The sequence below is a fragment of the Synechococcus sp. MW101C3 genome, assembly GCF_002252635.1.
GTDB lineage: Bacteria > Cyanobacteriota > Cyanobacteriia > PCC-6307 > Cyanobiaceae > MW101C3.
The window spans coordinates 1-52,591 of record NZ_NQKX01000003.1 but is presented as its reverse complement, the minus strand read 5'-3'; the positions used below and the strand labels follow the sequence as shown (position 1 = coordinate 52,591).

General features: G+C 65.7%; 63 protein-coding genes and 3 pseudogenes (1 of these 66 cut by a window edge). 42 read left to right on the top strand and 24 right to left on the bottom strand.

The annotated features are described in order from the left end of the window. From CJZ80_RS04305 to CJZ80_RS04295, 3 genes are all read right to left on the bottom strand, one after another. Positions 1 to 760, bottom strand: the 5' portion of a protein-coding gene (locus CJZ80_RS04305; RefSeq protein WP_094510855.1) for a class II glutamine amidotransferase. 50 nt of this gene lie to the left of the window's left edge; the window shows 760 of its 810 coding nt (coding positions 1-760); its start codon is at positions 758 to 760; the stop codon falls past the left edge of the window. 7 nt (positions 761 to 767) lie between these two features. Continuing rightward, positions 768 to 1,814 (bottom strand): sulfate ABC transporter substrate-binding protein, encoded by a 1,047-nt coding sequence (locus CJZ80_RS04300; RefSeq protein WP_198948232.1) that lies wholly within the window; start codon positions 1,812 to 1,814, stop codon positions 768 to 770. 123 nt (positions 1,815 to 1,937) lie between these two features. Continuing rightward, positions 1,938 to 3,002, bottom strand: a complete 1,065-nt coding sequence (locus CJZ80_RS04295) for a sulfate ABC transporter substrate-binding protein (protein ID WP_233132801.1) — start codon at positions 3,000 to 3,002, stop codon at positions 1,938 to 1,940. A 193-nt stretch (positions 3,003 to 3,195) separates the two neighbouring features. Here CJZ80_RS04295 and CJZ80_RS04290 point away from each other — a divergent pair, with 193 nt between their 5' ends. Next, positions 3,196 to 3,750, top strand: a complete 555-nt coding sequence (locus CJZ80_RS04290; protein ID WP_144036909.1) for a Crp/Fnr family transcriptional regulator — start codon at positions 3,196 to 3,198, stop codon at positions 3,748 to 3,750. A 172-nt stretch (positions 3,751 to 3,922) separates the two neighbouring features. Here the strand turns inward: CJZ80_RS04290 and CJZ80_RS04285 are convergent, their stop codons facing one another. Next, on the bottom strand, positions 3,923 to 4,987 hold the full coding sequence (locus CJZ80_RS04285) for a sulfate/molybdate ABC transporter ATP-binding protein (protein ID WP_094510852.1): 1,065 nt from the start codon (positions 4,985 to 4,987) through the stop codon (positions 3,923 to 3,925). 122 nt (positions 4,988 to 5,109) lie between these two features. Between CJZ80_RS04285 and cysT the strand changes: the two genes are divergently transcribed. Both cysT and CJZ80_RS04275 read left to right on the top strand, forming a co-directional pair. After that, on the top strand, positions 5,110 to 5,979 hold the full coding sequence (gene cysT, locus CJZ80_RS04280; protein ID WP_094510851.1) for a sulfate ABC transporter permease subunit CysT: 870 nt from the start codon (positions 5,110 to 5,112) through the stop codon (positions 5,977 to 5,979). Positions 5,980 to 6,065: 86 nt separating this feature from the next. After that, entirely contained in the window at positions 6,066 to 6,941 is an 876-nt protein-coding gene (locus CJZ80_RS04275; protein ID WP_094510850.1) for a sulfate ABC transporter permease, read from the top strand. Positions 6,942 to 7,214: 273 nt separating this feature from the next. Here the strand turns inward: CJZ80_RS04275 and CJZ80_RS04265 are convergent, their stop codons facing one another. Together CJZ80_RS04265 and CJZ80_RS04260 are read right to left on the bottom strand one after the other, a co-directional pair. Then, positions 7,215 to 7,787 (bottom strand): peroxiredoxin, encoded by a 573-nt coding sequence (locus CJZ80_RS04265; RefSeq protein ID WP_094510848.1) that lies wholly within the window; start codon positions 7,785 to 7,787, stop codon positions 7,215 to 7,217. 158 nt (positions 7,788 to 7,945) lie between these two features. Further along, positions 7,946 to 8,773 (bottom strand): hypothetical protein, encoded by an 828-nt coding sequence (locus CJZ80_RS04260; RefSeq protein WP_094510847.1) that lies wholly within the window; start codon positions 8,771 to 8,773, stop codon positions 7,946 to 7,948. A 76-nt stretch (positions 8,774 to 8,849) separates the two neighbouring features. Here CJZ80_RS04260 and CJZ80_RS04255 point away from each other — a divergent pair, with 76 nt between their 5' ends. The 3 genes from CJZ80_RS04255 (at position 8,850) to rdgB (ending at position 10,637) form a co-directional block, all read left to right on the top strand. Then, on the top strand, positions 8,850 to 9,509 hold the full coding sequence (locus CJZ80_RS04255) for an NAD(P)H-dependent oxidoreductase (protein WP_094510846.1): 660 nt from the start codon (positions 8,850 to 8,852) through the stop codon (positions 9,507 to 9,509). A 154-nt stretch (positions 9,510 to 9,663) separates the two neighbouring features. Beyond that, the gene (locus CJZ80_RS04250) at positions 9,664 to 10,038 is read left to right on the top strand and encodes a hypothetical protein (RefSeq protein WP_144036908.1); all 375 of its coding nucleotides are present in this window, start codon (positions 9,664 to 9,666) and stop codon (positions 10,036 to 10,038) included. Next, the gene (gene rdgB / locus CJZ80_RS04245) at positions 10,035 to 10,637 is read left to right on the top strand and encodes an RdgB/HAM1 family non-canonical purine NTP pyrophosphatase (protein WP_255099495.1); all 603 of its coding nucleotides are present in this window, start codon (positions 10,035 to 10,037) and stop codon (positions 10,635 to 10,637) included. Before CJZ80_RS04250 ends, rdgB begins: the two co-directional genes overlap by 4 nt. 67 nt (positions 10,638 to 10,704) lie before the next feature. On the opposite strand, the gene CJZ80_RS04240 is transcribed toward rdgB, so the two are convergent. After that, positions 10,705 to 11,415 (bottom strand): BMC domain-containing protein, encoded by a 711-nt coding sequence (locus tag CJZ80_RS04240; RefSeq protein WP_094510844.1) that lies wholly within the window; start codon positions 11,413 to 11,415, stop codon positions 10,705 to 10,707. A gap of 226 nt (positions 11,416 to 11,641) precedes the next feature. On the opposite strand from CJZ80_RS04240, the gene CJZ80_RS04235 reads away from it, so the two are divergent. The 4 genes from CJZ80_RS04235 (at position 11,642) to CJZ80_RS04220 (ending at position 13,481) form a co-directional block, all read left to right on the top strand. Then, positions 11,642 to 11,941 carry a hypothetical protein gene (locus CJZ80_RS04235; RefSeq protein ID WP_094510843.1) on the top strand — a complete coding sequence of 100 codons (300 nt, stop codon included), beginning with the start codon at positions 11,642 to 11,644 and terminating at the stop codon, positions 11,939 to 11,941. 37 nt (positions 11,942 to 11,978) lie between these two features. Continuing rightward, positions 11,979 to 12,461 (top strand): hypothetical protein, encoded by a 483-nt coding sequence (locus CJZ80_RS04230; RefSeq protein WP_233132800.1) that lies wholly within the window; start codon positions 11,979 to 11,981, stop codon positions 12,459 to 12,461. 70 nt (positions 12,462 to 12,531) lie between these two features. Next, positions 12,532 to 13,005 (top strand): VOC family protein, encoded by a 474-nt coding sequence (locus CJZ80_RS04225; protein WP_094510842.1) that lies wholly within the window; start codon positions 12,532 to 12,534, stop codon positions 13,003 to 13,005. Further along, on the top strand, positions 13,005 to 13,481 hold the full coding sequence (locus CJZ80_RS04220; RefSeq protein WP_094510841.1) for a cupin domain-containing protein: 477 nt from the start codon (positions 13,005 to 13,007) through the stop codon (positions 13,479 to 13,481). Before CJZ80_RS04225 ends, CJZ80_RS04220 begins: the two co-directional genes overlap by 1 nt. On the opposite strand, the gene CJZ80_RS04215 is transcribed toward CJZ80_RS04220, so the two are convergent. The 3 genes from CJZ80_RS04215 to CJZ80_RS04205 all read right to left on the bottom strand — a co-directional run bounded on the left by CJZ80_RS04215 (position 13,460) and on the right by CJZ80_RS04205 (position 16,150). Then, on the bottom strand, positions 13,460 to 14,032 hold the full coding sequence (locus CJZ80_RS04215; RefSeq protein WP_094510840.1) for a DUF2808 domain-containing protein: 573 nt from the start codon (positions 14,030 to 14,032) through the stop codon (positions 13,460 to 13,462). The two genes, CJZ80_RS04220 and CJZ80_RS04215, sit on opposite strands and share 22 nt — an antisense overlap. A gap of 79 nt (positions 14,033 to 14,111) precedes the next feature. Then, complete coding sequence (locus tag CJZ80_RS04210) at positions 14,112 to 14,840, bottom strand: DedA family protein (RefSeq protein WP_094510839.1); 729 nt, start codon at positions 14,838 to 14,840, stop codon at positions 14,112 to 14,114. Continuing rightward, positions 14,837 to 16,150 carry a glutathione S-transferase family protein gene (locus CJZ80_RS04205; protein WP_094510838.1) on the bottom strand — a complete coding sequence of 438 codons (1,314 nt, stop codon included), beginning with the start codon at positions 16,148 to 16,150 and terminating at the stop codon, positions 14,837 to 14,839. The genes CJZ80_RS04210 and CJZ80_RS04205 overlap by 4 nt, the downstream gene beginning before the upstream one ends. Before the next feature lie 776 nt (positions 16,151 to 16,926). Here CJZ80_RS04205 and CJZ80_RS04200 point away from each other — a divergent pair. The 6 genes from CJZ80_RS04200 (at position 16,927) to CJZ80_RS04175 (ending at position 21,832) form a co-directional block, all read left to right on the top strand. After that, entirely contained in the window at positions 16,927 to 17,649 is a 723-nt protein-coding gene (locus tag CJZ80_RS04200; protein WP_144036907.1) for a hypothetical protein, read from the top strand. 433 nt (positions 17,650 to 18,082) lie between these two features. Beyond that, on the top strand, positions 18,083 to 18,217 hold the full coding sequence (locus tag CJZ80_RS15780; protein WP_255374107.1) for a hypothetical protein: 135 nt from the start codon (positions 18,083 to 18,085) through the stop codon (positions 18,215 to 18,217). Between the two features lie 237 nt (positions 18,218 to 18,454). After that, the gene (locus CJZ80_RS04190; protein ID WP_311134124.1) at positions 18,455 to 18,763 is read left to right on the top strand and encodes a metalloregulator ArsR/SmtB family transcription factor; all 309 of its coding nucleotides are present in this window, start codon (positions 18,455 to 18,457) and stop codon (positions 18,761 to 18,763) included. Beyond that, the gene (locus CJZ80_RS04185) at positions 18,764 to 19,375 is read left to right on the top strand and encodes a pentapeptide repeat-containing protein (protein ID WP_094510835.1); all 612 of its coding nucleotides are present in this window, start codon (positions 18,764 to 18,766) and stop codon (positions 19,373 to 19,375) included. It begins immediately after the preceding gene. A 65-nt stretch (positions 19,376 to 19,440) separates the two neighbouring features. After that, the gene (gene gorA / locus CJZ80_RS04180; RefSeq protein ID WP_233132799.1) at positions 19,441 to 20,847 is read left to right on the top strand and encodes a glutathione-disulfide reductase; all 1,407 of its coding nucleotides are present in this window, start codon (positions 19,441 to 19,443) and stop codon (positions 20,845 to 20,847) included. Between the two features lie 259 nt (positions 20,848 to 21,106). Further along, a complete protein-coding gene (locus CJZ80_RS04175; RefSeq protein WP_094511053.1) occupies positions 21,107 to 21,832 on the top strand; it encodes a response regulator transcription factor in 726 nt (241 codons plus the stop codon). A 41-nt stretch (positions 21,833 to 21,873) separates the two neighbouring features. Here the strand turns inward: CJZ80_RS04175 and CJZ80_RS04170 are convergent, their stop codons facing one another. Beyond that, the gene (locus CJZ80_RS04170) at positions 21,874 to 22,206 is read right to left on the bottom strand and encodes a hypothetical protein (protein WP_233132798.1); all 333 of its coding nucleotides are present in this window, start codon (positions 22,204 to 22,206) and stop codon (positions 21,874 to 21,876) included. Between the two features lie 374 nt (positions 22,207 to 22,580). Continuing rightward, positions 22,581 to 23,096: a DUF3122 domain-containing protein gene (locus CJZ80_RS04165; RefSeq protein ID WP_233132797.1), complete on the bottom strand. Its 516-nt coding sequence runs from the start codon at positions 23,094 to 23,096 to the stop codon at positions 22,581 to 22,583. A 309-nt stretch (positions 23,097 to 23,405) separates the two neighbouring features. Here CJZ80_RS04165 and psbA point away from each other — a divergent pair, with 309 nt between their 5' ends. Continuing rightward, complete coding sequence (psbA, locus tag CJZ80_RS04160; RefSeq protein ID WP_094510831.1) at positions 23,406 to 24,485, top strand: photosystem II q(b) protein; 1,080 nt, start codon at positions 23,406 to 23,408, stop codon at positions 24,483 to 24,485. 156 nt (positions 24,486 to 24,641) lie between these two features. Here psbA and CJZ80_RS04155 read toward each other — a convergent pair whose 3' ends face one another. Further along, a complete protein-coding gene (locus tag CJZ80_RS04155; protein ID WP_094511052.1) occupies positions 24,642 to 24,989 on the bottom strand; it encodes a helix-turn-helix transcriptional regulator in 348 nt (115 codons plus the stop codon). Positions 24,990 to 25,117: 128 nt separating this feature from the next. Between CJZ80_RS04155 and CJZ80_RS04150 the strand changes: the two genes are divergently transcribed. From CJZ80_RS04150 to CJZ80_RS04120, 7 genes are all read left to right on the top strand, one after another. Continuing rightward, entirely contained in the window at positions 25,118 to 26,239 is a 1,122-nt protein-coding gene (locus tag CJZ80_RS04150) for a rhodanese-like domain-containing protein (RefSeq protein WP_094510830.1), read from the top strand. An 88-nt stretch (positions 26,240 to 26,327) separates the two neighbouring features. Continuing rightward, positions 26,328 to 26,882 carry a rhodanese-like domain-containing protein gene (locus tag CJZ80_RS04145; RefSeq protein WP_094510829.1) on the top strand — a complete coding sequence of 185 codons (555 nt, stop codon included), beginning with the start codon at positions 26,328 to 26,330 and terminating at the stop codon, positions 26,880 to 26,882. Next, complete coding sequence (locus CJZ80_RS04140) at positions 26,879 to 27,757, top strand: sulfite exporter TauE/SafE family protein (RefSeq protein WP_094510828.1); 879 nt, start codon at positions 26,879 to 26,881, stop codon at positions 27,755 to 27,757. The genes CJZ80_RS04145 and CJZ80_RS04140 overlap by 4 nt, the downstream gene beginning before the upstream one ends. Beyond that, positions 27,754 to 28,200 carry an OsmC family protein gene (locus tag CJZ80_RS04135; protein WP_094510827.1) on the top strand — a complete coding sequence of 149 codons (447 nt, stop codon included), beginning with the start codon at positions 27,754 to 27,756 and terminating at the stop codon, positions 28,198 to 28,200. Before CJZ80_RS04140 ends, CJZ80_RS04135 begins: the two co-directional genes overlap by 4 nt. Before the next feature lie 244 nt (positions 28,201 to 28,444). Then, positions 28,445 to 28,975 (top strand): DUF3122 domain-containing protein, encoded by a 531-nt coding sequence (locus CJZ80_RS04130; RefSeq protein ID WP_094510826.1) that lies wholly within the window; start codon positions 28,445 to 28,447, stop codon positions 28,973 to 28,975. 286 nt (positions 28,976 to 29,261) lie between these two features. Beyond that, the gene (locus CJZ80_RS04125; RefSeq protein WP_144036906.1) at positions 29,262 to 29,780 is read left to right on the top strand and encodes a hypothetical protein; all 519 of its coding nucleotides are present in this window, start codon (positions 29,262 to 29,264) and stop codon (positions 29,778 to 29,780) included. A gap of 76 nt (positions 29,781 to 29,856) precedes the next feature. Next, positions 29,857 to 30,387 carry a cytochrome b/b6 domain-containing protein gene (locus CJZ80_RS04120; protein WP_094510824.1) on the top strand — a complete coding sequence of 177 codons (531 nt, stop codon included), beginning with the start codon at positions 29,857 to 29,859 and terminating at the stop codon, positions 30,385 to 30,387. A 16-nt stretch (positions 30,388 to 30,403) separates the two neighbouring features. Here CJZ80_RS04120 and CJZ80_RS04115 read toward each other — a convergent pair whose 3' ends face one another. Continuing rightward, positions 30,404 to 30,799, bottom strand: a complete 396-nt coding sequence (locus CJZ80_RS04115) for a hypothetical protein (protein ID WP_094510823.1) — start codon at positions 30,797 to 30,799, stop codon at positions 30,404 to 30,406. Positions 30,800 to 30,956: 157 nt separating this feature from the next. On the opposite strand from CJZ80_RS04115, the gene CJZ80_RS04110 reads away from it, so the two are divergent. From CJZ80_RS04110 to CJZ80_RS15280, 4 genes are all read left to right on the top strand, one after another. Then, entirely contained in the window at positions 30,957 to 32,036 is a 1,080-nt protein-coding gene (locus CJZ80_RS04110) for a DUF389 domain-containing protein (RefSeq protein WP_094510822.1), read from the top strand. 114 nt (positions 32,037 to 32,150) lie between these two features. Beyond that, positions 32,151 to 32,645: a hypothetical protein gene (locus CJZ80_RS04105; RefSeq protein WP_158217422.1), complete on the top strand. Its 495-nt coding sequence runs from the start codon at positions 32,151 to 32,153 to the stop codon at positions 32,643 to 32,645. Between the two features lie 429 nt (positions 32,646 to 33,074). Continuing rightward, entirely contained in the window at positions 33,075 to 33,323 is a 249-nt protein-coding gene (locus CJZ80_RS15285) for an AbrB/MazE/SpoVT family DNA-binding domain-containing protein (RefSeq protein ID WP_158217421.1), read from the top strand. After that, the gene (locus CJZ80_RS15280) at positions 33,320 to 33,745 is read left to right on the top strand and encodes a type II toxin-antitoxin system VapC family toxin (protein ID WP_094510819.1); all 426 of its coding nucleotides are present in this window, start codon (positions 33,320 to 33,322) and stop codon (positions 33,743 to 33,745) included. The genes CJZ80_RS15285 and CJZ80_RS15280 overlap by 4 nt, the downstream gene beginning before the upstream one ends. Before the next feature lie 190 nt (positions 33,746 to 33,935). Here CJZ80_RS15280 and CJZ80_RS04085 read toward each other — a convergent pair. The 3 genes and pseudogenes from CJZ80_RS04085 to CJZ80_RS04075 form a co-directional block, all read right to left on the bottom strand. Beyond that, positions 33,936 to 34,130: pseudogene (locus CJZ80_RS04085) on the bottom strand (nucleotidyltransferase family protein); the annotation flags it as partial. Between the two features lie 22 nt (positions 34,131 to 34,152). Beyond that, on the bottom strand, positions 34,153 to 34,740 hold the full coding sequence (locus CJZ80_RS04080) for a phytochelatin synthase family protein (RefSeq protein WP_233132835.1): 588 nt from the start codon (positions 34,738 to 34,740) through the stop codon (positions 34,153 to 34,155). 390 nt (positions 34,741 to 35,130) lie between these two features. Then, positions 35,131 to 35,496: a PIN domain-containing protein gene (locus CJZ80_RS04075; protein ID WP_094510817.1), complete on the bottom strand. Its 366-nt coding sequence runs from the start codon at positions 35,494 to 35,496 to the stop codon at positions 35,131 to 35,133. Positions 35,497 to 35,577: 81 nt separating this feature from the next. Here CJZ80_RS04075 and CJZ80_RS04070 point away from each other — a divergent pair, with 81 nt between their 5' ends. The 4 genes from CJZ80_RS04070 (at position 35,578) to CJZ80_RS04055 (ending at position 38,166) form a co-directional block, all read left to right on the top strand. Then, positions 35,578 to 36,264: a DUF6629 family protein gene (locus tag CJZ80_RS04070; RefSeq protein ID WP_094510816.1), complete on the top strand. Its 687-nt coding sequence runs from the start codon at positions 35,578 to 35,580 to the stop codon at positions 36,262 to 36,264. Positions 36,265 to 36,354: 90 nt separating this feature from the next. Beyond that, on the top strand, positions 36,355 to 37,050 hold the full coding sequence (gene pdxH, locus CJZ80_RS04065) for a pyridoxamine 5'-phosphate oxidase (RefSeq protein WP_094510815.1): 696 nt from the start codon (positions 36,355 to 36,357) through the stop codon (positions 37,048 to 37,050). 136 nt (positions 37,051 to 37,186) lie between these two features. Next, a complete protein-coding gene (locus tag CJZ80_RS04060; protein ID WP_094510814.1) occupies positions 37,187 to 37,657 on the top strand; it encodes a DUF4079 domain-containing protein in 471 nt (156 codons plus the stop codon). Between the two features lie 35 nt (positions 37,658 to 37,692). After that, positions 37,693 to 38,166, top strand: coding sequence for a rhodanese-like domain-containing protein (locus tag CJZ80_RS04055; protein WP_233132795.1), 474 nt, complete (start codon positions 37,693 to 37,695; stop codon positions 38,164 to 38,166). Positions 38,167 to 38,193: 27 nt separating this feature from the next. Here CJZ80_RS04055 and CJZ80_RS04050 read toward each other — a convergent pair whose 3' ends face one another. Continuing rightward, a complete protein-coding gene (locus CJZ80_RS04050) occupies positions 38,194 to 38,640 on the bottom strand; it encodes a DUF3122 domain-containing protein (RefSeq protein ID WP_158217420.1) in 447 nt (148 codons plus the stop codon). Between the two features lie 266 nt (positions 38,641 to 38,906). Between CJZ80_RS04050 and CJZ80_RS04045 the strand changes: the two genes are divergently transcribed. Next, positions 38,907 to 39,500: an FAD/NAD(P)-binding oxidoreductase gene (locus CJZ80_RS04045; RefSeq protein WP_094510812.1), complete on the top strand. Its 594-nt coding sequence runs from the start codon at positions 38,907 to 38,909 to the stop codon at positions 39,498 to 39,500. A gap of 647 nt (positions 39,501 to 40,147) precedes the next feature. On the opposite strand, the pseudogene CJZ80_RS15900 reads toward CJZ80_RS04045, so the two are convergent. The 3 genes and pseudogenes from CJZ80_RS15900 to modA all read right to left on the bottom strand — a co-directional run. Beyond that, positions 40,148 to 40,589, bottom strand: a pseudogene (locus CJZ80_RS15900) (ABC transporter ATP-binding protein); the annotation flags it as partial. Between the two features lie 165 nt (positions 40,590 to 40,754). Continuing rightward, positions 40,755 to 41,366, bottom strand: a pseudogene (modB, locus tag CJZ80_RS15895) (molybdate ABC transporter permease subunit); the annotation flags it as partial. A gap of 35 nt (positions 41,367 to 41,401) precedes the next feature. Further along, positions 41,402 to 42,220 carry a molybdate ABC transporter substrate-binding protein gene (gene modA / locus CJZ80_RS04035; RefSeq protein WP_158217419.1) on the bottom strand — a complete coding sequence of 273 codons (819 nt, stop codon included), beginning with the start codon at positions 42,218 to 42,220 and terminating at the stop codon, positions 41,402 to 41,404. A gap of 593 nt (positions 42,221 to 42,813) precedes the next feature. Here modA and CJZ80_RS04030 point away from each other — a divergent pair. The 4 genes from CJZ80_RS04030 to CJZ80_RS04015 all read left to right on the top strand — a co-directional run bounded on the left by CJZ80_RS04030 (position 42,814) and on the right by CJZ80_RS04015 (position 46,391). Continuing rightward, positions 42,814 to 44,226: a cytochrome ubiquinol oxidase subunit I gene (locus CJZ80_RS04030; RefSeq protein WP_094510809.1), complete on the top strand. Its 1,413-nt coding sequence runs from the start codon at positions 42,814 to 42,816 to the stop codon at positions 44,224 to 44,226. Between the two features lie 2 nt (positions 44,227 to 44,228). After that, positions 44,229 to 45,230, top strand: coding sequence for a cytochrome d ubiquinol oxidase subunit II (gene cydB / locus CJZ80_RS04025; protein WP_094510808.1), 1,002 nt, complete (start codon positions 44,229 to 44,231; stop codon positions 45,228 to 45,230). Positions 45,231 to 45,286: 56 nt separating this feature from the next. Next, positions 45,287 to 45,790 carry a rhodanese-like domain-containing protein gene (locus CJZ80_RS04020; RefSeq protein ID WP_094510807.1) on the top strand — a complete coding sequence of 168 codons (504 nt, stop codon included), beginning with the start codon at positions 45,287 to 45,289 and terminating at the stop codon, positions 45,788 to 45,790. Between the two features lie 163 nt (positions 45,791 to 45,953). After that, positions 45,954 to 46,391, top strand: a complete 438-nt coding sequence (locus CJZ80_RS04015) for a hypothetical protein (RefSeq protein WP_094510806.1) — start codon at positions 45,954 to 45,956, stop codon at positions 46,389 to 46,391. A gap of 42 nt (positions 46,392 to 46,433) precedes the next feature. Here the strand turns inward: CJZ80_RS04015 and CJZ80_RS04010 are convergent, their stop codons facing one another. The 3 genes from CJZ80_RS04010 to CJZ80_RS04000 all read right to left on the bottom strand — a co-directional run bounded on the left by CJZ80_RS04010 (position 46,434) and on the right by CJZ80_RS04000 (position 47,987). Next, complete coding sequence (locus CJZ80_RS04010) at positions 46,434 to 46,901, bottom strand: hypothetical protein (protein WP_094510805.1); 468 nt, start codon at positions 46,899 to 46,901, stop codon at positions 46,434 to 46,436. 265 nt (positions 46,902 to 47,166) lie between these two features. Then, entirely contained in the window at positions 47,167 to 47,703 is a 537-nt protein-coding gene (locus CJZ80_RS04005; RefSeq protein WP_094510804.1) for an isoprenylcysteine carboxylmethyltransferase family protein, read from the bottom strand. Then, positions 47,697 to 47,987 carry a hypothetical protein gene (locus CJZ80_RS04000; RefSeq protein WP_198948231.1) on the bottom strand — a complete coding sequence of 97 codons (291 nt, stop codon included), beginning with the start codon at positions 47,985 to 47,987 and terminating at the stop codon, positions 47,697 to 47,699. Before CJZ80_RS04000 ends, CJZ80_RS04005 begins: the two co-directional genes overlap by 7 nt. 97 nt (positions 47,988 to 48,084) lie before the next feature. Here CJZ80_RS04000 and CJZ80_RS03995 point away from each other — a divergent pair, with 97 nt between their 5' ends. The 5 genes from CJZ80_RS03995 to CJZ80_RS03975 form a co-directional block, all read left to right on the top strand. Continuing rightward, positions 48,085 to 48,768, top strand: coding sequence for a cupin domain-containing protein (locus CJZ80_RS03995; protein WP_094510803.1), 684 nt, complete (start codon positions 48,085 to 48,087; stop codon positions 48,766 to 48,768). Positions 48,769 to 49,189: 421 nt separating this feature from the next. Then, a complete protein-coding gene (locus CJZ80_RS03990) occupies positions 49,190 to 49,489 on the top strand; it encodes a galactose oxidase (protein WP_233132794.1) in 300 nt (99 codons plus the stop codon). Further along, entirely contained in the window at positions 49,486 to 49,998 is a 513-nt protein-coding gene (locus tag CJZ80_RS03985; protein ID WP_094510802.1) for an LOG family protein, read from the top strand. The genes CJZ80_RS03990 and CJZ80_RS03985 overlap by 4 nt, the downstream gene beginning before the upstream one ends. Before the next feature lie 211 nt (positions 49,999 to 50,209). After that, positions 50,210 to 51,373 carry an exonuclease SbcCD subunit D gene (locus CJZ80_RS03980; RefSeq protein ID WP_094510801.1) on the top strand — a complete coding sequence of 388 codons (1,164 nt, stop codon included), beginning with the start codon at positions 50,210 to 50,212 and terminating at the stop codon, positions 51,371 to 51,373. Beyond that, positions 51,370 to 52,591 (top strand): AAA family ATPase (locus CJZ80_RS03975; protein WP_158217418.1); only part of this gene is annotated, 1,222 nt, incomplete at its 3' end. The genes CJZ80_RS03980 and CJZ80_RS03975, both read left to right, overlap by 4 nt.

Here is a 52,591-nt window from a genome sequence, read left to right as displayed (position 1 = left end):
GGATTTCCCCGTCGATCAGCAGCATCGATTCCCCGCGCGCGAAGGGCTGCCACTGTTCATCGGTGGTGAGCGGCTCGGTGCTGAGGATTGTCACCACATCCTTGGCGGTTGTCACGCAGGAAAAATCCACCTGCAGGGGCAGATCGGCCAGGGTGGCCCTGCCAAACGGCGCCCGGCGGGTGAGCCAGTGCAGCCGGGTGGTGGCGCTGGCGAACAGCCAGCGGCCATTGCTGATCAGCACATTGAAGGTGCCCCTCTGTGCCAGCTCGGCGGCGCCGTGGTGCAACAACTCGAAGAGGGCGGCGGGATTCTCCGGATCGGGCTGGGCCGCATCGAGCTGCTGCAGGATCCAGCAGAAGGCTGCTTCACTGTCGGTGCTGCCGCAGGGGCGGTGCTGATCTCCCAGCGGAATCTCCCCCTGAAGATCCCCGTTGTGGGCGAACACCCAGCGCTGGCCCTGCCAGGACCGCGCAAAGGGATGGCAGTTGTCGAGGGCCACCACACCGCGGGTGGCCTTGCGGATGTGGGCGATGCTCACCAGTGCCTTGGGGGAGCGCTCCGCCAGCTGATCCGCCAGGGCGGAGAAGGCGGCGGGGGCGTCCTCCCGCAGCACGGTGAGGCCATGGCCATCGGGGGTGAAGCTGGCCAGCCCCCAGCCGTCGGCATGCTCGCCGGTGGCCCCCCCGCGGCGGCTCAGCCCCCGGAAGGAGAAGCCCATGTCGGTGGGGGTATTCGCGTTGAGGGCCAGCAGCTCACACATGGTCGGCTCAGCGGGTGTTGGCGAATAGACGGTCCCAGAGCCCGCCGTCGCCGAAGAACTCTTTGTTCACCTTGGGCCAGCCGCCGAAGTCGGCCACCGTGAAGAAGGTCTTCACTGGGGCAAAGCGACCCTTCACGCGCGCCCAGACCGTGGGGTTGGTGGGGCGGAATCCCTCCTCGGCAAAAACGGCCTGGGCCTCTTCGCTGAACAGATAGGCGGCCAGGGCTTCGGCGGCCTTGCGCGTGCCCTTGCGCTCCACCACCTTGTCGACCACGGCCACAGGACCTTCGATGCGGATGTTGAGCTCCGGCACCACGAAGGGATCCTTGAGCACACCGCTGCGGGTGGCCAGGATCGCTTCGTTTTCGTAATTCAACAGCACATCCCCCTGGTCGCGCTTGAGGAACACGTCGGAGGCTTCGCGGGCATCCTTGGGCAGGTTATCGACGTTCTTGTAGACGCCGGAGACAAACGTCTCGGCCTTTTGCTGGCTGCCGCCGGACTGGGTCACCGAGCCCCACAGGCCCAGGAAATTCCAGCGGGCACCCCCGGAGGTTTTCGGGTTGGCCGTTACCACCGTGATGCCGGGCTTGGTCAGATCGGCCCAGCTGGCGATGCGCTTGGGGTTGCCGGGCCGCACCAGGAAGGCCACGGCGGAGTTGGTGATGATGCTCGCGTTGGGGAATTCCTTTTCCCAGCCGGGATCCACAAACCCGGACTCCTCGAGTTTGTGCACGTCCGCGGCCAGGGCCAGGGTGACCACATCGGCATCGAGGCCATCGATCACCGCCCGGGTCTGGGTGCCGGAACCGCCGTAGCTGGTTTTGATCGCGAGCTCCTGGCCTGTTTTCGCTTTCCAGGACGCGATGAACTTCGGCAGCAGGCGGTCGTAGGCGCCTTTGGTGACGGCGTAGCTGACCAGCAACAGCTCCTGCCGTTCGCCGCCGCTGCCGGCCGCGTCGCCCGGGGCTGGCGTCGAGCCGCCGCAGCTGGTCAGCAGCAGCAGGGAACCTGCCGCGGAAAGGGCGAGCAGGCGCAGGGAAGACTTAACCACGTATTCCGGTCGGAAACTCGCCTTAAAGATACCACGGCAATCCGATCGGAAACTGTGTTCAAGCCATCGGCCCCAGGCCGCGTGGGCTGGGGCTGGAGTTGAAACTGGGACTGGCGCCGCTGCTCAGCGGGTGGCGCGGAAGATCTGATCCCAGATGGCGCCATTGGCAAAGAACTTGCTGGTCACCGCAGGCCAGCCGCCGAAGGTGTCGATCGTGAAGGCCTTGAAGGCGGGGAATCGGCCCCGGGCCAGGGCCTTGCCGGCGGCGGTGGCGGGCCGAAAGCCGTTCTCCACGAACACTCTCTGAGCTGGGGCGGTATAGAGAAACCGGGTGAAGGCTTCCGCCACCCTGCGGCTGCCGCGCCGGTCCACCACCCTGTCCACGACGGCCACGGGCTGGGCCGTCAGCACATTGGGCGAGAAGGTTTTCCAGGGTTCCTTCCACTCCCCTTTGCGCCTGGCCAGGATCGCTTCGGTTTCCCAGTTGAGCAGCACATCTCCCTGGTTGCGCTTGAGGAAGAAGTCGGTGGCTTCGCGGGCATCTTTTGGCAGAACTTCGGCGTTCTTATAGACATCCCGGATGAAGCTTCTGGCCTTGGTCTCGCTGCCGCCCGGCGACTGGGTGACGGCTCCCCAGAGGGCCACGAAGTTCCAGCGGGCGCCCCCTGATGTTTTGGGATTGGCAGCCACCAGATTCACATCAGGGCGTGCGAGATCAGCCCAGCTGTTGATCCGTTTGGGGTTCCCCTTGCGCACGAAGGCCACCACCGTGGAGTGGATCGGTGCCGCATTGTTGGGCAGTTGGTTCTGCCAGCCCGGCCTGATCAGGCCGGCCCGTTCGATCGCCAGCGTGTCAGCGGCCAGGGCCAGGCTCACCACATCGGCCTCCAGCCCATCGATCACGGCACGGGCCTGGCTGCCGGAGCCGCCATAGCTGCCGCGGAAGGTCACGATCTGACCGGTCTTCTGTTTCCAGTCGGCGGCGAACAGCCGGAAGATCTGGTCATAGGCGTTCTTGGTCACCGCATACGACACCACCGTGAGCGTGATCGGTTTGGGCGGTTGCTGGGCATGGGCGATGGAGCCATGCAGGTGGACGGCGGCGCCGGCCGTCAGGGGCAGGAGGGCCAGTCCGGTGAGCAGCAACTGGCGGCGCCGCAAAGGGGCCGGCGTCGAAGAGTCAACCACGGTTCGTCGATCGGGAACTTGTGCAAGTTATGGCGAGTGCGCCTGAGGTGGTGTGCCTCAAAATACCGGTACCTCGATCGGGAATAAGTCATAGTCTCCGACAGTTGCTTGCCCCCCATGGCCTGTTCGTCGCGAATGCCCTCTTGCTCGCTTTCGCCGTGCCCGAACCGCCACCCCATCGCCCGCCGACACCGTGACACCTTCCCTGCACCACAGCCCCTTGCAGCTGACGCTCCACCCTCAGGACGTGCTCCCCGAAGCGATGAGCTGGCGCCTGCATGAGGGCTACGTGCGTTCAGTGGCCTGGGATCTCGAAGGCGAATGCCTTGCCCTCGGCCTCTGGGGGCCTGGCGAGGTGATCACCTCTGAGGATCCCGTGATCCAGCCCCTTGAACTGCAGTGCCTCACCACCGTGGTGGTGGAGCACATCACCTTTGAGCCCGGGCTTCAGCAGCAGCACCTGCGCAGAGAACGCCAGATGCTGGCCGAACTGCTCACCATCCAGCGGATCCGCGCCGGCGATCGCCGCCTGCTGACGCTGCTCACCTGGATCGCCCGGTCCCATGGGCAGATCAACCGCCATGGCTGCCGCCTGTCGTTGAGTGAGCTCAACCTCACCCACCGCGGTCTGGCCGAACTCTGCGGCCTCACACGCGTCACCGTTACCAAACTGCTCAGCCGCTTTCGCGCCGAAGGCCGCCTCGTCGCCGTGGGTGACAACGATCTGCTGATCCCCCGCCAGCCATGAGCGCCGTCACCCCTCCCTGGTGCCTCCATTGGGGCCGCGACGGCGAACTCGACAGCCGCGATCGCCAGGACGTGCTGGACGCACTGCTGGTTCAGGAGCAGGGCCTGGCCCGCCTGCTGCTCCATCAGGCCCGGCCAGGTGCGCTGCCACCGCGCCCGCCCGGAGCTGAGGCTCAGATCACGAAGTCGGACACGAAGGTGCGCGCTTCCCGGCTGGTGATGTGCAGGGCATCGCCGGCCTTGAGGTCGTGGTAGTCGATGCGTTCGCGTGGCAGCTGGGCCATCACCACCTCGCCACTGCCGAGCACCAGTTCGGCCTGGATGTCACGGCCCATGTGAGTGAGCCGGCGCAGCACCGCCGGCACGCTGCCGCTCTGGGCGGTGCGGTGCAGCTCCAGATCATGGGGGCGGATGAACAGATTGCCTTTCTGCTGCTGCTCGCCGGCAACGGCAGCAGCGGTCGCCTCGGCGGCACCGCCTGCAACAGCGGCACCACTGGGGGCCAGTGGAACGTGGGCCGGCAGCACGTTCACCGCACCCACGAAACTCATCACGAAGGGGCTGGCCGGCTGGTCGTAGATCTCCGCGGGGGAGCCGATCTGCTCGACCCTGCCGTTGTTCATCACCACGATGCGATCCGCCACCTCCATGGCTTCTTCCTGGTCGTGGGTCACGATCACCGTGGTCACGTGCATCTCGTCGTGCAGGTTGCGCAGCCAGGCGCGCAGTTCCTTGCGCACCTTGGCGTCGAGAGCGCTGAACGGTTCATCCAGAAGCAGCACACGGGGCTGTACCGCCAGCGCACGGGCCAGGGCCACCCGCTGACGCTGGCCGCCGGAGAGCTGGGAGGGGTAGCGGTTGCCGAACCCCTGCAGTTGCACCAGCTCCAGCAGTTCATCGACGCGGCGTCGAATCGTGGCAGGGCTCCAGCCACGCAGCTCCAGCCCGAAGCCCACGTTCTGACGCACGCTGCGGTGCTTGAACAGGGCGAAGTGCTGGAACACGAAGCCCACCTGCCGATCCTGCACCGAGCGGCTGGTGGCCTCTTCGCCGGTGATCCAGATGCGGCCGTCGTCAGCCTCCTCAAGGCCGGCGATCAGGCGCAGCAGGGTGCTTTTGCCTGAACCGGACGGCCCCAGCAGAGCCACCAGCGAACCCGTTTCCACGTCAAGGCTGACATCGTCGACGGCGCGGAAAGAACCGAACTGTTTGCTCACACCGGCAACGCGGATGCCCATGACAGAGGGAGGCGGTGAACGACCGCCGCACGCTACAGCAATAGTCCTATTTCCCACCGACGTACCGTTGAACTAATCGGCAAACGGTGATACGGTCCCGCCAACCGCTGCCGTCTTCCGCCATGACTCCTGTCCTGCTGGTCCGAGCCCGACGACTGGAGCTGCCCAGCTGGCTGCAATTGAGCTGGTCGTGGCGGATCACCTGGCTCTACATGGCCTTCGTGCTGTTCCTGCCGCTCGGAGCCCTGGCCCTCAAGGCCGCCTCCGTGAGCCCGGATCAGTTCTGGCGGCTTGCCACGACCCCCGAAGCACTGGCCACCTACCGGGTCAGCTTCGGCCTGTCGCTGCTGGCCGCCCTGCTCAACGGGGTGTTCGGGCTGGTGATCGCCTGGGCCCTGGTGCGCTGCAGCTTCCCCGGCCGGCGCCTGCTCGATGCCCTGATCGACCTCCCCTTCGCCCTGCCCACCGCCGTGGCGGGTCTGGCCCTGGCGGCGATTTACAGCACCAACGGCTGGATCGGCGGTCCCCTGTTCGCTCTGTTCGGGCTGAAGGTGTCGTTCACCTGGCTGGGCGTGGCGATCGCGATGGTGTTCATCTCCCTGCCCTTCGTGGTGCGCAGCGTGGAGCCGGTGCTCGAGGCCCTGGAACGCGACCAGGAGGAAGCCGCCTGGTGCCTGGGGGCCAGCCCCAGACAAACCCTCACCAAGGTGGTGCTGCCGCAGCTGATGCCCGCGATCCTGGCCGGTGTGGCCCAGGGCTACAGCCGCGCCGTGGGGGAATACGGCTCGGTGGTGATGATCTCCTCCAACGTGCCGTTCAAGGATCTGATCACCCCCACCTTGATCATCCAGAAGCTCGAGGAATATGACTTCGAAGCCGCCACCGTGATTGGCATGGTGATGCTCGGCTTCTCGCTGGTGAGCCTGCTGATGATCAACGGCCTGCAGGTGTGGGGACGCCACTGGGAAGCCAACCCAGCCACCGGCGCCTGAGCAGTGCGGTGGCTGTGAGCAGTTCGTTGGCTGCGTTCAGCCCGTTCCATCCAATCAGCCCTTGAATCGTTACCCCTGAGATTCCGATGCCTTCACCGTTGCGTGGTTTGCGCCTGCCTGTGCCCAAGTTTCAGGCTGCCAGCCTGATTCCCGTGATCGCCATGCTTTATGTGGGCGTGATCATCCTGCTGCCAGCTCTGGAGGTGGTGGCCGGCGCCTTCGCCAAGGGGCTGGCACCCTTCATCGACAACGTGCAATCCGAGGAACTGCGCTCGGCAGTGATGCTGACGCTGCGCTGCACCGCCATCGCCGTGCCGGCCAACACGGTGTTCGGCCTGGCGGCGGCCACGGCCATCGCCCGGCGCCAGTTCCGCGGCAAAGCCCTGCTGCTCAGTGTGATCGACCTTCCCTTCTCGATCTCACCGGTGGTGGTGGGCCTGATGCTGGTGCTGCTCTACAGCCCCACCAACGGACTGCTCGGTGGTGTGGTCAGCAGCCTGGGATGGAAGATCATCTTTTCCTGGCCCGGCATGGCCCTGGCCACGATCATCGTCACCTTTCCGTTCATGGCGCGGGAGGTGATTCCGCTGCTGGAGGAGGAAGGCTGGGACCAGGAAGAGGCGGCGCGCACCCTCGGCGCCTCCAACTGGCAGGTGTTCTGGAAGGTGACCTTGCCTTCGGTGCGCTGGGCGGTGGTGTACGGGCTGATCCTCACCACAGCCCGCGCCCTGGGAGAATTCGGCGCGGTGGCCGTGGTGAGCGGCAATATCGCCGGCCAGACCCAGACGCTGCCGCTGTTCGTCGAAGATGCCTACAAGCAGTACAACACCGAACTGGCCTATGGCGCGGCCCTGGTGCTGGCCGGTGCCGGCCTGGTATCACTGCTGCTGAAGCTGTTCGTGGAGCAGCTGATCGGTGGCGCCCGCAAAGAGAGCGTTGCCGAGCCGGAGTCGATCAGCTGACAGGTGCCGCCACGATCGACATGGTGCTGTCAAGGATGCAATGGTGCGTCAAAAGCGAGAGGCTGCGGCCATCAGCGCCATGGTGTTGCACGGAGCTGATTGGCGTTGCAAGGAGCTGATGGGTGCCGCCAGCCTCATAAGGATTCAGCCCGGCTTTCAAGAATTCCACGGGCCGCAATCGTTTCCCTCGGACATCCTTCAGCCAAGAAAAAAGCCCAGCGGCAAACCGCTGGGCAAGCAGAACAGGTGAGCCCGGAAGCTCAGCTGAGGCGATCAGCCCACGAAGGCACGCACCGGTGCTGACACGCCGGGCGACTGGGTGCCCTTCAGGTAGGCAAGCATGGTGTCGGCATCCGACACTTCAAACGGATCGCTGGCGCAGTTGTCTTCGTAGCCGGGCTCCACGAACAGCTTCTCGATCGTGCCGTCATTGACGAGCATCGAATAGCGCCAGGAGCGCAGACCGAAGCCCAGATTGCTCTTCTCCACCAGCATCCCCATCTTGCGGGTGAATTCGCCGTTGCCGTCAGGCAGCAGGAACACCTTGTCGGCGCCCACTTGCTTGCCCCACTGGTACATCACGAAGGCGTCGTTCACTGAGACGCACACGATCTGATCCACACCCAGGGCCTGGAACTCGGCGGAGAGCTCCTCATAGCGGGGCAGGTGGTTGGAGGAGCAGGTGGGGGTGAAGGCCCCGGGCAGGGAGAACACCACCACTTTCTTGCCCTTGAACAGGTCGTCGGTGCTCAGATCCTGCCAGCGGAAGGGGTTGGGGCCCTCCACGGATTCGTCGCGCACGCGTGTCTTGAAGATCACGCTGGGAACACGGTCGATGACAGCCATGAAAGGGAATGCGGAACGTACAGATCGCTGCAACGCCTGGGGGCGTCGTCGCGGTCAGATTAAGTCATAGTCATTTCGGATAAGCGGCGTGAAGGGTCGGTTTTCGCCACCTCCTCCGCCCATCAGCGCTGCAGGGTTCGCCACGTGGGTCATGGCGCTCACGGTGGCTGGTGCCGGCTCAATTCCCAGCGGCTCAGGTGATGGGCGGCGTCAAAACTGAGGCAGACCTGCGCAAAGTGATCGGCCCGCAGCAGGCAGCCGAACTGGAGCTGAAAGGGTCCGGCGGGCAGGCGATCGGGCAGCGAGCACACCAGGTTGTCGTCGAAGGCGGCGGTGTGGCAATGGAGGGCGAACGCAGCCGGCTCAAAGCCAGTGATCGGCGCGGCAGCGGAGGGCTCCTCCGGCCAGACCCCCGGTTCAAGCACGTGCCGCTCACCCGGCCAGCCGCACACCCGTTCCAGCAGCTCGTCAGCGGAAGCCAGCGGCCCCCGCGGCGGATCGATCGAGCCCCGCTGGCACCGGAACGCTGTGGCGCCAACCGATTCAAGCTGGACGGAGCCGTCACTCATCGGCTCAAACAGAGCGATCAGCATCGAGCGGGAGCGGCCGCTGAACAGGTTGATCTCGTGGCCGCAGCGGGCCACGTCACCGGTCATCGTCAGGCTCGACTGGCCTCCCGCCCCGGGGAATTGCCAGCAGCTGCCACTGCTGTTGTAGGTGCTGCGGCTCAGCGGCAGGATCCGCTCGTTGCCAGGGGCGAAGCGCAGGCCGGTGCCGTGCCAGGTGCCGTGGTCGGCATCGCTGAACGCAATGGCATAGGTGCTCTGGGGAATGTCCAGCGAAGGCCGCTGGAAATCAAAACCGCTGGGCTGACGGAGATACCAGCGGGTGGGCCCTTGCCAGTGGCCTTCGAAATTGGCGCGGTTGAGTTCCCACTGGCGCTTCTGCCCTAGCGCCTCCCGATCAGAGCCAGGCGGCCTTTCCATTGGCTCAGCCTATCGATCACGGCCGGCCAAACCCACCACCTGTGGCCAGAATCGCCTCAACCCGGCACCACCTTGCATGCGTCCCACTCCCGCCACCGACCCCCTCACCGTGCTGGAGGCTCTGCAGTGGCGCTACGCCACCAAGATGTTCGATGCCGCGCGCACCATTCCCGCTGAGCTCTGGAGCAACCTTGAGCAGTCGCTGGTGCTCAGCCCCTCCTCTTACGGCCTGCAGCCGTGGAAGTTCCTGGTGATCGAGGATCCTGCCCTGCGCAGTGAGCTGCGTCCCTTCTCCTGGAACCAGTCGCAGATCACCGACGCTTCCCATCTGGTGGTGTTCCTGGCCAAGCGCACGATCGACGGTGCCGATCTCGATCGCCTGATCGAGGCCACCAGCACGATCCGCGAGCAGCCGATCGAGCAGCTGGCCTTCTATCGCTCGATGATGCAGAAAGACCTGCTCGATGGTCCCCGCAGCGCCCTGATCGATCAGTGGTCCACCAACCAGCTGTACATCGCCCTTGGGACCTTCATGACGGCGGCCGCGCTGCTCGGCATCGACACCTGCCCGATCGAGGGCTTTTCTCCCCCCGACTACGACCGGCTGCTTGGGCTTGAAGCCTCCCCCTACCGCAGCGCAGTGGTCTGCGCCGCCGGCTACCGCTCTGCCGATGATAAGTACGCCAGCCTGGCGAAGATCCGTTACTCCACAGCGGAGTTGATCGAGCACCGCTGAAGGCGTCGGCCTGCGCAGCCGCCGCATGCCGCTGCCACTCCGGGCTGAGCCACAGCCCTCTGGTTGGCCTCCCCGCTCGCCCGCGCCCGCGCCAGCTTGGGCGAACGCTGAGCGAAGATGCGGGGATTCGCTGACCCCCATGGCTCGATTGATCATGGTTCTCAAGCCCCGCGGGCCGGCGGCGGAACAGGATCTGATTCCCGTTCTGCTGCCTGCGCTCGTTCAGCTGGGCACCGAAATCGATCAGCAGGGGCCCGTCCACCTGAGTGGCCTGCTGCGCGTGCCGCCCCAGGGGCTGGCGGTGCAGCTGTTCGCCGATGTGCAGCCTCAGTCGGATGGCCCCGAACTGGATGTGGTGCTGATGAGCGGCGAAGCCATGACCAAGGGCGCACCGCTCACCCGCCAGACCCTGCAATCCCTGATTGATCTGCTGCCGCTGCATGCCGCAGGCCTGGAGCTGATCTTCCGCTCCGACCGCGACGGCCCGCTGCCGCGTCAGAAGCGTGCTCCGGCTCCCGCCAGCCGGTGATCCGCGCCGTTGGTGATGGGGGGCCGCTGCTGGTGATCGCCAGCAGCAACCGGCACAAGATCCGCGAGCTTGCGGCGATGCTGGAGGCGGCTCGTCTGCAGGTGCTCCCTCAGCCCGACGGGCTCGAGGTGGAGGAAACGGGCGCCACCTTCGCCGAGAACGCCCGGCTCAAGGCGGAAACCGTGGCCGCCCTCACCGGCCGCTGGACCCTGGCCGATGACTCCGGGCTGTGTGTCGATGCCCTGGGCGGCGCGCCGGGCATCTACTCGGCCCGCTACGCCCCCAGCGATGCCGAGCGCGTCAGCCGGCTGTTGCAGGAGCTTGGTGACACCCCCTACCGCAGCGCCGCAATCGTGTCGGCGCTGGCGCTGGCGGATCCCAGCGGCCGCACCGTGCTGGAAGCCGAGGGCATCTGCCGCGGCGAGATCCTTACCCGCCCGGTGCAGGCCCCTGGCTATGGCTACAACACGCTGCTGCATGTGCGCGAGGCCGGCTGCACGCTGGCCGAGATGAGCACCCATCAGCTCGAGAAGCTCGGCAGCCGCGCCAAGGCCGCCCGCCAGCTGGCCCCGGAGCTGCGCCGGTTGCTGGGCGTCTGAGCCCTGCCGGCTGCGGAGCCTGTCCGCAGCGGATCACCAGCGCCACACCCTTCGGCCAGGGTGGCGTCTAGCGGTTGATCACCTCGATCGCGCGCATGGCTGCGGCATAGGCTTCATCCACATCGCCTTCGCGGCCCGCAAGGGTGAGGCGGCCGTAGGCGCCCACGGCTTTCACATCCACCACGGTGATGTTCGACGACTTCTCTGCCTCGTTGGCGGCGATCAGCACGTAGCCGGCGGGCTCGGTTTCCAGGATGAACATGCTCATGCCCGACTGGATCATCGAGCCGCGGCGGTTCTGGCGGTTGATCAGCACCGCATGGTCGGGGGTGATGGCGCGGATGATCTCCGACCAGGTGACCTCGCAACGCCCGCGCCGCTCCACCGTGGTGCCCATGGCATCCACCACCGCCTGGCCGGAGAGCAACACGCTGCTCTGATCGCGGTGATAGAGCGCCAGCGAGCCGAAGGCCCGCTCCACCACCTTCTGGCCGAGCCGCACGGTGCTGGCCTTCAAGGCGATGTCGGTGAGGCGGTGCACCGCCATGCCCGGTGCCACCTCCAGCCAGAGGCAGGCATCGCCGGGGATCGGCAGGAACCCCTGCGACACCGTGCCCATGTAGGCCGCCAGCTGGGGCTGCAGCGAATCGAGGAACACGTAGGCCCTCAGCTCGATCTCCGCGCCCAGCTGAATCGAGGGGCTATGGCTGCCGGTGAGACGCGTGAGGCTGGACCGGCGGGCGGGCTGCGCTCTGGAGTCGCCGGGGCTGAAGGACACGTTCGCTGGCAGTGGGATCGATCGGCGGACGGGATGCAATCGGCTGGATTCGCCTCCGCCGCGCCTGTGCACCGCAGGCCGATTCCCCTGGACGTGGGGCGTTCAACTGGTGCGGATCCTACCGTTCGGCCCCCACCAGTCCTGGCTGCGCGGGGCTCGGTGGGAAGGGCTACAGCAGCGTCCGCCAGCGCCGCTAACACAGGGGCCTGCCGCTGCATCGCTCGCCATGCTCACCCCCACCACCCGCTTGAAGCTGCAAGCCATCCTGCGCCGCATCGAAGCGGCCCAACCGGTGACCCTGCAGGAACGCATCTATCTCCAGAAGTTCGCCAGCCGCGATGGCGCCGTGGCCAGCTGGGTGCGCCGAACCGAGCGGCGGCGTCTGCACGACGCAGACGATGGCCTGGATCGCCTGCTGAGCGATCTGGATCTTGCCGATCCCGATCCTGCAGCCCCATTTCATCCCGATCACGATGACATCGGCGACTGGTTCAGTGGCGCCCCCCACTGGTTGAAACGCAGTTGAACCGGTAATTTCCGGCCACGTGTGTCTCTTTCCGGTCATGACCACCAAGCGCACCAGCTCCGCCGCTGCCACCACCGGATCCACCACGCCGATCCCGCGCGACCCGAACGGCGGCGGGGATGGGTCGTTCGCCAGCTGGATCGCCGGCGCGATCGATCAGGGCGTCAAGCCGGAGCAGGCGCTGGCGGTGGTGGGTCTGGGTCTGATGCGCGGCATGGGCGGCGCGGCGATCGGCCTGCCGGTGGCCCAGGCCGATGGCTTCGATCTGGAAAGCCCGGTGCAGCTCCAGTCGATGAAGGGGCGGCTTGAAGCGATCGCGCTGGCGATCAGCACCGGCGCTCCCCTCTCCACCCATGAGGTGGGCCTGTTGCTGGGCGCCCGCCCCGGCGCTCCCCGGGTACGGCGTGCCGGTGTGGTGGCCGAGCGCATCGGTCGAAATGTCTGGCAACTGCGCCGCTCCAGCGACGACGAGCGTTCCTCCAACGCGGGCTTCAGCGAAGGCTTCCGCCGCCGGCTCTGAACGCAAGCCTTCAGGCTGGTCCGAGCGTGTGTGTCCCACTCTGTGATGACCGCGCCGGCGCTTTCCCCTCATGACCGCGCAGGCGCTGTTCCATCTCTCGTTTCCGGCGTTCGACCTCGACGCCACCGAACGGTGGTATGTGGAGGGCCTTGGCTGCCGGCGCGGCCGCCGCAGCGCCACGGCCCTGGTGCTGGGCCTCGGTGGCCATCAGCTGGTGGCCCATCTCGTGCCGGCCGAGGGTGCTGAGGGGTCTGATCCGCCGCAGCGGGGCATTTACCCGCGCCACTTCGGCTTGATTGTTGCCGACGCCAGCCACTATGAGGCCCTTGAGCAGCGGGCACGGCAGCAGCAGCTGCGCTTCGGGGTCTCTGCCAAGACCCGCTTTGCCGGCGAGATGCTGGAGCACCGCAGCTTCTTCCTGATTGATCCGGCCGGCAACTGGCTGGAATTCAAGTGGTATCTCCATCCCGAGGCGGTGCTCGGCCTGGCCGACCTCGATCGGGTGGGCGAAACCGCCCCGTCTCCTGCCCCCCTGCCGCCGTGATGAACGAGCTGATCGCCGAGCTCAACCTGCTGCCCCACCCGGAGGGCGGCTTCTACCGGGAGATCCATCGCTCGCCGTTGCAGGTGCACCGCGAGGACGGCGCCGCGCGCGCCGCCTTCACCGTCATTCATTTCCTGCTGCCGGCGGGGGTGACCAGCCGCTGGCACCGGGTGAACGGCGCCGAGGAGAGCTGGCATCACCTGGCCGGTTCGCCGCTGCTGCTCTGGCGTGGGGCAGAGGATCCCGCCATCGCGCCGCCAGAGCAGCTCGAACTCGGCCCGCGCCACCCGGACCGTCCGCAGCAGGCGCCGTTTCAGCTGATCCCGGCCGGCTGGTGGCAGGCGGCCCGCAGCAGCGGCGCCTGGACCCTGGTGCACTGCTGCGTGGCGCCGGGCTTCAGCTTCGAGGATTTCGAGCTGCACCAGAGCAGCGAAGACCTGCTGCCGCAGCCGGATCAATACCAGTCGGGGGTGTAGATGCGCACCCGGCCCACCCCCACGGGGCTGGCCACCGGCTGCGGCCCCACCGGAAACGCCCGCACCGTGTAGAGGTAGGTGTCGGCCACGACCGGGTTGCGCACGGGCCGTAGCGACACGGTCACGGTTTCGCCGGGCATGGGCGGCTGGGGGAAGCGGATCAGAAACTGACGCCGCGCCTCATCGAAGCTTGCCTCCACCGGCACGGACCTGCCTTCGCGGCGCGGCTTGCCGATGAAGGCGCGGGTGCGGCTGGCGTCGAAGTCGAATTGCCAGTCGGCACCACCGATCTGCTGAACCTCCAGCGCTCCCAGCGCCGCACCGGCCTGCTCCGGCATCGGAATCGTGAGGTAGTACTCCGGCCAGGGTTGGGAGACGTTCGAGCTGTAGGTGATCAGGCTGAGCTGAAACGGGGCTTTCACGAAGTAGGTGGAGCCGCGGATTTCCACCGCTGCTGCCTGGCGCTCAAGCGTGGCCGGGGGCAGCGCGGCAGCCAGCAGCAGCGCCACGCTCACCAGCGCTCCCGTTGCCGGTGCGAGGCGGCGTTGCATGTCGCTGAATCGCCAGGTGCGTGGGAGGACGCCAAGGCGCCTGCGGGTGGGGTGGAGCATGGGCGGAGCGCGGAGCGCCTCAGGGGGTGGCAGGGTCGCTGGGGCCGGCATTGCTGGGGGGCACTGCGGCTTGCGGCGCGGCAGATTCCAGCAGGGGCGATTCCAGGCGGCTCAGCAGGCGGGGCAGCAGCAGGATCAGCACGATCAGCAGCAGGGCGCCGAGGCCGAAGCCCACCACACTCGAGAGCATGCGATCCAGGGGAATCCAGCGCCCGCCCAGCCAGGCCAGGGACACCATCGTGGTGGACCAGAGGGCGGCACCGGCGAAGTTGAACAGCAGGAAACGGCCATAGGGCATGCCCACCGCGCCGGCCAGGGGACCGGCGATCACCCGCAGCACGGCAACGAAGCGCCCGAGCAGCACCGAGGCATCCGCATGGCGGAGGAATCGGCGCCGCAGCACTTCCATCTGCTCGGGCCGCTGGCCCAGCAGGCGGCCTACCCGCAGCACCAGCGTCCAGCCGGCCCACCGCCCCACCAGATAGCCCAGGTTGTCGCCGATCACCGCACCCACCAGGGCGGCGCCGATCACACCCCCCACCTGCAGCTGGCCGCTGCCGGCGGCGTAGCCCCCCAGCAGGGTGAGGGTTTCACCGGGCAGCGGCAGACCGGCGTTCTCCAGCAGCATGCCGGCAAACACCACCAGGTAGCCCCAGCGGCTCAGCAGCCCCTGCAGCTGCTCGGTGCTGATGTCCGGCAGTGTGAACGCCAGAGGCAGCTGTGCGAGCAGCTCCAGGCTGATGGTCATGGCCGGTTCCGCCCTGCCACGCTGCGGCTGTCGCTGGTGAGCGTCGCTTCGCGATGGAAGGCGGCGGGATTCTGGTCGCGGCGGTGGCGCAACGGGAGTGCCGGCGCAGCGGGAATGGCAGCGGCCGTGCCTGCCGCCATCGCCACGATGGCGCTGTCGGCGGTGGCGGTGAGTGCCTGACGCAGGCGCCGGGCTGCATGGAGCGACATGTCCCGCGGCACGCTGATGCGGTCGCGCAGATAGCGCAGACCCATCACAGCACCGGGATCGATCCCGGCAGGCAGCGGGCAGGGCGTGTCGCGCGCCAGGGCTGTGAGCGCGCAGCGCAGCGCCAGATCGAAGGCTTCGGGCGGGGCGGGATTCACGCTGGCCAGGGTGTGACGGTGCCGCAGCATCCGCTGCAGCGCTTCAGCTGCCGCAGCGGCGGGCTCGGGGACAGAGGTTTCCGGATCGGGCGCACCGAGCGGCCAGGGTCCATGGTCGACCCGCTCGGCCGCTGCCTGCTGGGCGGGCGTGCCGCTGGGGTGGCACCCCCCCATCTGGGGTGGCAGGTCGTGGGCGTGGGTGTGGAAGTCGCTCTGGGTGCCCCGGTAGGTCTCCCGGGTTTCCATGGCCTCGAACCAGCGGGCGATGGCGCCGTGCCGCTGCCGGATGGCATAGGCCTTGTAGTAGTAGAGGCTGGCGCTCATGCGCTCGATGTAGGGAGTGAACACCACATCGGCGGTGCCGAAGCGCTCAAGGAAATAGGGGCCGGCAGTGGTGGCGAGGGCGCCATCGACCCGTTCGGCCACCCGATCGAAGGCTTCAGCGGCGAGCTGTTCGGCGCGGGGGGTGAGGCCGGGCCGGCAGAGCCAGAGGCACCAGGCCCGGAACAGCTCCCGCTCCAGCTGGCGCAAGGGCAGCACGCGCGCATTCAGCAGCCCATCGCCGAGAGGCCCGAAGGCCTGCTCCAACGCCGCGAGGATGTCGTCGCTCTCGGTATGGAGGCGGCCATCCAGCTCGACGGCAGGCAGCATGCCGGAGGGAACCAGGTTCCCGTACCAGGCCTCCTTCTCGCCGTAGCAGAACATCGTGACCTTGCGGACCCTGTAGGGGATCCGTTTCTCCTCCAGCCACAGCCACACTTTCTGGCAGTAGGGGCACCAGGCGTGATGGTCCCTGTACAGGGTGACGCGCACGGCACTCTCCGGCTGCCCGAACAATCGCAGCCGCGATTGGGCATTGCACGGACCCTCCACCCTGTCGGGGGGGTCAGGTGCCAGCGCTTCCAGCTCCGGCCAGCTCAGGGGAATGGTGGAAGGGTCCGGCAAGGGACGTGGTGGAGTGCGTCCATTCACGGTAGAGGGCAGGGCAGGTCTGCCGAACCGCACTGGGACCGATCAGGCCGGCTGGGTCAGGTTCAGAAGGGCCGTCACTCTCTGGCTGTGCCGACCAGGCAGAGCACCTCAGGGTCCTGACGCGCACCGGTTCACACGGGCCCATGTCCCCCCGCAGGGTTCATGGTGAATGGATAACCAAAGCCAAGCCGACTCGCGCAACAAACAGCACAATTTCATGGATCATTTGTCACAGTGTCTGCCCCTTCCTGGGGAAGCGCCACCAAGACGCCATGGATGGAGAATTGGAAATGCAATGACCCAAGGACTGCCCACTGCAAGAGGAGTGGATTTCATCATCTGACTTCATGAAGAATGTGGATAGCCGGTTCACCCAGCAAGACGTGGCCGTTCCGGACAATCCCAGCCCTTCGGGCCTGGGAGCTGCCAATCACGCCAGGAGTGGCCCTCAAGTACCGGACTATTGGCATTAACAAGTAATGCGGCTTAACTATTTTCTGCATACTCGCCAAAAGCTGGTCAACTTCTGAGCAAGAATTACGCTAATGGCTCCATCAGGCTGTTGAGTGGTGGCAGATTCTTCTGCTTCCGTGCCTGCCCGCATGAATGAACGGCTAGACACCAGGATGGTGATGCGGTGGCTTCCTCTCTACGAGCTGTGCTCCTACGCGGGAAGTTGCAACCGGGCCGCTGCGGATAGCAGATACTCCCAGGCCACCTTGAACCGGGCCCATCGTTGTCTGGAAGAATTGCTCGCCAAGGCGGAGGGCCGCCATCTTTATGATCTGCTCGATACCCTGCGGATGGCAGCTCAGAAGATGCGCACAGCCGAGGGTGTGTGCCGGGTGGAGGCTGATCCCTTCATTCGATTTGGTGGCAATGGCTTCATGATGGAGCGCTGGGCGCGCACCCATGCGGACATCTCCCGAAGCCTGCAACTGCTTAGTGAGCGGGTTTGTGATGCGTTCGTTGGCTCCATCTACGAGCTGGATCTGGAGCGGGGTCGCAAGATTGTGCACTTTCGTGGCCAGCAGATGCTGGCGGAGGCATTGGTGCGTACACCGCTCTGGCGGTTGGCCCCACGCCATACGGCGGCAACACTCGGCATCAATGATTCTGAACGCTTGGCGTTGGAGCCAACACTTCATCATCCGCGTCTGGTGCGTCGCCTGGAAACCAATGGTTACCGCATCCTCCCGGCAACGATCCGTAAACCTCGCCAGCACGACTACACCGTGGCCAGGGTGGTGAACCAACTTCAGGTGAATACTCTGCCCAAGCCCTATGTCTATTGCATGCTTGATCAAGCCCCGATTGAAGAGGACGTTATCGGCATCGTCTACAGCGCAACCTATGCCGAACAGCAACAGTCGTTTAGGGTCCTGATGCAGCAGATGACCCAGCACTTACGACAGTGCCTGGAAGATGAATTGCTGCTTTCCAAAAACAACCTCTCGTCGCTCATCAGCTGACGCAGTCATCGTGCAACGGGCCGCTCAAAACGATCCTCAGAACCTCTGCTCTGTGCAGGCCACATGCTGTTAGCAGCTGGGGGGAGCACTGCAAGTTCGCTGATCGCAGACGCCGGTTTGGGGGCGGTGGCGGTTGTGTGCGCCTCAGTGATCCCTGACATGGCCGTGGAGAGGGTGCGGATGGTCGTTAGGTTTTGCCGTCTGGCCAGGCAGGTGTTCCTGAAGTCTGCAGGAGGGTCAGCGGATTTGTTTCCTGACTTTCCTGTTGGTTTTGCCACTGGTTCGCACCAGTCAACGGTGTGGGCGATGTCGCGCTGGGCATCGGTTGTTCGGTGTGAGGATGATTTCTATCGCTTCACATGGATCATGCAGACTCTTGTGATCTAAGTCGAGGTTAGTGATCACTCCATCCTGCTCAGGCATTTTCAGCGGCATGATCAGCGGCATTGATCGCGGCAACGTTCAGGTTCAGCTGAAGGTGAAGACGGCGGCACCGAGCATCAAGCGCGAGGCCAGCTCGCGCATCCCAGCCCACGCAATAGGATTGGCTCAGTACACCTTCGCGTGAAGATGGTGCTGATGATGGTTGCTCGCTCGACGAGCAGCGATTGCGGATAGGTAGAGGCTTTCGTGGTGCCTCAACTGAACTCAACTCTTGTGCCGTTCTCTGGTGTGCTTAGTTTCCACGGCGCAAACCCACTGCCTTGCCGCTAGGCAGCCCGGCAAGAGGAGTTGACCCTGCGAGCTGTAGGCTCACCAAGTACGTGAGCGTCTGGACACGAAGGCGGTGGAAGGGCGTGAAGGCATGATGGAAGCTCTGGCAGAACACTTCAAGGTCTTTTCTGAGCCCAGTCGTTTGCTCGTGCTCCAGTGTTTGCGCCACGGCCCCCTGAACGTCACGGCGGTGGTTGAAAAGACCGGCCTCAGCCAGGCACTGGTGTCAAAGCACCTCAAGCTGCTCATGATTGCCGGTGTGGTTCGGCGGCGGCCGGAAGGCAGCCTGGTGTTCTACGAAGTGATTGATCCCAACGTGTTCCAGCTGATCGCCGCCTGCCAGGACCTCCTGCTCGCAGCCCGCCGCCAGCAACTCGACGCCCTCTCCACCAGCCTCTGAATGCCTACCCGGCTGCCCGCCACCATCAACGACCTGCGCCTCTCCTTGGCGGCCGGTGAACGGGCGTTTCCAGGTCTGGCCTTGCCTGAAGCCGATGCGGTGGAGCTTGTGCTCGCGGGTTGCGACCTGCGGGGCGGCCAGTTTCGGGCCATCCGGCTCGGCCACGCCGATCTGCGCGGCAGCCAGCTGGAAGGAGCCTGTTTCCAGCAGGCATTGCTGTGGGGCGCTGACATGCGCCAGCTCAGGGCCCACGGCAGTTCCTGGCAGGAGGCCGATCTCTCCGGCGCCCGCATGCAGGGTGCGGAATTCAATGGCGCTGCTCTGCATCGCAGCTGCCTGCGGGGCATTGCGGCGGCCGGCAGCGTGTGGCGTCAGGCGCGGCTGGTGGAGGCGGATTTCCGCCCTGGGCAGGATCAGCCCACCGACCTGAGCGGTGCCGATTTCACCGACGCTGACCTCAGCTTTGCCCGCCTCTCCGGGGTGCGGCTGCAGGGGGCCCGCCTTGTGGGGGCCTGCCTGTATGGCGCCGATCTCCGGCAGGCCGACCTGCGCGGCGCCGACCTGAGCGGCTGCGACCTGCAGACCTGCCAGCTCGATGAGCTGCCGAGCTGAGTGCCAGGCCGGCACGGGGGCACGCCCCGCCCTGCATGATTGAAGCCATCGTGCTCCGATCAGCCGTGACTGCTTCCCCCCAACCCGCTGAAGACGGCTTCGATCTGGTTGTGATCGGCGCCGGCTCCGGCGGCCTGGCAGCGGCCAAGCGCGCTGCCTCCTACGGCGCCCGGGTGGCGGTGCTTGAAGGCGATCGGGTGGGCGGCACCTGCGTGATCCGCGGTTGTGTGCCCAAGAAGTTGTTGGTGTATGGCTCGGCCTACCGCCACATCCTTCACGACGCCGAGGCGTTCGGCTGGACGGTGGAGGCCGCCCACTGCGAGCCGGCACGGCTGCTGGCCAATGTGCGCGCCGAGGTCGACCGGCTCAATGCGTTGCACATCAGCTTTCTCGAGAAGGCCGGTGTGGAGCTGGTGCGCGGCTGGGGCCGCTTCGCTGATTCCCATCACGTGGACGTGGTGGCCAGTGAAGACATCACCGGTGAGGCAGCCGCCACCACCGCCAGCCGCCGCCTGCGGGCGGAGCGGGTGCTGATCGCCGCTGGTGGTGTGCCCCAGCGGCCGGTGCTGCCGGGCGCCGAGCTGGCCTGGGTGAGCGACGACATGTTCCTGCTGGAGGAACTGCCCCAGCGGGTGGTGATCGTGGGTGCGGGCTTCATCGCCTGTGAGTTCGCCTGCATCCTCAATGGCCTGGGCGTGGCCGTCACTCAGCTGGTGCGTGGCGATCACCTGCTGCGGGGCTTTGACCTCGAGCTGGCCGGCGCCGTGCGCGAGGGGATGGAGGAGGCCGGCATCGAGATCCGCTTCAGCCACAGCCCTGCCGCCATCAGCGGCACCCCCGGTGATCTGCAGGTGACCACCCAGGACGGCGAGCAGCTGGCCTGCGGCGGTGTGCTGCTGGCCACCGGCCGCCGGCCCCGGCTGGAGCCGCTGCATCTGGCAGCTGCCGGTGTGGCCAGCGAGGCGGGCCGCATCCCGGTGGATGCCGATCAACGCACCAACGTGCCCCACATCTATGCGGTGGGCGACGTGACCGATCGCATCAACCTCACGCCGGTGGCGGTGGATGAGGGCCGCGCCTTCGCTGACAGCGTCTTTGGCGGCAAGCCGCGCCAGGTGGATCACGAGCTGGTGGCCAGCGCCGTGTTCAGCCAGCCGGAGCTTTCCACCGTGGGTCTCAGCGAAGAAGCGGCGATCGAGCGTTTCGGCGCCGATGGCATCCGCATTCATCGGGCCCGCTTCCGCTCGATGGCGCAGGCCCTGCCCAAGAGCGGCCCCCGCTGCCTGCTGAAGCTGGTGGTGGAGGTGGCCACCGGCAAGGTGGTGGGCTGCCACATGGTGGGCGAGCACGCCGCCGAGATCATTCAGATGGCGGCGATCGCCATCGGCATGGGAGCCACCAAGGCGGATTTCGATCGCACCATGGCGTTGCACCCCACCGTTTCTGAGGAATTTGTAACGATGCCGAACTGAGCGCAGCGGGGAGGACGCACCCACGGTCGGCAGCACGGCGCGACACGGTGCAAAAGGGTGACTGAGGCCAGGACCGGGGGCAAATCCAAGTCAGTGACTGGGGCCGAGGCAGGGCGGATGCTGAGAAACCGAAAGAGTGTTGATTGAAATCATAAGCAAATCAGGAGCTTCAGTATTTCTTTATCAAGACATTCCACTCACTTGATGATGAAGGTCTGCAGCATTGACTCAGTTCCTCCTGCAGTACCTTCTGTTGCGCGTGCAACCCCTGATCCAACTCATCGACCATGAGCCGGAGGTGGTCGAGGTGCTCACCCCGCTGCTGGAGCAGGTGGGCTGGCGCATTTTGCACGCCGGTGACGGCTACCACGGCCAGGCCATGGCCATGGAGCACCAGCCCCATCTGATCGTGCTCGACCTGCTGCTGCCCAAGCTGGACGGCCTCTCGGTATTGCAGCGCCTCCGCCGTGATCAGCGCACCGCCCGCTTGCCCGTGATGGTGCTCACGGCACTGGCCAGCAAGGAAGACAAGATCAAGGCCTTCAACTGTGGCGCCGACGACTACGTGACCAAGCCGTTCCAGGTGGAGGAGGTGTTCGTCCGCATCCGGGCGCTGCTGCGCCACCAGCTGGAACCGCCGCTGGCCTTGGTCACACCGGAAATCCTTTCTTTCGGACCTCTCACGCTTTGCCCTGAGCAGCTGGAGGTGCAGTGGTTTGACCAGCCGATACGCCTCACCAGGCTGGAATTCGAACTGCTGCACTGTCTGCTGCAACGCCATGGCCAGGCGGTGTCGTGGGGGGTGATTCTCAAGGAGGTGTGGGGCCACCCCAGCGGTGACGACATTGAGTGCATTCGCACCCACATTCGTCACCTCAGAACCAAGATCGAACCGGAGCCGCACCGCCCCCGTTTTCTCAAAACGATCTATGGCATGGGCTATTGCCTTGATCTTCCCCATCAGCAGACGCAGGCGATGGCCTGAGAGGTGCCTGGGGGTTACTGCCACCGCCGCGATTGGGCGGCTCAGACATAAGCACCGTTCGTTGCAGACACTCCCACAGGCATCGAGTGGCTGTGCTGCGGTTGGCTTCTTTCGCTGGTGCTTGGGGGCTGAGCATAGGCCTGGCTGTGTGCAGGAGCGGGCGCTTGCTGGTGGAGCACTTCCTCCAGCAGGAAGGCGCAGAGATTGGACATGGAACGACCCTCCTCTTCCGAGCGGTTCAGGAGGGTTTGATACACCTGATGGCTGATGGTGATGGAGATGCGGCGTGGCTGACGTTGCATGATCCGAACACGCTCGCTCGTGGTCTGGGAAGCATTGCCTATGGACTTGGAGTTGGGAGTTATGGAAGTCATGGCAGACCTAAACATGGGGTAGGGGGGTGATGCACAACGAATACGTGTGATCGCTACGAACTGAGAGAATATTCCAGGGATTCATGCCCTCTTCATCTTGATGCGGATGGAGAGCCACGCCAATAGCCACTCCACAACCGAGACAATCGGGAGGGAGAAACCAGGTCCTGCATCAAAGTCGTTGGGTGTGGTGGTCCCAGATGTTGGCTGGCTTGCGGGCAAGATCTGATCAGAATCTGACTATTTCAAAAACTGCCTGAATGGCCCGCTCCTCCGTATTGATGTGTTCACACCATCATAATCCCATGGTGTGATATGGGGTGTGGTGTGAATCCCGCCCTTGCCATGCCGGTTCAAAGGTCGCTGGTGGGCTGTCAAAGGTCAGCAGCTCGACGGGCCAGTTGCTTGGTGGGATCCGCTCCGAGCATGAGCGCAACATCGGCGCCCCCATTGGCAACCGGCACCAGCAGGCGTAGGGGCCGTAAGTCGCTGGGGGCAGGCATCAGGCCAGCCGCATCAAACTGGGCGGCTCCCTGCGGTAGTGCCGTCTCTTCTGCCGCCACCAGCTCCTCGCTGAGGTTGGGCAGTTGCCATTGATGACCCGCTCCGTCGTCGACCTGCAAGGGGCGTAGGTGATCGATCTGGAGACCGGGCGTCAGGGCATTCAGGCGTAAGCGCGGGCCTGCGGGATAGATGTGATCGGGTTGCTCGAACAACACCAGGCCCCAGCGTTGGCCGGCCGCATCACTGAGCGTCCAGCGCTGGGGGGAGCCCCCCGCCATGGCCTGTCCCTCCGCCATGCCAGCCCCTGGCAGCAGCGACAGGCCGGCTGTGAACATCACCACTGCCAGCGCCGCGCCCAGCAGACGAGCCAGCAGTCTCGCTGGCACGACAGCGGCGGCTCCAACGGCGCGAAGCCTGGGCTCCCACCCTGATGAAAAGGCCATGGTTTGGAGAGGTTGCGGGCCTCTTGACCCTATGTCGGTCTGCCAATAGGCGCTGAAAGGGGGAGGCACGCGCGGGCACGGATATCAGCGTTAGTATGCATGTGGGTTTAAGCGCAAAACCGCATAACTACACTCACGTGATGCCTGCTTGTGCGTCTGCACAGCCGGTTCCTTCTCTGAGCGCCGTTGGCGGTGAACCGTCGTCCCTGTGGCGAGCGGTCGCTTCTCCCCCGTCCTTCGTGTTTCGGCACCATGGTCACTACATCCCTACGCCGCCTCCCGGGTCTCTCCTGGGGGTCCTTCAAGGACTGGGTCACCAGCACCGAGAACCGCCTTTATGTGGGCTGGTTCGGCGTGCTGATGATCCCCACCCTGCTGGCGGCCACCGTCTGCTTCGTGATCGCCTTCGTGGGCTCCCCACCCGTCGATATCGACGGCATCCGTGAGCCCGTTTCCGGCGGCCTGCTCTATGGCAACAACATCATCACCGCCGCGGTGGTGCCCAGTTCCAATGCCATCGGCCTGCACTTCTACCCGATCTGGGCTGCCTCCAGCCTTGATGAGTGGCTCTACAACGGTGGCCCCTACCAACTGATCATCTTTCACTTCCTGATCGGCATCTTCTGCTGGATGGGGCGTGAATGGGAGCTGAGCTACCGGCTCGGCATGCGCCCTTGGATCGCCGTGGCGTATTCAGCGCCCGTGGCCGCCGCCACCGCCGTGCTGCTGGTGTATTCGATCGGCCAGGGCTCCTTCTCCGACGGCATGCCGCTCGGAATTTCCGGCACCTTCAATTTCATGCTGGTGCTTCAGGCTGAGCACAACGTGCTGATGCACCCTTTCCACATGCTCGGTGTGGTGGGTGTGTTCGGTGGGGCGCTGTTCTCCGCCATGCACGGCTCTCTGGTCACCAGTTCCCTGGTGCGTGAAACCACCGAGGTCGAAAGCCAGAACCGTGGCTACAGATTCGGGCAGGAGGAGGAGACCTACAACATCGTGGCTGCCCACGGCTACTTCGGTCGTCTGATCTTCCAGTACGCCTCCTTCAACAACAGCCGCAGCCTGCACTTCTTCCTGGCCGCCTGGCCGGTGATCGGCATCTGGTTCGCGGCACTGGCGGTGGCGAGCTTCTCGTTCAACCTCAACGGCCTCAACTTCAACCACTCCGTGATCGACCACCAGGGCCGGGTGATCAACACCTGGGCCGATGTGCTCAACCGCGGTGGGCTGGGCATTGAGGCCATGCACGAGCGCAACGTCCACAACTTCCCGCTGGATCTGGCCACCAGTTCCAGCACCCCCGTGGCGCTCACCGCTCCAGCGATCGGTTAGTGGGACTTTGACCCCCACCCAGCCGCGTTAACCCCCACCGCCGGAGCTCCCCATGTCCCATCTGCTCCTGCCACTGCGGGCGCTGGGCCTGGCGATGAAAAAGGCCTGAGGGTTCCGTTCAGGACGATTGCGGACGCGCGAAACGGATGGTGTCCATCAGACCGGCTGCAGCTGCCGGAGCTGCTCCTCAAACCGTTGTCTCAGACGCCCCTGCACCAGATTGCAGAGTTCATCCACCAAGGGATCGGCAACGGCGTAAATCAGCCGCACCCCATCCCGCTCGCAACGCACCAGACCAGCCCGTTGCAGCTGCCCCAGCTGGCGGCTGATGTGGGACTGGCTGAAACCCGTGGCCTCCACCAGGGAGGCCACATCCATGGCTCCTTGCTGTTTGAGCTGGCAGAGCAGTTGCAGGCGTGCCGGTTCGCTCAGCAGACGGAAGAAACCACTGAGTTCTTCGACGAGCTGGGGGCTCGGCAGGGATCCGGCAACGGGCGCAGCCATGGCAATCAGATATGTCGCTTGCAGCATTATGCACCGAAGCTGGAGCAAATGACGGCTTGCGGCTTAACGAGCATTGTTTGCATACACCTTATGCTGTTAAAGTCATAGCAATTGCTGATGGACCACCCATGGCCGTCGCTCCCGCGTCTGTTCTTTCCCTCGCCGCCGCCGCCGGTGGCGGCAGCCTGCTCTTCCGCCAGCTCTTCGACGGCGACACCGGCACCTTCACCTACCTGCTGGCCGATGTGCGCAGCCGCCAGGGCCTGCTGATCGATGCGGTCTTCGAGCAGCACGACCGCGATCTTGCCCTGATCCGTGAACTGGACATCGATGTGGTGGCCTGCCTGGACACCCATGCCCATGCCGACCACGTGACGGGCAGCTGGCTGATGCACGCCGCCACCGGCAGTGCCATTGGCCTTGCCGCTGCTGTCGGTGCCGAGTACGTGAGCCTGCCACTGCGGCACGGTGATCGGGTTCCCTTCGGCGAGCGCTCCGTGGAGGTGCGCGCCACCCCCGGCCACACCGACGGTTGCCTCACCTACGTGCTCGATGACCAGGCGAAGGCCTTCACCGGCGATGCCGTGCTGGTCCGCGGCTGCGGCCGCTGCGACTTCCAGCAGGGCAACGCCCACACCCTCTGGACCTCGATCACGGGGCAGATCCTTTCTCTGCCCGAGGCCTGTCTGCTCTACCCCGGCCACGACTACACCGGCCGCAGCGTGACCTCCGTTGCCGAGGAGAAGGTCTTCAACGCAAGGCTTGGTGGCAATGCCACCGAGCGGGATTTCGTCGGCCACATGGAGGCGATGAAGCTTCCCCATCCCCACAAGATCGCCGAAGCCCTGCCCGGCAACATGCGCTCCGGCAAGCCACGCGAGCTGGCGGCCGTTCCCGCCTGGGCGCCCCTGACCCGCAGCTACGCCGGCCTGCCTGAACTCACACCGGCCTGGGTGGTTGCCCATCAGAGCGATCTCACCGTGCTCGATGTGCGCTCTGCGGAGGAATTCAACGGCCCCGACGGCCGGGTGGCCGGCAGCCTGCTGATCCCCCTGCCGGAGCTTGAAGGCCGCTCCAGCGAGATCCCCACCGGTCGACCGCTGGTGGTGGTCTGCCATTCCGGCAGTCGTTCCGCCCTTGCCACCCAGCAACTGCTGAAGGCTGGTCACGCTCAGGTGGCCAACCTGCACGGCGGCCTGAGCCGTTGGGCGGCCGAGGGCTTCCCGCTGGATGGCGCCATCCCTGTCTGAGGGGTGCGCCCCTGATCGCTCTGATCACCGACCCCGCTTCGATCACCGACTCCGCTTCGGCATTGCCCCGTTCTCTGCTTCTCCACCGATGGCTTCCACCCCTGCAGCTGCACAACTCCACCGCATCAGCGCCCATGACCTGGCCGACCAGCTGGCGGCTCAAGGCGTCACCGTGATCGATGTGCGCGAACCGATGGAGTACGCCTCCGGTCACATCAGCGGCAGCCTCAACGTTCCCCTCTCGCGCCTCACCCGGGCCGACCTGCCGAGCGGAGCGCTTGTGCTGGTCTGCCAGAGCGGTAACCGCAGCACCAAGGCCTTGACCCAGCTTCTGCAAAAGGGTCACCCCCATCCGGTGGCTGACCTGCTCGGTGGCATCCCCGCCTGGCAGGCGGCTGGTTTCTCCGTGCGCAAGCTCAAAGGAGCACCACTGCCATTGATGCGCCAGGTGCAGATCGTGGCAGGAAGCCTGGTGTTGCTGGGGGTGATCCTGAGCCAGACAGTGGCTCCCGGCTGGATCTGGCTGAGCGGATTCGTGGGGGCTGGCCTCACCTTCGCGGGCCTGAGCGGCTTCTGCGGCATGGCGCGGCTGCTGGCTGTGATGCCCTGGAACCAGGTGGCGACGGGATCGCGGGGGACATGAACGCCTCGACCGTGGCGCTGCTGGTGGTGGGTGGCGCCCTGATCGGCTTTCTGCTCGCCGTGCTCGGGGCCGGCGGCTCCATTCTGCTGTTGCCCCTGCTGGTGAGCGGTGCGGCCCTGCCCACCAAGGCCGCGGTTCCGCTCTCGTTGCTTGTCGTCACCTTGCTGGCCCTTGGCAATGTGGGCCCTTACATCCGCCGCCGCCAGATCGCGATCCAACCCGCCCTGGTGCTGGGGGTGCCGGCCCTCGCCGGCAGCTGGATCGGCGGCCTGCTGGTGAAGGCTGGTCTGATCCCGGAGCCGCTGCAGCTGGGAATCTTCACGGCAGCGGCGTTGCTGGCCTCCTGGCTGCTCAATCGCCGCAGTGCCAGAGAGCGTCGTCCCAATGACAGACGCGCAGCGGGTTCCCCCGTGCTGCTGGCCAGCCAGGGCGTGTTGGTGGGCCTGCTCACCGGCGTCGCCGGGGTGGGCGGTGGTTTTGCGATCGTCCCGGCTCTTGTTCTGCTGGCGGGTCTGTCGATGCCGCTGGCGAGCGGCACGAGCCTGTTGCTGATCTCCACCAATTCCCTGGTCGCCCTTGCCGCCCTGGGGCATTGGCCCTCCGCTCACCTGCCGCTTCTGTTTCCACTGGTGGCTGGTGGTTTTCTGGGGACGGTGGTGGGCCAGCGGCTCGCGCCTCACCTGCCGGAGGTGCGGCTGCGCCAGGGGTTCTCGGCCCTTCTGATCGGATCGGCCCTGCTCACCGGAGCCGAGGCCTGGCGTCGCCACGACCACCTGCCCGCTGCTCCCATGGCTTCCAGCCGCCAGAGCCTGCAGGCTGCGCACCGGTCAGCCGCTCCGGTCTCCTCATCCTCAGCCGTGTCAATCGCACCATGAGTGAACGCACCTTCCAGTTCAGGCTGCGCAGCAGCCACCCCGCTCCGGATCGCGCCACCCATGACCTGGTGGTGGAGTTCCTGGGCGACTCCGGCGCCTGGGAACCCCAGCTGCTCAGCTTCACCATGCCGGGATTCCGGATGTATCTCATGGCGTTGCTGCTCTGCCAGCACTTCTATCTGGTGGCCAATGCCAGGGAGAAGGCCATTCCGCTGCAGCAGGTGGAGGCTGATTTGGTCGTCACCACCAGCAGCGACTGGATCGTGGCCAGGGTGGAGGGCGACTTCCGGATCCAGCTGGATGCCGCCGCCTCCGAGCAGGAACGGGGCCTCGCCGATGCGGAGGCGATCGCCTCCATCCAGGAACGCATGAAGCTCTGTCCGGTCTCCCGCAACCTGCCCGATGGGGTGCAGAAGCGCATCGTCCTCACCTCGCTGCGCTGATCTGAGGGAGCCCTCCGCTCAGCCCCCCACGAGCAGCACCCGCCACGTCCTGGTGCCGGTGGATGGCAGTGAGCTGGCGGGGAAGCCCGCCAGAGATTTATCGACAATGCGAAAGATGTTGAGAAATGAAGGTATAAATTGCCCCTTGTGTAGCAAGGCTTGCGCTTGTCCAGGAGAGGGGATTCCCGCCGGTTTCTTGCCTCGGATCTGACTAGGTTGAGGGCGTAAACATACAGTTCTCACCATGAAGACATCCTTCACTTTCCCGTTTTTCGCATGGCTTCAGCGTTTTGCCGCTCATGGCACCCTCTGGGTGATGACCTTTGCACTGTTTGTGCTCGGCACACTGTGCAGCCCATCGGTTGCTATGGCTGCCGATAGCTCGGGCAACTGGAACCTTGAGGATGGTTCGGGCCACCGGCTGGGGGCCGTGCTCTATGAACGATCAAACATTGATTCGTCTGCTGGTCTGCGCCTGAAACTGACGGCGGAGTCTGACGGGCTCAAACTGGATCATGCCCGTCCCCTGATGCTCAGTGATGGGCGTGGTCAGAATTGGAGTCTTGCCAACCGCAGCGGCGAACTCATGGCGAGTAACGATGGCGCCACCACGGTGGCTTCGTCCCAGTACGACGCCAGTTGTCTCAACCCCACCCCGAGTGATGGCGTGCCCTTGGAGATGACAGTCGTCAGTTCTGCAGGTGATCTGAGCTTTGCACTTTCGCCAGGCCAGGTGCAGACCCTGCACTCCCTGACTGACGCCTGTGCGAACTGAAAGCCGCCCGCTGCAGCGGAAATGGCAGCTGCGCATGAATGGCGAACCAGGACATGAGCTGGATCCTCACCAGACATCCCCACCAGCAGCGGCCAACCCCCCCACCGCAGGTGAAGGATCTGGTCCGTCGCCTGCCCACCATCCATGCCTCTCTCCATGGGGCTCGGTGCACGGATCGCGGCTTTCCTGAATCTCTGAACCTTGGCTTCGCGGGGCCAGCCCTGGCCAGCACCGCCGTGCTCCTGGAGGCGCCGATTCATACTCAGAGATACACGGCAAAACTGCGATGTCTGCCGTTGATTCAGGCATGCCCGGTGGCCGGAGAGGGCTGGTCCTGGCCGTCGCCGCGGGCCTCGGCCTGCTGGCCTTCGTTGTTGCCCGGTGTGGTCCTTCACCGCCTTTGTCGATCGTCTGCCGCCACAGCGACGATCCCAGGGGCCTGAAGGACTTTCGGGTCGAGGTGGGGCACGGCAAGGATCAGGTGCGTTTCGCTGATGGCCTGACCCTTCCGGTGGAGTCCGGCCACGACACGATCACGTTCTTGGAAAAGGAGTCGAACGCCTTCGCTCTTAATGACAACGACGGCGATGAAGCTGCCCTGGGAGTGCCCAGCCCCGAGCAGCGTGCCCTCGGGATCCCCGCCCGGGTGGCCCCCGCGGTGATCCATTTCGACCACCGCCACGATGAGGTGCACCGCACCACGATCGACCGCCGCAGCCTCAGGTTCAAGGAACACGCCCTGACGAAGCGAGACGGCCGTGGCGAAGAGTTGATGGACGGCGTCTGCAGGAACGCCCCGGCCTGATCGGCAGGCTTCACCTGCTGCTGCGGAGCTCCAGCGGCAGGCCTGTGGCACGCTGTGCCGACAACCCTTGAACACCATGGGGCGCCCTTACCAACCCTCGCTGCTGAGGCTGCTGCACGGACTCACGGCGGTGTTGGTGCTGGGGTGCTGGCTGAGCGGGCTGTTCGTGTACAGCCGCTACGACGGCCGCTGGGGACGGCTGCCCTTCGTTCCGGGAGGCAGCTGGATCGATCTGCATGGCCAGGTGGGCTGGTTCCTGCTGCCCGTGGGCCTGGCCTTCACCGCCTACGCGCTCACGCTCGGCAAGGCGCGGCTGCGGAGGGCCACCAACGCGCTGGCGCTGGTGGCGCTGGTGCTGGCGGTGGCCACCGGCAAGCTGATGCAGGAAGACTGGCTGCGTGACGGCGAACTGCACCACCTGGTGTATTCGCTGCATCTGGTGGCCTGGCTCGTGATCGGCCTGGCGGTGCTGGTGCATGTGGCAGGCAGCCTGCAACTGGGGGGCTGGCCGCTGGTGGTGTCGATGTCGAACACGAGCCTGCGGGAGGGGGATTTACCTGGCGACTGGCCCTCCCAGATCCGCCGCTACCTCAAGCGCAAGCGCTGAAGCTGCCGGACATTGCTCAGAGCGGATCGCCGGGCAGGAAACGCCGGATGAACTGGGCCAGGGGCATCGGCCGGCAGCGGGCCTGCCAGTTGTTGCCGCCCGGCAGCCGCCGCCAGCACTGCACCTCTACGCCGGCTGGATCGCAGGCAGCGTCCCCGCCCACGTCGCCAGCGAGCAGCTGCACCTGGTAGCGGTAGTCGGCATCGGCGGCCTGCTCGGGGGCCGCCAACGCTTCGGCGCCCGGCTGCGTGCTGAGGAACGCGGCCAGGAAGGCGGCCATCTCCTGCTGCTGCCGCAGCGCCATGGCGAAGCGCCAGGCGGCGCCGGTGGGGTAGCCGTCGTGGTGAAGGTAGAGGTGGCGCACCGGCGCGCCGGGAAAGCCTGTGAACGAATAGACGGCGCGGGTGGCCACGGGGGCGGAGCGGCTGCCTCGACCAGTGCCCCCGGTGTCTCAGGGATTGTTCATGAAGAAGGGGCTGGCTGCATCTGGCCATGGCGGCGCCGGGCGCGTTGGCGCCTCGCTGGATCGCGGCCCAAGATGATGCGCGACCCGAGCGAGGGCTCCCCGCATGACCTCCACGACCACCGCGCCGGAAGACAGCCGTCTTGTGCTGTTGCGCAAGGAGTTCGAGCGGGACGCCAGCTTCAATCTGGTGTTCGTGGTGCTGACGGTGGGCGCCACCTTGATCGCCACCCTGGGCCTGCTGGCCAACAGCCCCGGCGTGGTGATCGGCGCGATGGTGGTGGCTCCCTGGATCATGCCGCTGCAGGCGATGGCGTTCGAGATCCTGCGGGGGCGCCTGCCGATGTTTCTGCGCGCGCTGCGCACCCTGCTGCTGGGCGTGGTGATCTGTGTGGTGCTGGCGATGGTGGTGGGCCGTCTGGTGGCCTTCCCCAGCTTCGGCAGCGAGGTGATGAACCGCACCAGCCCCAACCTGCTGGATCTGGGCGTGGCGCTGGTGGCCGGTGCGGTGGCGATGTTCGCCAAGCTCCGCAAGGACGCGATCTCGGCGCTGGCCGGCCTGGCGATCGCCGTGGCCCTGGTGCCGCCGATGTGTGTGGTGGGAATCCTGCTGGCCTCGTCGTTCTGGGCCCAGGCCTACGGGGCGCTGCTGCTGTTCGCCACCAACCTGCTGGGCATCATGGTGGGGGCGATGGCGGCACTCGGCGCGCTGGAGCGGGTGTACCGCAGCCGCCTGTTTCACAGCAGGCTGGGCCTCACCAGCGTGGCGCTCACGGCGCTGCTCGTGATTCCACTGGGCAGCAGTTTCTTTCGCTTGCTGAACCAATCACGGCAGGAAACGAAGGCCAAGGAAGTGGAGCAGGTGATCGAGCAGCAACTGCGCAGCAGCACGATCACCCTCGGCGGCGATCCGGCCATCGATCTGGTGGGTCTCTCGATCGACTGGCAGAAGAATCCGCCGCTGATCCGCGCCCGGGTGCGGGTCACGGATCCCTCCCTGCCCACCTCCGCGCAGGTGGCGGGCGTGCAGGCCTTCATCAACAAGAACCAGGCGCCGTTGCGCTTCCGGTTGGTGGTGCAACGCACCGCCGTCGATCTGATCGGCCCGGAGACTGCCCCCAACCCGCCGCACCTGGAAGTGGTGCCCCCTTCAGCGCTGCCTTCAGCCGACCCCAAGGGGGAGTGAGGGCGTGACTGACACCGCCGCCGGACCGGCGGAGCTCGATGGGGTGCGCGATCCGAAGCTGCGGCGGGTGTGGGCGTTCCTGCGGGTGCGCCAGCTGGGGTGGGAAGTGCTGAGGTGCTGGCCCCCAATCCGCTGTTTCCGGCGCTGGTGGCCTCCGAGGTGGTTCTGCTGGGCTGGATGCGGGATGGCGGCGGTGTGGCCGTGCTGCTGGATCAGCTCGATGCCCTGCAGCAGCTGATCGAGCAGCTGCGCGCCTGGAACCCGGCTCCGTTGCAGGCCCGCCTGCTGCTCGAGATGGCCACGATCCGCCGCCATGTGCATCGCATCGAGGTGATCCGGGACACCACCTTCGTGCCGTCGGTGTATGGCATGGCCTATCTCGGCACAGGCCTGCTCACCGTGGGGCTGGTGCTCACCGACATCGAACCGTTCAGTGAATCGATGTTCTTCATCGGTGTGATCTCCTTCCTGCTGATCAAGCTGCTCTACCTGATCACCGATCTCGATCATCCCTTCGCTGCTGGCGACGAGCTGTCTGTGGAGAATGTGTCGCTGATGCCGCTGGCACTGGCGCTGCGGCGGCTGCGTGGGGGGAAGGAGGTGGGGTGAGGGTAAGGATGTGGATTGAGGGCGAAGCCGTTGTGGCCACCGATGGGTTGGAGGTCACCGCCAGAGAGCGTGTGATGTGAGCGGTCCAAGGGGATAAGAGTTCGTACGTTGGACACAGAAAAACCGGCCCTTGCACTCTGCCAGTAACCGTTTCCGCTGCTCTGCAGGATCACGTTCAGGTGAGGAGGGGATGGACATGATGCAGGCCCGGCGGGCGCGGACATGTTTAGGAAGCGGTTGGCCTTGCGGCTGGGGATGATCGTTTTCCGAAACAGGTGCCCTTCGGTTTCGATTATCGGTACCAAGTGGATGTAGCCATGGAGCCGCACCACGAGGATGCGCAGGAACCACCTCATCCAGCCGCGTGCCCGTGCGAGCCGCCCGCAGCTATCCTTACCAGGTAATACCCAGCCCCGGGAGTGCGTTTCGATGGACTCTGCCGATGCCGTCACCAGCTCGATCACCAGCAAGGGGCAGGTGACCATCCCCAAGGCGTTGCGCCAGCAGTTCGGGCTGGCCAGGGGCAGCCGCGTGAGCTTCGCGTTGGTGGGGGATCACATCGAGCTGCGCCCCTGGAAGCCGGAGCAGACCCTGGCGGAGAGCGGGTTCGGATTGCTCAGGTCCAGCCGGCCAGCCGTGCCGGCGGACTTCGACCCCGCCAGCCTGCTGCGCCCGTGATTGGTGTGGACACCAATGTGCTGACCCGCTACTTCGTGGCGGAGGACGCCGCCGATGCAGCCACGGAACGCCAGCGCCGGGCCGCCCGGGATCTGATCGAATCCGGCCAACCGCTGTTCCTGGCCAAGACGGTGGCCCTGGAGCTGGAGTGGGTGTTGCGTGGGTACTACGGCTTTCCGGTGGAGCAGGTGCTGCAGGTGTTCGACCACCTGCTGGCCCACCCCGGCCTCACGGCAGAAGACCGGCCAGCCCTGGAGCAGGCCGTGGCCGGTGTACGCAACGGGCTCGACTTCGCTGATGCCCTCCACCATGCGAGCTGCCGCAGCTGCGCGTCGATGGCGTCGTTTGATGATCGGGGCTTTGTGCGGCGCATCCGCCAGCTCAATCTGGCACCACGCCTGTTTGTGCCGGCAGGTTCCTGAGCGGGAATCAGGGCCTTTGTGGCTCAACCAACGTGGAGGCTGCCCCCGCCGCCCGATCTTGGTGTTCCTTGAGGGTGACGCTCCCGGCGTCTTTCCATTTTCCCGATCACGATCAGGTTGCGGACCTGGGTATAGCAGCGGATTCTTTCCGAAGCTTCAGCAATGCGTTCGAGATCGGGCAGGTCTTTACTCACAACGGCCTGGCTTCTGCGATCACCTGAATGCCGATCGTTGGATGCAGCTGATCGGGTTCGGCTAGGTCAACACGGCAGTTGAGCAGGGATTCCAGCTCCTGCTGAAGTGCGATCACTTCCAGCAGGGAATGGCCTTGTTCAAGATCTACCAACAGATCAAGGTCACTTCCTGGCCGGTCAAGGCCACGAGCTACCGAACCGAACTCGCCCCCCTCAGCCCCGCCGCACCACCACCACGCCGCGGCTGCGGCCTGAGCTGCTGTCGGTGGTGCGGATCGCCTGCCAGAGACCGGCGAGGGGCACCCACACCGACGGGTAGCGGTAGCGGGCCACGTCCAGGATCAGCACCCGATCGGTGCTGGCGTTGTAGGCGGCCAGTGGTGAGATGTGGCCGCCGCCGGCCTGGCCGAGGGACGGGCGGAAGTAGTTGACCAGCAGGCGGTCGTCGGCGCGGGCGAGGTTGCTGCGCACCAGCAGGCGGAACTGGGCCAGGCTGAGCCGGTCGCCGTGAATGGCGCGGGCCTGCAGCCCATGGCTGGCCAACAGCGCACTCAGTTCCTGCAGGGTCATGCCCTGGCGGGCCACCAGCTCGGGGCTCAGCACTGCCCGGGTGGCGGCGGCGTCGAACACGTTGTCCTGCGTCCAGAAGCGGTAGCTGCCGTAGCCCGCTGCTGCCGGCGCCGGCATGGCCAGGCTGTTGAGCACCATCACCATGCTGGCCACGCCGCAGTAGGCCAGGTTGGCCTGGGTGAGGAACTGCTCCGCCAGGGGGCCGTAGTCGGCGCGATCGGCGCTTTGCAGCAGCAGGGTCTGGCCCAGGGGTTCGGGCAGGGGGATCGTGGCTGCCGGGGGTTGCGCCAGGGCCCGGGGCAGCTGCGGTGACAGGGCCAGCAGCGCCAGGCCCAGAACGGCCGGCAGGGCACGGCAGGGGGGGGAAGCGGGCGGGGTCAGGGGATGGATCTGCGGTTTTCGCCAGTGTGGCGACGCAAGCGAGCCTTGGCGGTTTTTGGATCCCGGAGCTGTGGCTCCCGTTCCAGGATTCGAGGAGTCCGTGTACAGCAGTGCCGCTGCTGGCGGCTTTTCGCTGGCACAAGATTCACCGCTGGCAGCCGATGCGCGCCAAAAGCCAGCAAGATCACGGCCCAGGGGAGAGAGCTCCGCCTGTTCTGGCTAGCGATCCACCCCACAGGCTCATGGTGCCTGCCAGGGGTTGATCAGATCGATCCCGATCCCTTCGAAATCGACCACATGGCGAGTGGCCAGGCGAGCACTCCGGGCCAGGGTGGTGGCAGCGATCACCGCATCAGCCGTGGTCATCGGCCGGCCCAGGCGTTCCCGCTGCCTGAGTACCTCCGCATGCCAATGCGCGGCTTCGCGATCGAATGCCCACACCCGTTCGTGGAAAGGGGCTGGCAGCAGTGTGTCCCAGCTTCGCTGCAGCGCCTCCCGCCGACGGCCCTCCGGCAGGCGAGCGATGCCATGCAAAATCTCGGCCTCATTCATCGACGTGAGGCCTGCCGTTCCCGGAGCCAGGCGATCTGCCCAGGCCAGGGTCATCCGCAACCTCAGGCGACGCTGCCACCCCTCGCCGCGCCAGGCTGACGACAACCAGTTGCTGCCGGAGACGGCCTCACGCCGATGTGTTTCTCCAGCAGCGCCAGCTTCGTGGTGGCGGCGGTGCTGTTGCCCGTGGGCGTGGCCTCCGTTCGTTATTGCCGGCAAGCCCAGCGCAGCGATCTGCTGCCCCTGGCGTTCTCGCCGCTGTTCTTCTCGGTGCAACAGGCCCTGGAGGGTGTGGTCTGGCTTGGTCTGGCGCCGGGCGGCGCCGCCGCGCTCGTGCGTCCCGCCGCGCTCGCCTATCTGTTCTTTGCCTACGCCTTCTGGCTGGCCTGGTTTTCCTGGTGTGCCCTGCGTCTGAACCAGCAGCCGCTGCCCGGTCTGCGTCACCGCCTGCTGCAGATCGCTCTGGTGCTTGGCCTGCTGGTGGGCGCCGGGCTCTGGCTGCCGCTGCTGCTGGATGGCGCTCTGATCGAGCCGGTGGTGGTGAACGGATCCCTCAACTACACCACCACCCTGCTGGCCGACCGCTGGATCAGTCTCGGTTTCGGCAGCACGCTCTACAGCATGGTGATCATCGCTCCCTTGCTGCTCAGCCGCTCGGGGCGGCTGCGTGGGTTCGCTGGATCTTTGCTAGTGCTGTTTCTGCTGTCGCACCTTTCTTTCAGCTACGCCTTCACCTCGGTGTGGTGCTTGTTCAGCGCGTTGTTGTCGGGTTCGCTCTATTGGATTCTTCGCGATCCGGAGCCTGTGGTGCTGGTGGCCTGACGACGCCCCGCTGTGCCTTGAAGCTGTGGTTCGAATCTGTGGTTCGAAGCTGTAGAGCCAAGGGGTGAACCGCCTCTGTGATCCGCCGCCATGAGTGACCCTCCCGTTCCCACCGATCCCGCCCAGCTGCGCCGCCACTACCAGCGGGCCGACCTGCGGCGGGCTGATCTGGCGGACGACCCGGTGGCGCAGTTCCGCCGCTGGTTCGATCAGGCGGTGGCCGCCGGGCTGGACGAGCCCAACGCCATGGTGCTGGGCACCAGCGATGGCGTGCGTCCCAGTGCCCGCACCGTGCTGCTCAAGGCGTTCGACGCGCGCGGCTTCGTGTTCTTCACCCACTACGACAGCCGCAAGGCCACCGAGATCGCCGCTCACCCGCAGGTGAGCCTGCTGTTTCCCTGGTACGGGCTGGAGCGGCAAGTGGCGATCCTGGGCCTGGCCGAGCGGATCAGCACGGCCGAATCGCTCGCCTATTTCCTCTCACGGCCGCTCGGCAGCCGGTTGGGGGCGTGGGTGTCGCAGCAGAGCGCCGTGATCAGCTCGCGCTCGCTGCTGGAAGCGCAATGGGAGGCGATGCAACGCCGCTTCGCCGGTGGGGACGTGCCGTTGCCGCCGGCCTGGGGCGGCCTGCGGGTGGTGCCGGCCGAATTCGAGTTCTGGCAGGGCCGGCCCAACCGTCTGCACGATCGCTTCCGCTACCGGCGGGCGGGGGAAGGCGGCGGGGCAGAGGCGAGCGGTGGTGGCGCGAGCAGCAGCGCCTGGCTGATCGAGCGGCTGGCGCCCTGAGCCCAACCCCCGGCCCCGGCCCGGCACTCACCTTTCGTGATCCGCAGGGCCGCTGGCGATTCACGGCGCCCGATCGTGGCCATGGTGCAGAGGACGCCGCAGTTGCGGAGTCCGTCTGTTCCACCGCCCAGGTTCGATGCCCTTCGCGCTCAACTTTGTTCACCCCGTGCTGATGTGGGGGCTCCTGGGTCTGATGCTCTACTCGGGCTATCTCGGCTTCAAGGCCAGCTTGATCCGCAAGGCCAGCCCGGAAGACCGCAAGGCCATGCTGCAGGAGCATTACGGCGCGCGGCACGCCCGGCTCGGCCCGGTGATCCTGGGGGTCACCCTGCTGGGCGCCCTCGGTGGCATGGGCGTCACTTTCCTCAAGCACGGCAAGCTCCTGATCGGTCCGCACCTGTTCGTCGGCCTTGCTGTGGCGGCGCTCGTGATCGTCACCGCCTCACTCGGCCCCTCCCTGCAGAAAGGCAAGGACTGGGCCCGCACCCTGCACGTGGCCACCAACGGCCTCGTGCTCACCCTGTTCGGCTGGCAGGCCATCAGCGGCATCGCCATCGTGCAGAAGCTGCTCAGCTCCGCCCCCGCGCTTGCCCCTGTCGTGAGCTGATGGCAGTGCTTCGTTCCTTGGCTTGGCTTGCGTGGTTGACCACCGGGCTCAGCCTTGCCGTCTGCCTGCTGCTGGGCCCAGGCGCTGCGTTTGCCGACGTGGTGGCGGAGCCTGATGCGGTGGAGGTCTCGGCACCGATGGTGGCCTCAGTACCGGTGGAGCTGGCCGTGGATCGGTGTCTCGACTCCCTGCCCGCCGATGTGCTGGCCATCGGTTCAGTCGAGGGCCTGAATGCTCGGATCGCGAGTCGGAATGCCCTGCTGGTGGATCTGTGCAGCCCCGCCGACTACCGCCGGGGACACATCCCCGCCGCGATCAACCTGCCGCTCCAGGATCTCGCCCACCACTTGGAGGCCATTCCCCGCGATCGCGACGTGGTGCTCTACTGCGCCACCGGCTATCGCTCGGCGCTCGGGGTGATGACCCTGCAGCTGCACGGCTACCCACGCGTGCGGGGGTTTGCGCCAGGTTTCGCCGGCTGGATGGCGGCAGACCAGCCGGTGGCCTGAATGCCACCGGCCGGCGCTCCACGCCATTCATGCCTGTGGGTCGGTACCGGGACGGGGTACTGATCCCATGGCGTGCAGGGTCATCGCCTGCTCCGGCGTGAGATCGAAGCCAAACGCTCCGGCGGTAGTGGGCACCGTCAGATGGAGCGGCAGCGCTTCACTCGGACGGGGCATCAGGGCATCGAGATCGAACTGGGCCGATCCGGCTGGCACCGCGGCTTCGCCTCTCTGCACCAGCTCTTCACTGCGGTTGGGCAGGCTCCATTCCTGGCCGAGGGAGTCGGTCAACACCAGCTGGTGGGTGTGATCCAGCCTGGTCTGGCCGTCCACCGCATTGAGGCGGAGGCGCAGGCCCGAGGGATACTCCGGGAACGGCTGCTCGAACACCTTGGCGGCAAGGCGATGGCCGGCTCCGTCGCTGAGCGACCAGCTGTCTGCAGCCAGTGCCGGTGAGCTGCCCAGCAGCAGACTCATCACAAGCGCAAGCAGAAGAAGTGGCAGCAGCGGAACCAGCGCATGGGGCTGGACTGGCAGTGCCGACGAGCTGGGCGCAGTGTGGCCGGGAGAAGGCGGCAGCCGAAGGAAGGGTTTCATGGTGGGACACCTGCAATGACTCTATAACGCTAGCGAGATGTTTTGGGAGTGGTCGCAAGCCCCCTTCCCTTCTCGTTCTCTGGCTGCTTCCCAGTCGGCTCCCAGTGCCGTCGGTCGGCGCAGCATGCGTCTGAACGCATCGGTTCGTGCGTCCCAGCGAGCAGGTGGCGGTGTTCGACGTGCGTGAGCCAGGGGTCGAGCCCCGCCGCGAGGAGATCCGCTTCGACCTGCTGCATGTGGTGCCACCGATGGCGGCGCCGGATGTGGTGGCCCACAGCCCCTTGGCGATCGATGGTCCTGGCGGCTGGGTGGAAGTGAACAAGGACACCTGCCAGCACAAGCGCTTTGCCGATGTGTTCGCTCTCGGCGATGTGAGCTCACTGCCAACGTCGAAAAGCCTGGCCGCCATCCGGGGTCAGGCACCGGTGCTGGTGGCGAACCTGCTGGCTCAGCTCGATCAACGCCCCCTGCTGGCCCATTACGACGGCTACACCGCCTGCCCCTTGATCACCAGTTTCCACAGCGTGGTGATGGCGGAGTTCAACTACGAGCTGCAGCCGGTCAGTTCCTTCCTGGTGGATCCCACCAAGGAGCGCTGGAGCATGTTTCTGGTGGAAACCCGTGTGTTTCCCTGGGTGTACTGGCACCGGGTGCTCAAGGGCCGCCTGCATGAGAGCCGCTTCCTCAAGCCGTTCGCCCCGCTGGTGCGCGCGCTGGGGCTGGCATTCAAACAGCCGTGATCACACCGTGACGGTGGCTGATTTGCCAGGGTTTTGATAGAACGAGAGTGAAGTGAAAAGCATCAGGGTTTAGGCCTTCAGATAGAGCAGTCGCGCGCGATCAATCACGAGTTCAAGTGCCTCGCTCTGGCCATCAAGTTCAGCCCATTCCCACTCACGTAATTCCACGTGTAGCTCATTGGCTCCCTCTGCGATCTGCACATACACACTGACCTGGAGGGCACCCCGACTGATCTTGACCACACGACAAGGACGAACGATCCGTGCTTGTGAGGCCGATGTTGTGCCAGCGGGAGCCAGGCGCAAGTGATTGGCTCGCAGGCCAATCCAATCGCTTCGCTGCTTGTGCCCCATCGACTGGCCATCCACGAGGAGTCCCCAGCGGGTCGCCAGGCACTGGTGAGCAGACACCCAGGTGATCGGGCTGAGGTTCTTGCAGCCTGTGAGCCGGGCCACGATCAGTTGTTCAGGCTGGGAAAACAAACACTGTGTGGCGCCCTGAGCCACCAGCCGTCCGCCCTCCAGCACCAGCAATTCATCACTCAGGCGAAACGCTTCATCGATATCGTGCGTCACCATCAGGATGGGCGTACCTGAGCTCCGTTGTAGATCATCCATCCACTGCTGCAGCCGGCGGCGACGAAAGCTGTCCTGAGAGCTGAACGGTTCATCCAGAAGCAGCAGATCGGGTTGCACCGCCAGCGCCCGCGCTACAGCAACGCGCTGACATTGCCCGCCGGAAAGCTGATGCGGGAAGTGAGAGGCATGCTCCTGCAGACCGACGGCGGCCAGCAGCTTGGCCACCCGTTCGCGGCGCTGTTCTCGCGGGAGTCGATCCAGTCCGAACGCCACGTTGTCGGCCACACGCAGGTGAGGGAACAGGGCGTGTTGCTGAAACACCATGGCGATCCGCCGGAGATGCGGTTCGACCCAGACGCCCCGATCGGTGTCGCAGAGCAGCCGCTGCCCGAGCTGGATGCGGCAACCCTGAGGCCGCTCAAGCCCGGCGATGCAGCGGAGCAGCAGGCTCTTGCCCGCTCCAGATGATCCCAGCACGGCCTGTCGTGCCGCCTGGCTCTTCCAGTTCATCCTCAGGTGAAAGGAGCCGCGTTGCAGCTGGATGGCCACCTGCATCTGTGTCACGACGCGTGGACGGAGCTGGCCGATCGGTTCTATCGGTACCCATCCGTCCTCATCGACAGCGCCAGTGGTGAGACGTTGCGAGGTAGCGGTGGTTGAGCGGCTGCGGTTGAGCCATCCCACCAGCATCAGGCAGCTGCCGTTGAGCAGTAGCACCACGGCTGTAAGCCGCCAGGCCAGCGTGAGATCGCCACCTTCTACAGCGCTGTAAATCGCCAACGGCAATGTCTGCGTGCGGCCGGGAATGTTGCCTGCCAGCATCATCGTTGTGCCGAATTCGCCCAGCGCCCGTGCAAAGCTCAGGCTCACACCCGCAAGCAGGCCTGGACGAATCAAGGGCACGGTGACTCTCCAGAACGTCCGCAGCGGGCTGCAGCCAAGCCCGAGCGCCACCGCTTCCAATGCCGGATCGAGCTGTTCCAGAGCGGCAAGTGTGCTGCGGTACATCAGCGGGAATGCCACCACTGCCGCACTGATCACAGTGGCTGTCCAGCTGAAGACAATCGTGATGCCCATCCGCTCCAGCGGTTCCCCCAGAGGACCCAGCGGCCCCAGCAGCTGCAGCAGCAGAAAGCCAAGCACCGTGGGCGGCATCACCAGAGGTGAGAGCAGCAGCAGGTCAGCGGCAGCGCGTCGTTGGCCCCGCCATCCCCGCAGGAACAAGGCAGCGGCAATCGCAGGCGGGCTGAGCAACAGCACCGCGAATGCAGCGGCGCGGAATGACAGCAGCAGCGGTGACAGGAGGCTTGCGGGAGGAGGGATCAGCGTGCTGGAGGCAAGGGGGAGAAGCCGGCGCGGATGAAGGCGCTGCGGGCTGCAGGACTTTGCAATCCATCCAGATAGGCCCTGGCCAAAGCCGGTTGTCGACTGCGGCGGATCACGGCCCCGCTGTAAAGGATCGGGGTGTGACTGGCTGCTGATGCCGTGGCTGCAATCCGCAGGTTGCTGACGCCATAGGTATCGCTGCGGTAGACAAAGCCAGCATCAGCACTCCCACTAGCAACGGCGGCGGCGACGGCTCGTACCGAGCTGAGCGGAACCAACTTGGGCTGCAATGCCGTGAGCAGCTTGTAATGGCGCAAGGCCTGCCTGGCGTACTCTCCGGCCGGCACAGCAGCGTCCCCGATGGCGATGCGGCGGATGCGGGGACTCTCCAGGTCGGTGAATCCCACCACCCCCCTGCGTTGGGCAGGCACCACCAGCACCAGTTGGTTGCTGATCAGGTTGCGGCGGGTTCCAGGCAGGAGCAGCTTGGCTTGTTCCAATGCGTCCATCTGCCTGGTTCCCGCAGAGAGGAACACATCGACAGGGGCTCCTTGTTCGATCTGGCGTTGCAGCGAGCCTGAGGCCCCGAGGTTGAACTGGGGTGGAGGGACACGCTTGCTGCGCGAAAACGAGGGTGCAAGCCCCTGGAGAACATCAGTGAGGCTGATGGCGGCACTCACCAGCAGGGGCTGCGCTGCCGGGCCCTTCTGAGCAGCGACGGGCCGCTGCGTGCTCAGCAGCAGGGCCAGGCCTGCAATCCCCAAGGAGCCACTGATCTTCCAGAACAGACGCTTCAGCGGTATCTGACACTTCATCCAAGCATCCACAACCCGATTCAGCCTCATTGAATTCAGCTCGATTGTAATCGGCCTCACTGTATTCAGCCGAAACATAATCAATTTCCCTGTGCCTGGCCCAGCTGACTTCGGCTGCACTGGATCCTGCTCACCAAACGTCAGTCTCACAGACTATGGACTAACGGGATGTAGCCGACAAGCCAATGCCTGCAGGAGTAAAGGATCATTGATATTGGCTCTTGGCGGCTCGCACTGCACTGACGAGCCGACCCTTCCACTTCAAATCTCAATCTTGCTGCCAATGTTCGCCAGGAGAGGCAATCGTGTGGGCATCAGAACATCGGTGAAAGGGTTACTCTCTCCCATTCACTGCTGAAGCCTCTAGGGTTGGATGGTTGAACTGTCTCTCCATCGCCCTAGCCCTGCACAGCTCCACAGTTCGCGCACGCGCCCACGGTTGCGATTTATTTCTTTAGCTTTCCAGCTTTCGTCGTCGCTGGTCGTCACTGGCTGGTACCCCACCCGTTCCTGCCCATTCGTTGCAGTCCATTCGTCACAGCGCATTCGTATGGCTTGTCAAGCTTTCTCGCCGTTCGTTTTGTTCCCAACCCATGCTTGGCACTCTTGATGTCGTGACTCTGTCACGGCTCCAGTTCGCTCTGACCGCGATCTTTCACATGCTCTGGCCCGTGCTCTCCACCGGCCTGGCGATCTATCTGGTGGTGCTGGAGGCCATCTGGCTGCGCACACGCAATCCCTTGTACTACCGGCAGGCCCGCTTCTGGGCAAAGCTCTATGTGCTCAATTTCGGCATCGGTGTGGCCTCAGGCCTGCCGATGGAGTTCCAGTTCGGCACCAACTGGGCCCCGCTTTCCGAGTTCGCCGGCGACTTTTTCGGCTCGGTGCTGGGCTTCGAGGGGGCGATGGCCTTCATGCTCGAAGCCGGCTTCCTCGGGATCATGTTGTTCGGCTGGCAGAAGGTGCCACCAGTGATTCACTTCCTCTCCACCGTGATGGTGGCCTTCGGCGCGAACCTCTCAGTGTTCTGGATTCTCAGTGCCAACTCCTGGCTGCAGACTCCGTCGGGTGGCACTTTCTCCGAGGGCCATTTTCATGTGCAGAACTACTTCGCCGCCATCAACAACCCCTTCATGGTGAGGAGCGTGATTCATATGGCCCTGGCCACGGTGGAAACCTCCATGCTTGTGGTCGCCGCGATCAGTGCCTGGTCGCTGATGCGCCAGAAGGCACCGGAGTTCTTCCTGTTCTCCTTCAAGCTGGCGCTGGTGATCCTGCTGGCGGTAGCGCCGCTGCAGATCCTGGCCGGCCACGAAAGCGCCGTTCAGGTGGCCGAGCATCAGCCCACCAAGCTGGCCGCGATCGAGGCCCTCTGGGACGACCAGCCCGCCGGCAGCTCCCCTGCCTGGACCGTGCTCGCTTCCCCCGATGAGGCCAGCGGCAGCAACCGCTGGAGCCTGTCGGTGCCTGGCGCCTTCAGCTGGATCCTGGAGACGCGGCCGCAGCTCAGCCAACCGCTGCGTGGGCTCAACAGCTGGCCCGCCGACCAGCGGCCCCACATGGTGGGTCTGCTCTTCTATGCCTTCCGGGTGATGGTGGCGATCGGCCTGGCTGCTGCAGCCCTGATGGCCCTCAGCCTGCTGCTCTGGTGGCGAGGCGGCCTCAGCACCGCCAGCTTCGCCCAGTGGCCCTGGTTCAGCTGGGCCTGGATCCTTTCGGCTCCAGCCGGCTACCTGGCGATTGAATCCGGGTGGGTGGTGCGTTGCGTGGGCCGCCAGCCCTGGACGGTCTACGGCCAGCTGCGGACCGCCGATGCCGCCTCGGTGCTGCCGGTGGGCGAGGTCCTCACCAGCTTGAGTGTGTTCGCTGTGCTTTACACGGTGTTGCTGGTCTTCGCGTTGTATTTCGGCTCCCGGATCATCGCCAAGGGGCCGAACCTCACCCTTGAGCCGCCCTCTGGTCCTGCCACCGCCGCAATTCTTTCCGACCCATCAGCAAGCACCTGACCATGGAGTTCCTCGAATGGTTCATGCCCACGGTCTGGTTTGTGATCCTGGCCCTGTTCCTGCTGCTCTATGTGATCCTCGATGGCTTTGATCTGGGGGTAGGCATCCTCTCGCTCACCTCGCCCAGCGAATCCCAGCGCACGATCCTGATGACGAGCCTCGGCAATGTGTGGGATGCCAACGAAACCTGGCTGGTGCTGATGGGCGGCGCCCTGTTCGGAGCCTTTCCCCTGGCCTATGGCACCATCCTCAAGGCCCTCTACGGCCCCATCTACCTGATGATCCTGGGGCTGATCCTTCGGGCCGTCGCCTTCGAGTTTCGCGAGAACGCCACCAACAAGCGCCCCTGGAACCTGATGTTCGGTATTGGCAGTGTGCTGGCCGCTGGCTCCCAGGGCATCTGTCTGGGCACGGTGCTCTCGGGCATCCCCACCGATGCTGCAGGCCACTTCACAGGCTCCGCCTGGATCTGGGTGAACCCCAGCAGCCTGGTGGTGGCTCTCACGCTCATCCAGGGCTACGTGCTGATCGGCTCCACCTACCTGATTCTCAAAACCAGTGGTGAGCTGCAGCGGTTGCACGTGCGCACCGCCCGCCTGGCGGCTGCCACCACCCTGGGCGGGGCCCTGTTGATCACCTTCACGGCGCCGTTCGCGTCGGAAGCACTGCGGCAGCGCCTGTTTGATCCCGCGTTCCTACCCTTCTTCGTGGTGTTGCCACTGCTGGGTGTTGCCCTGATCGTTCAACTGTTCCGCAGCCTGGCGATGCAGCAGGAGGCATGGCCCTTCGTGTATACCGTACTGTTGTTCATCCTCAGTTTCGCTGGTCTGGGGGTAATGGTATTTCCGGCGGTGATTCCGCCATCGGTCACGATCTTTCAGGCGTCGTCGTCGGTGAGTTCGATGGTGTTCATGCTCACCTTCATCGGTGTGCTGATTCCCATCATGCTCTTCTACAACATCTACAACTACATTGCCTTTCGAGGCAAGGTGAGTGCCGATTAAGGAAAACCTTTGGCCGCCAGCACGATCAATCCCCCTAGGATGTGTCGAAACCCCATATGTCTCGCCTTCGCTCGCTCCTGCTGGGGATCGCCCTTGCCCTCTGCCTGCTGATCTCGGCGCCTCAGGGCGCCGCTGCGGCCACCGCGATCGCCCCTCCGGATGCCACGGTTGCTGCAGGCGAGGCAGCTGCCATTGACTCCGCAGTGGAGCAGTACCTCTCCAACCTGCCGGGTGATTTTCACGCGATTCGATCGGTTCCAGCCCTGAAGCGCCTGCTTGCCAGCGGCAACGTGTCGCTGATTGACGTGAGGACCCCTGCTGAGTACCGGGCGGGACACATTGCCGGAGCCATCAACAGACCGTTGAACGATCTCAGCCGCCACGTGGCTGAGATTTCCCCAGAGCGAGAGGTGGTGCTCTATTGCTCCAGTGGATTTCGCTCTGCTATGGGAGTGATGGCGCTGCAGCTGGAGGGCCGCCACCAGGTGAAGGGCTTTGCACCCAGCATCGAAGGCTGGAAGGCGGCCGGTGAGCCGGTGGTGACGACAGAAGGCGCGTAGGCCTGGCGAACGTTGGCGGGGTGCTGATTGTGGGCAGCGAATTCCGCAGCTCTCACGCCGCGCGACCCTGGCTGCAACGCATCGATCCATCCGCAACGAACCACCAAGATCCAAGGCCTTTGCTTCCTTGCTGCCCACACTGAAAGAACAAGCCTCGAGGCCGATGAACCCGTCGATCAACCAGCCCCTGCGGCTGATCACCCTCTGGATCGCCTGGCTGCTGGCGATGCTCTTTCACGTGGACCTGGGCCTGATGCCCCTGTTCCACGGCCAGTCGCCGGAGATCCACAGCCATGTGCAGGAGGGGGCATTGCCCCTGCTGTTCGGGGCGATGCTCGGCTACTTCCTGCTCCCGCTGATTGCGACCGTGCTGATCGCCTACGCCGCCACCACGGTTGCTCCGGCCACGCGCTGGCGGCCCTGGCGGCGGATCCACTTCTGGTTCAGCGTCGTCTATTCGGTCACCAACGTCCCCCATCTCATCGCCGACATCCTGGTGCCCGATGCCCGCCTCGATCAGATCGTGCTGATGGTGGCCCTCACGGTCTTCGGGCTGCTGATCAACGTGGAGGGTTGGCGCTGGTGGCGGCAGACCCCGTGAATGGACTGCAGCCGGGGCGGTGCCTGCTTGGATCAAGCTCACTCAGCGGCGCGTCCAGGTACCAATGTCCACGACTGAATCGAGATCGGAGGTGTGACGATAAACAACCTGAATCAGATTGGGGTTGATGATCTTGCCATCCGTAAAGCCGTCTTCATCAACCATGTATAAGCTGGCATCGTCATACCCAAGAGTGCCGACGAACTTCTCCGTTGCGTACTTGGATTTGACTAATCCGTGGAAAACCCGACCCTGTTGCCTGGTGATTTGAGCAACTGCATTCAGATCGCTGAAATCACCATGATGGTGGGTCTTGCATCTCGATGCTTCGACTTTGCAGAGCACGGCTCCTTTCCCTTCCACTGTCCATGTGCCGATCATGCTCGGAATGACAGGTGCGGCCAAAGCAGCAGAGAAGGTTCCTGCGCAGGCAAGAGTCGCCACGCCGGCCATGGCTAGCCGTGCTGTGAGCGTCTTCGCGATGGAATGAGCGACCGCAGTATAATTCATCAGCCTTTAAGCGAACGTCTCATTTATACCCTAGCTATAGAGAACAATCACGAGCCAAGCACGCAACCTATTGACATGTGGGCAGGCAAGAGTCTTCCTGACGGGTTTACGAATCGGAGCGATTGATCCGTGCGTGCTGATGCCAGACAACAGTAAAGTATGTATTGTGCAGTCTACCCAAACGACAAGAGAGACAGCCCGATCCAACTGAATGACGGGCGAAGAAGAGGGCTCCCTGCGCAACGCCCATCCATGAGAGCCAGGGCTACCGCCAGTCGAGGCCTGGCAGAAAGGGAACGATCGCCGGGGTGGAGGTCATGTAGTGGGCATAGTCGCTGTGCATGGAACACAGGCGCTGCTCCTCGCGTCGTGCCTTGAGGCTGAGCACGGTCGCCAGCGCCAGCAGCAGTCCCAGGTGCAGCAGGCTGCCGAGGGCCAGAGTCACCCCCAGGGAGCAGAGCAGCAGCGACTGGTAGAGGGGATGGCGGCACCGGCCGTAGGCCCCCTCGGTGACCAGGGGCGCCCCTGGCATCGGTTCCGGCAGCGGACTGAGACTGTCCCCGAGGTTCAAGGCCCCCTGGGCGCCGATCACCAGGCCGATCAGGAAGGTGAGCCCACCGATCAGGCGCAGCGCCAGGGGCCAGTGAATCCCCAAACCCGAGGGGGGAGGCGTTGGCGGCAGCCAGTGGGCGGCGATCAGGATCATCTGGGCCAGCACCCACCACTCGCCGTGGCGGTTGTCCCTCAGCCCCTCCCAGGAGAAGCCCCACTTCTGCATTCGTTCGTTCAGTTGGCTCAGCATGATTCGATCTCTACAAGTGAAGGGGTTGGGACAGGCTGGCGCCACAGGCCGAGCCACTCGTCGTTGCGCTTGTCCACCGACCCGGTGGCCGGCTCCCAGATCTCTGGCACCAGGCCGGCCTGCCGCAGCTGCGCATCCACCAGCTCCGGGTCACTGCCCCAGGGCGGGCCGCCTGGCTGGCGGTGGCACCAGAACAGCCCCAGCAGCCAGCCGTCAGCGCCTTCTTGGTAGCGCTGGTCCCAGCGGCTCGCGTCGGCGCTGAGGGGCTGTTTGGAGGGGCTCATGCCTCCAGCTTGCCCCGTTCAAACGCGACATGTGTTGAGCGGCATGGAGGCATTGCCGTACGGCGGGCCGACACAGCGGTTGAGCACAATCGGGGGCATGGACCTGCATGCCGACCTGAGCCAGCGCGTGGTGATCGACACCGGCGCCCTCACCTGGAGCCCATCGCCGATGGCGGGCGTGGAGCGGCGCATGCTCGATCGCGAGGGCGCAGAAGTGGCCCGGGCCACCTCGATCGTGCGCTACGCCCCGCTCAGCCGTTTTGATCGACATCACCATGGCGGCGGAGAGGAAATCCTGGTGCTGGAAGGCACCTTCTCAGATGACCAAGGCGATTACCCCGCCGGCACCTACCTGCGCAACCAGGCCGGCTCCGCCCATGCCCCGTTCAGTGAGGAGGGCTGCACGCTCCTGGTGAAGCTGCAGCAGATGCACCCGGACGATCAGCAGCGCGTGGTGATCGACACCCGCACCGCCGACTGGTTCCCGGGCTTGGTGCCGGGACTGCAGGTGCAGCCGCTGCATGCCTGGGGCTTGGAGCACGTGGCCCTGGTGCGCTGGGCGCCCGGCACGGTCTTTCAGCCCCACGGCCACCCGGGTGGAGAGGAGATCCTGGTGCTCGATGGTCTGTTTCAGGACGAGCAGGGCAGCTATCCCGCCGGCAGCTGGTTGCGCAATCCTGCTGGCAGTGCACACCAGCCCTGGAGTGAGCCGGGCTGCACCATCTGGGTGAAGACTGGCCACCTGCCGGTGACGCTTGGCCCGGATGGCTCACAAGCCTGAATTCGTGTTGAGCAGGGCTTGGCAGAGGGGGAACGGGCGGTCTCCTCAACGGAGAAGACGTCCGCGTGCATCTGGTGGCATCAGCCAGAACGGCGGCCGGTCCGAGGAGCAGGCTCAGCCATGAGCTGAAAGCCAGCTACGAATCACTCCAGATTTGGTGGGGAACTGGTCGAGCTTCGGCAGCAACGCCAGGTACCCGGCGAGAACACAGAGCATGAGAGGACGATCGAGCCAGCTGAGCCAAGGGCACCGGCAGTTCCTGGCCGGTGGCATCGAGGAACCGGGTGCGGGTCTGGACGCCTGATCTGTGAGCCCGCATTCAGCGCGTCGTTGTCACCGGGGCTCCACTTGAGGTCGCGCCTGAGCTGGCCAGAACCAGAAGATTTCTGCTAGTACAGGTGTTCGCTCTGCTGGTGTCGTTGTGGCTGCTCTCCCATCCCATTCCCGCGGCACCCTGCCGGTGCCCAGCTCAGCGGCAGACGATGGCGACGACGAGCACTGGCCCTATCTCGATGAGGAAGTGCTGGTGGCCAGCCGCAGCCGCAAGGTTTGCCTCACCTGCCACTTCTTCCGCCATCGCGCCGGGGTGAACTGCATACCGCTGCTCACCTGCCAGCTGCACCAGGGTCTGCTGGCCCATGGGGAGCACCTCACCCGCCGCTGCCAGGGTTGGACCGATGACATGACGCGCCAGCGGGGCTGGTGCCCGGAGTTGGCATGAGCAGCCGGCGCGCGGTGGTGGGCGTGATGGGCGCCGGAGAGGGCGCCTCTTCTGAGGCTGTGGCCCTGGCCGAGGAGCTGGGGGAGTGCATCAGCGCTAGGGGTTGGGTGCTGCTCACCGGTGGCCGTCCGGCGGGGGTGATGGGGGCGGCCAGCCGCGGCGCGGCGCGGGTGGACGGGCACCTGGTGGTGGGGGTGTTGCCCGATGAAGGGAAGGGTGATGAGAGGCAAAGCACGGCGGACCTGGATCTGGCCCTGTTCACCGGCATGGGCAAGGCCCGCAACGTGATCAACGTGCTCAGCGCTGATGTGGTGGTGATCTGTGGGGGCGGCGGCCCAGGCACAGCATCAGAAGCCGCCCATGCGCTCAATGCGGGCAGACCACTGATCCTGCTGGCGGTGCCGGTGCTGTGGCGGGACTTCTTCCTTTCGCTCAGCAAGGGGGTGGAGAGCGCGAGCGATGTGCAGGAATGCTGCCGGTTGATCGAGGCCCGACTCACAGAGGCATGAGTCGGCCATCATCTCGTGTCCCCCTGACCCAAAGGAGGGCTGGCTGAGCGACGGCCGTCATGTGCTGCGCTTTCGCCAGACCCGCTGGGAGCGCCAGGTTCAACGGCTGGAGATCACCAGCGGGGAGTTGCTTCTAGGTGTGTAGTGCCACCAGGTTGTTCCGGCTGCAGACTTTCTCGTCACCGCGCCCGCCCCTGCTTACCTTGGCCCGATGCGTCTGCTGCACACCTCCGACTGGCATCTGGGCCGCAGCTTTCACGGGGTCTCGCTGTTGGAGGAGCAGGCGGCGGCGATCTCGCGGATCGCCGAACTGGCGCGGGAGCATGCCGTCGATGCGGTGCTGATCGCTGGCGATCTCTACGACCGTGCCATTCCTCCTGCCGAGGCGGTGGCCCTGTTCAACGACGCCCTCGCCCGGCTGAGCGCCGGTGGCACCGCCGTGGTGGCCATCGCCGGCAACCACGATTCCCATGTGCGGGTGTCGGTGTACGACCCCTTGCTCTCCGCCTTCAACATCACGGTGCGGGGCGACGTGGGCCGGGCCCAGGAGCCGGTGCTGGTGACGCCCAGGGCCGGCGGCACGCCGGTGGCTATCTATCCCCTGCCCTACCTGGAGCCGGCGGTGGTTGGGCCGGCCCTGGCCGGAGCTCCCGTGCGCCTGCGCCACGAGGAGGTGACCCGCCTGGCCATCGAGCGGATCCACGCCGACCGCCGCGAACGGCCGCCCCACCGTTCGGTGCTGGTGGCCCACACCTTCGTGGCGGGCGGCGAAACCTCGGAGTCGGAGCGGGAGCTCACCATCGGCAACGTCGACCGGGTGAGCGTGGCGGCCTTCGAGGGCTTCGATTACGTGGCCCTCGGCCACCTGCACGCCTCCCAGCAGCTGGACGGCCCCCGGATCGCCTACTCAGGCACCCCCCTGGCCTATTCCTTCTCCGAGGAGCACCACGTCAAGTCGGTGCGGATTGTGGAGCTGGCCGCCGACGGCACCCCCACCGTGCAGGTGGTGCCCCTGGAGGTGGGCCGGCCCCTGTGCACCCTGCGGGGCCCCATCGACGAGCTCTGCGGCGACCCCCGCCACGCCGCCGCCAGCGAGGCGCGGGTGCGGGCGATCCTCACCGACGACAGCCTGCCCCTGCAGGCCATGGCCCGGCTGCGGGCCCGCTTTCCCCACATCGCCGAGCTGCGCCACGAGCCGCCCGAGCTGGCCCGCGCCGGCGAGGCCGAGCGCCACCGCCAGGTGCGCCAGGCCCGCTCGCCGCTGCAGCTGGCCACCGCCTTCTTCACCGACCAGCACGGCCAGCCGCCCGGCGAGCCGGAGGCCGAGCTGCTGCGGGCGGCCCTGGCGGCGGCGGAACGGGGAGGGGAGCGGTGAAGCCGCACCGGCTCTCGATCGAGGCCTTCGGGCCCTACGCCGATCCGGTCGCGATCGACTTCGACGAGCTGGCCGCCGAGGGGCTGTTCCTGATCCACGGCACCACCGGCGCCGGCAAGACCTTCCTGCTCGATGCCCTCTGCTTCGCCCTCTATGGCGAGGTGTCCGGCGACCGCAGCGTCAAGGGGCTGCGCTCCGACCACGCCCCCCCCGGCGCCGTGCCCCGGGTGAGCCTGGAGTTCTCCTGCAGCAACGCCCGCTACCGGGTGGAGCGGGTCCCCGCCCACACGGCCCCGAAGGCCCGCGGCCAGGGCACCACCGAAAAGGCGCCCCAGGCGTTCCTGTTCCGCCTGGACGCCGGGGCACCGGAGCAGGCCGTGGCGGCGAAGACCACCGAAGTCACCCGCGAGGTGGAGCACCTGGTGGGGCTCAATGCCGCCCAGTTCCGCCAGGTGATCCTGCTGCCCCAGGGGCGCTTCGCCGAGGTGCTGCGGGCCAAGGCCGAGGAGCGCGAGGCCCTGCTCAAAACGCTCTTCGACACGGTGATCTACGAGCGGGCCGGCTGGTGGCTGGAGGAGCAGGCCCGCACGGCGCGGAATCTGGCGCTGGAGCAGGCCCGAGAGCAGGAGGTGCTGCGGCGCCGGGTGGCCGACGCCTGGGACCCCCACGCGCCCGAGCCGCCGGAGGGGGCGGAAGCGCCTCCGCCCCCCGCCGACCAGGCCGGCCTCGAAGCGCTGGTGGCGGGGATCGCCGCGGTGGTGCAGGGCACCGAGGCCGCCCTGGGGGAGGCCGCCGCCAGCCTGCTGGCGGCCCAGACGACCCTGGCGGCCCTGGCGGCGCAGGCGGACCGCTGGGACAGGCGCGCCGCCGCCAGCGCCCAACTGGGCGCGCTGGAGGCCAAACAGGAGACGGTGGCGGAGTTCCGCCAGAAGCTCAGCCAGGCGGAGCGGGCCGAAGCATTGCGCCCGAGCCTGGTGGCGGAACAGGGGGCCCGCCGCGCCGTCGCCCTGGTGGAGCAGGGGCTGCAGGAGCAGCTGCGGGCCGCGATCCAGGCCAGGGCCGGGGCGCGGGCGCTGCCGCCATCAGTGCAGGGGCTGGATCTTGCGGCCCTGCCGTCCGCCGAAGCCCTCGCCGCTGCCGGTGCAGACCTGGCCGCCCGGGGGGCGGAGGTGCGGGAGCTGGCCCGCAAAGCCGAGGAGGCCGCCCAGGCCGGGGGGG

Coding starts and splice junctions, on each gene's coding strand:
- CJZ80_RS04285 (WP_094510852.1), bottom strand. CDS start 4,987: ATGGGCATCCGCGTTGCCGGTGTGAGCAAACAGTTCGGTTCTTTCCGC.
- cysT (WP_094510851.1), top strand. CDS start 5,110: ATGACTCCTGTCCTGCTGGTCCGAGCCCGACGACTGGAGCTGCCCAGC.
- CJZ80_RS04275 (WP_094510850.1), top strand. CDS start 6,066: ATGCCTTCACCGTTGCGTGGTTTGCGCCTGCCTGTGCCCAAGTTTCAG.
- CJZ80_RS04265 (WP_094510848.1), bottom strand. CDS start 7,787: ATGGCTGTCATCGACCGTGTTCCCAGCGTGATCTTCAAGACACGCGTG.
- CJZ80_RS04260 (WP_094510847.1), bottom strand. CDS start 8,773: ATGGAAAGGCCGCCTGGCTCTGATCGGGAGGCGCTAGGGCAGAAGCGC.
- CJZ80_RS04255 (WP_094510846.1), top strand. CDS start 8,850: ATGCGTCCCACTCCCGCCACCGACCCCCTCACCGTGCTGGAGGCTCTG.
- CJZ80_RS04250 (WP_144036908.1), top strand. CDS start 9,664: ATGGTTCTCAAGCCCCGCGGGCCGGCGGCGGAACAGGATCTGATTCCC.
- CJZ80_RS04235 (WP_094510843.1), top strand. CDS start 11,642: ATGCTCACCCCCACCACCCGCTTGAAGCTGCAAGCCATCCTGCGCCGC.
- CJZ80_RS04230 (WP_233132800.1), top strand. CDS start 11,979: ATGACCACCAAGCGCACCAGCTCCGCCGCTGCCACCACCGGATCCACC.
- CJZ80_RS04225 (WP_094510842.1), top strand. CDS start 12,532: ATGACCGCGCAGGCGCTGTTCCATCTCTCGTTTCCGGCGTTCGACCTC.
- CJZ80_RS04220 (WP_094510841.1), top strand. CDS start 13,005: ATGAACGAGCTGATCGCCGAGCTCAACCTGCTGCCCCACCCGGAGGGC.
- CJZ80_RS04215 (WP_094510840.1), bottom strand. CDS start 14,032: ATGCAACGCCGCCTCGCACCGGCAACGGGAGCGCTGGTGAGCGTGGCG.
- CJZ80_RS04210 (WP_094510839.1), bottom strand. CDS start 14,840: ATGACCATCAGCCTGGAGCTGCTCGCACAGCTGCCTCTGGCGTTCACA.
- CJZ80_RS15780 (WP_255374107.1), top strand. CDS start 18,083: ATGATCAGCGGCATTGATCGCGGCAACGTTCAGGTTCAGCTGAAGGTG.
- CJZ80_RS04190 (WP_311134124.1), top strand. CDS start 18,455: ATGATGGAAGCTCTGGCAGAACACTTCAAGGTCTTTTCTGAGCCCAGT.
- CJZ80_RS04185 (WP_094510835.1), top strand. CDS start 18,764: ATGCCTACCCGGCTGCCCGCCACCATCAACGACCTGCGCCTCTCCTTG.
- CJZ80_RS04170 (WP_233132798.1), bottom strand. CDS start 22,206: ATGACTTCCATAACTCCCAACTCCAAGTCCATAGGCAATGCTTCCCAG.
- psbA (WP_094510831.1), top strand. CDS start 23,406: ATGGTCACTACATCCCTACGCCGCCTCCCGGGTCTCTCCTGGGGGTCC.
- CJZ80_RS04155 (WP_094511052.1), bottom strand. CDS start 24,989: ATGGCTGCGCCCGTTGCCGGATCCCTGCCGAGCCCCCAGCTCGTCGAA.
- CJZ80_RS04150 (WP_094510830.1), top strand. CDS start 25,118: ATGGCCGTCGCTCCCGCGTCTGTTCTTTCCCTCGCCGCCGCCGCCGGT.
- CJZ80_RS04145 (WP_094510829.1), top strand. CDS start 26,328: ATGGCTTCCACCCCTGCAGCTGCACAACTCCACCGCATCAGCGCCCAT.
- CJZ80_RS04140 (WP_094510828.1), top strand. CDS start 26,879: ATGAACGCCTCGACCGTGGCGCTGCTGGTGGTGGGTGGCGCCCTGATC.
- CJZ80_RS04135 (WP_094510827.1), top strand. CDS start 27,754: ATGAGTGAACGCACCTTCCAGTTCAGGCTGCGCAGCAGCCACCCCGCT.
- CJZ80_RS04130 (WP_094510826.1), top strand. CDS start 28,445: ATGAAGACATCCTTCACTTTCCCGTTTTTCGCATGGCTTCAGCGTTTT.
- CJZ80_RS04125 (WP_144036906.1), top strand. CDS start 29,262: ATGTCTGCCGTTGATTCAGGCATGCCCGGTGGCCGGAGAGGGCTGGTC.
- CJZ80_RS04120 (WP_094510824.1), top strand. CDS start 29,857: ATGGGGCGCCCTTACCAACCCTCGCTGCTGAGGCTGCTGCACGGACTC.
- CJZ80_RS04110 (WP_094510822.1), top strand. CDS start 30,957: ATGACCTCCACGACCACCGCGCCGGAAGACAGCCGTCTTGTGCTGTTG.
- CJZ80_RS15285 (WP_158217421.1), top strand. CDS start 33,075: ATGGACTCTGCCGATGCCGTCACCAGCTCGATCACCAGCAAGGGGCAG.
- CJZ80_RS04075 (WP_094510817.1), bottom strand. CDS start 35,496: ATGACCCTGGCCTGGGCAGATCGCCTGGCTCCGGGAACGGCAGGCCTC.
- CJZ80_RS04070 (WP_094510816.1), top strand. CDS start 35,578: ATGTGTTTCTCCAGCAGCGCCAGCTTCGTGGTGGCGGCGGTGCTGTTG.
- pdxH (WP_094510815.1), top strand. CDS start 36,355: ATGAGTGACCCTCCCGTTCCCACCGATCCCGCCCAGCTGCGCCGCCAC.
- CJZ80_RS04060 (WP_094510814.1), top strand. CDS start 37,187: ATGCCCTTCGCGCTCAACTTTGTTCACCCCGTGCTGATGTGGGGGCTC.
- CJZ80_RS04050 (WP_158217420.1), bottom strand. CDS start 38,640: ATGAGTCTGCTGCTGGGCAGCTCACCGGCACTGGCTGCAGACAGCTGG.
- modA (WP_158217419.1), bottom strand. CDS start 42,220: ATGAAGTGTCAGATACCGCTGAAGCGTCTGTTCTGGAAGATCAGTGGC.
- CJZ80_RS04030 (WP_094510809.1), top strand. CDS start 42,814: ATGCTTGGCACTCTTGATGTCGTGACTCTGTCACGGCTCCAGTTCGCT.
- cydB (WP_094510808.1), top strand. CDS start 44,229: ATGGAGTTCCTCGAATGGTTCATGCCCACGGTCTGGTTTGTGATCCTG.
- CJZ80_RS04020 (WP_094510807.1), top strand. CDS start 45,287: ATGTCTCGCCTTCGCTCGCTCCTGCTGGGGATCGCCCTTGCCCTCTGC.
- CJZ80_RS04015 (WP_094510806.1), top strand. CDS start 45,954: ATGAACCCGTCGATCAACCAGCCCCTGCGGCTGATCACCCTCTGGATC.
- CJZ80_RS04010 (WP_094510805.1), bottom strand. CDS start 46,901: ATGAATTATACTGCGGTCGCTCATTCCATCGCGAAGACGCTCACAGCA.
- CJZ80_RS04005 (WP_094510804.1), bottom strand. CDS start 47,703: ATGCTGAGCCAACTGAACGAACGAATGCAGAAGTGGGGCTTCTCCTGG.
- CJZ80_RS04000 (WP_198948231.1), bottom strand. CDS start 47,987: ATGAGCCCCTCCAAACAGCCCCTCAGCGCCGACGCGAGCCGCTGGGAC.
- CJZ80_RS03995 (WP_094510803.1), top strand. CDS start 48,085: ATGGACCTGCATGCCGACCTGAGCCAGCGCGTGGTGATCGACACCGGC.
- CJZ80_RS03985 (WP_094510802.1), top strand. CDS start 49,486: ATGAGCAGCCGGCGCGCGGTGGTGGGCGTGATGGGCGCCGGAGAGGGC.
- CJZ80_RS03980 (WP_094510801.1), top strand. CDS start 50,210: ATGCGTCTGCTGCACACCTCCGACTGGCATCTGGGCCGCAGCTTTCAC.